The organism is Gottfriedia sp. OAE603 (genome assembly GCF_040543965.1).
In the GTDB taxonomy this organism is placed as follows: Bacteria; Bacillota; Bacilli; order Bacillales; family Bacillaceae_G; genus Gottfriedia; species Gottfriedia solisilvae.
The window spans coordinates 699,424-757,094 of sequence record NZ_JBEUNN010000001.1; the positions used below are offsets into that span (position 1 = coordinate 699,424).

51 protein-coding genes and 1 pseudogene (1 of these 52 running past the window's edge) are annotated in these 57,671 nt (G+C 33.6%); 41 read left to right on the plus strand and 11 right to left on the minus strand.

Annotated elements, in window-relative coordinates:
- The 4 genes in view from ribD to ribH are tightly spaced (at most 14 nt apart) and all read left to right on the plus strand, a layout consistent with a single transcriptional unit that may run on beyond the window.
- Positions 1–347: the 3' portion of a bifunctional diaminohydroxyphosphoribosylaminopyrimidine deaminase/5-amino-6-(5-phosphoribosylamino)uracil reductase RibD gene (gene ribD / locus ABID96_RS03515; protein ID WP_377896634.1), read on the plus strand. 739 nt of this gene lie to the left of the window's left edge; 347 of the gene's 1,086 nt are visible here — the last part of the coding sequence; its start codon lies off the left edge, out of view; it ends in the stop codon at positions 345–347.
- Between the two features lies 1 nt (position 348).
- Positions 349–996 carry a riboflavin synthase gene (ribE, locus tag ABID96_RS03520; protein WP_192600841.1) on the plus strand — a complete coding sequence of 216 codons (648 nt, stop codon included), beginning with the start codon at positions 349–351 and terminating at the stop codon, positions 994–996.
- Between the two features lie 12 nt (positions 997–1,008).
- Positions 1,009–2,202 (plus strand): bifunctional 3,4-dihydroxy-2-butanone-4-phosphate synthase/GTP cyclohydrolase II, encoded by a 1,194-nt coding sequence (locus ABID96_RS03525; protein WP_192600842.1) that lies wholly within the window; start codon positions 1,009–1,011, stop codon positions 2,200–2,202.
- Positions 2,203–2,216: 14 nt separating this feature from the next.
- The gene (gene ribH / locus ABID96_RS03530; RefSeq protein ID WP_087999656.1) at positions 2,217–2,678 is read left to right on the plus strand and encodes a 6,7-dimethyl-8-ribityllumazine synthase; all 462 of its coding nucleotides are present in this window, start codon (positions 2,217–2,219) and stop codon (positions 2,676–2,678) included.
- A 43-nt stretch (positions 2,679–2,721) separates the two neighbouring features.
- On the opposite strand, the gene ABID96_RS03535 is transcribed toward ribH, so the two are convergent.
- Complete coding sequence (locus tag ABID96_RS03535) at positions 2,722–3,480, minus strand: alpha/beta fold hydrolase (RefSeq protein ID WP_192600843.1); 759 nt, start codon at positions 3,478–3,480, stop codon at positions 2,722–2,724.
- Positions 3,481–4,124: 644 nt separating this feature from the next.
- Here ABID96_RS03535 and ABID96_RS03540 point away from each other — a divergent pair.
- The 5 genes from ABID96_RS03540 to ABID96_RS03560 all read left to right on the plus strand — a co-directional run bounded on the left by ABID96_RS03540 (position 4,125) and on the right by ABID96_RS03560 (position 8,869).
- Positions 4,125–4,784: a type 1 glutamine amidotransferase domain-containing protein gene (locus ABID96_RS03540; protein WP_192600844.1), complete on the plus strand. Its 660-nt coding sequence runs from the start codon at positions 4,125–4,127 to the stop codon at positions 4,782–4,784.
- Positions 4,785–5,067: 283 nt separating this feature from the next.
- The gene (locus ABID96_RS03545) at positions 5,068–5,949 is read left to right on the plus strand and encodes a LysR family transcriptional regulator (protein ID WP_192600845.1); all 882 of its coding nucleotides are present in this window, start codon (positions 5,068–5,070) and stop codon (positions 5,947–5,949) included.
- Between the two features lie 334 nt (positions 5,950–6,283).
- Positions 6,284–7,375, plus strand: coding sequence for an MBL fold metallo-hydrolase (locus tag ABID96_RS03550; RefSeq protein ID WP_192600846.1), 1,092 nt, complete (start codon positions 6,284–6,286; stop codon positions 7,373–7,375).
- 71 nt (positions 7,376–7,446) lie between these two features.
- Positions 7,447–7,923, plus strand: a complete 477-nt coding sequence (locus tag ABID96_RS03555; RefSeq protein WP_377896635.1) for a YbaK/EbsC family protein — start codon at positions 7,447–7,449, stop codon at positions 7,921–7,923.
- A 124-nt stretch (positions 7,924–8,047) separates the two neighbouring features.
- Positions 8,048–8,869 (plus strand): MBL fold metallo-hydrolase, encoded by an 822-nt coding sequence (locus ABID96_RS03560; protein ID WP_192600847.1) that lies wholly within the window; start codon positions 8,048–8,050, stop codon positions 8,867–8,869.
- Positions 8,870–9,090: 221 nt separating this feature from the next.
- Here the strand turns inward: ABID96_RS03560 and ABID96_RS03565 are convergent, their stop codons facing one another.
- Positions 9,091–10,278, minus strand: coding sequence for a YhgE/Pip domain-containing protein (locus tag ABID96_RS03565; protein ID WP_192600848.1), 1,188 nt, complete (start codon positions 10,276–10,278; stop codon positions 9,091–9,093).
- Positions 10,279–10,461: 183 nt separating this feature from the next.
- On the opposite strand from ABID96_RS03565, the gene ABID96_RS03570 reads away from it, so the two are divergent.
- Positions 10,462–11,070, plus strand: coding sequence for a TetR/AcrR family transcriptional regulator (locus ABID96_RS03570; RefSeq protein ID WP_192600849.1), 609 nt, complete (start codon positions 10,462–10,464; stop codon positions 11,068–11,070).
- A gap of 613 nt (positions 11,071–11,683) precedes the next feature.
- Here ABID96_RS03570 and ABID96_RS03575 read toward each other — a convergent pair.
- Positions 11,684–12,532 carry a MurR/RpiR family transcriptional regulator gene (locus ABID96_RS03575; RefSeq protein WP_087999666.1) on the minus strand — a complete coding sequence of 283 codons (849 nt, stop codon included), beginning with the start codon at positions 12,530–12,532 and terminating at the stop codon, positions 11,684–11,686.
- Between the two features lie 514 nt (positions 12,533–13,046).
- Between ABID96_RS03575 and ABID96_RS03580 the strand changes: the two genes are divergently transcribed.
- The 12 genes from ABID96_RS03580 to ABID96_RS03635 all read left to right on the plus strand — a co-directional run bounded on the left by ABID96_RS03580 (position 13,047) and on the right by ABID96_RS03635 (position 31,623).
- Entirely contained in the window at positions 13,047–14,291 is a 1,245-nt protein-coding gene (locus tag ABID96_RS03580; protein ID WP_192600850.1) for a helix-turn-helix domain-containing protein, read from the plus strand.
- A gap of 372 nt (positions 14,292–14,663) precedes the next feature.
- Positions 14,664–18,803, plus strand: a complete 4,140-nt coding sequence (locus tag ABID96_RS03585; RefSeq protein WP_192600851.1) for a S8 family serine peptidase — start codon at positions 14,664–14,666, stop codon at positions 18,801–18,803.
- Between the two features lie 355 nt (positions 18,804–19,158).
- Positions 19,159–23,328 (plus strand): S8 family serine peptidase, encoded by a 4,170-nt coding sequence (locus tag ABID96_RS03590; RefSeq protein ID WP_192600852.1) that lies wholly within the window; start codon positions 19,159–19,161, stop codon positions 23,326–23,328.
- A gap of 140 nt (positions 23,329–23,468) precedes the next feature.
- Positions 23,469–24,539, plus strand: coding sequence for a GerAB/ArcD/ProY family transporter (locus ABID96_RS03595; protein WP_192600853.1), 1,071 nt, complete (start codon positions 23,469–23,471; stop codon positions 24,537–24,539).
- Entirely contained in the window at positions 24,536–26,002 is a 1,467-nt protein-coding gene (locus ABID96_RS03600; protein ID WP_192600854.1) for a spore germination protein, read from the plus strand. The genes ABID96_RS03595 and ABID96_RS03600 overlap by 4 nt, the downstream gene beginning before the upstream one ends.
- Positions 26,003–26,008: 6 nt before the next feature.
- On the plus strand, positions 26,009–27,124 hold the full coding sequence (locus ABID96_RS03605) for a Ger(x)C family spore germination protein (protein ID WP_192600855.1): 1,116 nt from the start codon (positions 26,009–26,011) through the stop codon (positions 27,122–27,124).
- 229 nt (positions 27,125–27,353) lie between these two features.
- The gene (gene cobU / locus ABID96_RS03610) at positions 27,354–27,914 is read left to right on the plus strand and encodes a bifunctional adenosylcobinamide kinase/adenosylcobinamide-phosphate guanylyltransferase (protein ID WP_192600856.1); all 561 of its coding nucleotides are present in this window, start codon (positions 27,354–27,356) and stop codon (positions 27,912–27,914) included.
- A 10-nt stretch (positions 27,915–27,924) separates the two neighbouring features.
- Positions 27,925–28,668, plus strand: a complete 744-nt coding sequence (gene cobS / locus ABID96_RS03615; RefSeq protein WP_192600857.1) for an adenosylcobinamide-GDP ribazoletransferase — start codon at positions 27,925–27,927, stop codon at positions 28,666–28,668.
- Entirely contained in the window at positions 28,665–29,288 is a 624-nt protein-coding gene (locus ABID96_RS03620; RefSeq protein ID WP_192600858.1) for a histidine phosphatase family protein, read from the plus strand. Before cobS ends, ABID96_RS03620 begins: the two co-directional genes overlap by 4 nt.
- Positions 29,278–29,766: an ECF transporter S component gene (locus tag ABID96_RS03625; protein WP_192600859.1), complete on the plus strand. Its 489-nt coding sequence runs from the start codon at positions 29,278–29,280 to the stop codon at positions 29,764–29,766. The genes ABID96_RS03620 and ABID96_RS03625 overlap by 11 nt, the downstream gene beginning before the upstream one ends.
- Positions 29,747–30,517 carry a hypothetical protein gene (locus tag ABID96_RS03630; protein ID WP_192600860.1) on the plus strand — a complete coding sequence of 257 codons (771 nt, stop codon included), beginning with the start codon at positions 29,747–29,749 and terminating at the stop codon, positions 30,515–30,517. Before ABID96_RS03625 ends, ABID96_RS03630 begins: the two co-directional genes overlap by 20 nt.
- A gap of 17 nt (positions 30,518–30,534) precedes the next feature.
- Complete coding sequence (locus ABID96_RS03635) at positions 30,535–31,623, plus strand: DNA alkylation repair protein (RefSeq protein ID WP_192600861.1); 1,089 nt, start codon at positions 30,535–30,537, stop codon at positions 31,621–31,623.
- A gap of 106 nt (positions 31,624–31,729) precedes the next feature.
- Here the strand turns inward: ABID96_RS03635 and ABID96_RS03640 are convergent, their stop codons facing one another.
- The 4 genes from ABID96_RS03640 to ABID96_RS03655 form a co-directional block, all read right to left on the minus strand.
- The gene (locus ABID96_RS03640; protein ID WP_192600862.1) at positions 31,730–32,014 is read right to left on the minus strand and encodes a hypothetical protein; all 285 of its coding nucleotides are present in this window, start codon (positions 32,012–32,014) and stop codon (positions 31,730–31,732) included.
- 187 nt (positions 32,015–32,201) lie between these two features.
- Positions 32,202–32,609, minus strand: coding sequence for an arsenate reductase (thioredoxin) (gene arsC, locus ABID96_RS03645; protein WP_192600863.1), 408 nt, complete (start codon positions 32,607–32,609; stop codon positions 32,202–32,204).
- Between the two features lie 23 nt (positions 32,610–32,632).
- On the minus strand, positions 32,633–33,691 hold the full coding sequence (arsB, locus tag ABID96_RS03650; protein ID WP_377896640.1) for an ACR3 family arsenite efflux transporter: 1,059 nt from the start codon (positions 33,689–33,691) through the stop codon (positions 32,633–32,635).
- On the minus strand, positions 33,688–34,053 hold the full coding sequence (locus tag ABID96_RS03655) for an ArsR/SmtB family transcription factor (RefSeq protein WP_192600864.1): 366 nt from the start codon (positions 34,051–34,053) through the stop codon (positions 33,688–33,690). The genes arsB and ABID96_RS03655 overlap by 4 nt, the downstream gene beginning before the upstream one ends.
- 171 nt (positions 34,054–34,224) lie before the next feature.
- Here ABID96_RS03655 and ABID96_RS03660 point away from each other — a divergent pair, with 171 nt between their 5' ends.
- The 4 genes from ABID96_RS03660 to ABID96_RS03675 all read left to right on the plus strand — a co-directional run bounded on the left by ABID96_RS03660 (position 34,225) and on the right by ABID96_RS03675 (position 39,976).
- On the plus strand, positions 34,225–34,680 hold the full coding sequence (locus tag ABID96_RS03660) for a MarR family winged helix-turn-helix transcriptional regulator (protein WP_192600865.1): 456 nt from the start codon (positions 34,225–34,227) through the stop codon (positions 34,678–34,680).
- A gap of 58 nt (positions 34,681–34,738) precedes the next feature.
- Positions 34,739–35,605 carry a permease gene (locus ABID96_RS03665; protein WP_192600866.1) on the plus strand — a complete coding sequence of 289 codons (867 nt, stop codon included), beginning with the start codon at positions 34,739–34,741 and terminating at the stop codon, positions 35,603–35,605.
- Between the two features lie 52 nt (positions 35,606–35,657).
- Complete coding sequence (locus ABID96_RS03670; RefSeq protein WP_192600867.1) at positions 35,658–35,798, plus strand: hypothetical protein; 141 nt, start codon at positions 35,658–35,660, stop codon at positions 35,796–35,798.
- A gap of 377 nt (positions 35,799–36,175) precedes the next feature.
- Complete coding sequence (locus ABID96_RS03675) at positions 36,176–39,976, plus strand: beta strand repeat-containing protein (protein ID WP_192602001.1); 3,801 nt, start codon at positions 36,176–36,178, stop codon at positions 39,974–39,976.
- Between the two features lie 127 nt (positions 39,977–40,103).
- Here ABID96_RS03675 and ABID96_RS03680 read toward each other — a convergent pair whose 3' ends face one another.
- Positions 40,104–40,985, minus strand: coding sequence for a hypothetical protein (locus ABID96_RS03680; protein ID WP_192600868.1), 882 nt, complete (start codon positions 40,983–40,985; stop codon positions 40,104–40,106).
- A 177-nt stretch (positions 40,986–41,162) separates the two neighbouring features.
- On the opposite strand from ABID96_RS03680, the pseudogene ABID96_RS03685 reads away from it, so the two are divergent.
- The 3 genes and pseudogenes from ABID96_RS03685 to ABID96_RS03695 form a co-directional block, all read left to right on the plus strand.
- Positions 41,163–41,684, plus strand: a pseudogene (locus tag ABID96_RS03685) (ABC transporter ATP-binding protein); the annotation flags it as partial.
- A 40-nt stretch (positions 41,685–41,724) separates the two neighbouring features.
- On the plus strand, positions 41,725–42,063 hold the full coding sequence (locus ABID96_RS03690; protein WP_192600869.1) for an antibiotic biosynthesis monooxygenase: 339 nt from the start codon (positions 41,725–41,727) through the stop codon (positions 42,061–42,063).
- 136 nt (positions 42,064–42,199) lie between these two features.
- Complete coding sequence (locus tag ABID96_RS03695) at positions 42,200–42,913, plus strand: class I SAM-dependent methyltransferase (protein ID WP_192600870.1); 714 nt, start codon at positions 42,200–42,202, stop codon at positions 42,911–42,913.
- Between the two features lie 68 nt (positions 42,914–42,981).
- Here ABID96_RS03695 and ABID96_RS03700 read toward each other — a convergent pair whose 3' ends face one another.
- Positions 42,982–44,232, minus strand: coding sequence for an MFS transporter (locus ABID96_RS03700; protein WP_377896642.1), 1,251 nt, complete (start codon positions 44,230–44,232; stop codon positions 42,982–42,984).
- Positions 44,233–44,664: 432 nt separating this feature from the next.
- Here ABID96_RS03700 and ABID96_RS03705 point away from each other — a divergent pair, with 432 nt between their 5' ends.
- The 10 genes from ABID96_RS03705 to ABID96_RS03750 all read left to right on the plus strand — a co-directional run bounded on the left by ABID96_RS03705 (position 44,665) and on the right by ABID96_RS03750 (position 54,527).
- Complete coding sequence (locus ABID96_RS03705) at positions 44,665–45,039, plus strand: hypothetical protein (RefSeq protein ID WP_087999688.1); 375 nt, start codon at positions 44,665–44,667, stop codon at positions 45,037–45,039.
- Between the two features lie 197 nt (positions 45,040–45,236).
- Positions 45,237–45,521, plus strand: a complete 285-nt coding sequence (locus ABID96_RS03710) for a hypothetical protein (protein WP_192600871.1) — start codon at positions 45,237–45,239, stop codon at positions 45,519–45,521.
- 12 nt (positions 45,522–45,533) lie between these two features.
- On the plus strand, positions 45,534–46,493 hold the full coding sequence (locus tag ABID96_RS03715) for an efflux RND transporter periplasmic adaptor subunit (RefSeq protein WP_192600872.1): 960 nt from the start codon (positions 45,534–45,536) through the stop codon (positions 46,491–46,493).
- A gap of 22 nt (positions 46,494–46,515) precedes the next feature.
- Positions 46,516–47,220: an ABC transporter ATP-binding protein gene (locus ABID96_RS03720; RefSeq protein ID WP_192602004.1), complete on the plus strand. Its 705-nt coding sequence runs from the start codon at positions 46,516–46,518 to the stop codon at positions 47,218–47,220.
- The gene (locus tag ABID96_RS03725) at positions 47,180–48,343 is read left to right on the plus strand and encodes an ABC transporter permease (protein ID WP_377897023.1); all 1,164 of its coding nucleotides are present in this window, start codon (positions 47,180–47,182) and stop codon (positions 48,341–48,343) included. The genes ABID96_RS03720 and ABID96_RS03725 overlap by 41 nt, the downstream gene beginning before the upstream one ends.
- A gap of 61 nt (positions 48,344–48,404) precedes the next feature.
- Positions 48,405–49,076, plus strand: coding sequence for a response regulator transcription factor (locus ABID96_RS03730; protein ID WP_192600873.1), 672 nt, complete (start codon positions 48,405–48,407; stop codon positions 49,074–49,076).
- A gap of 7 nt (positions 49,077–49,083) precedes the next feature.
- On the plus strand, positions 49,084–50,310 hold the full coding sequence (locus ABID96_RS03735; RefSeq protein WP_192600874.1) for a sensor histidine kinase: 1,227 nt from the start codon (positions 49,084–49,086) through the stop codon (positions 50,308–50,310).
- A gap of 256 nt (positions 50,311–50,566) precedes the next feature.
- Entirely contained in the window at positions 50,567–51,553 is a 987-nt protein-coding gene (locus ABID96_RS03740) for a sugar-binding protein (protein WP_192600875.1), read from the plus strand.
- Positions 51,550–52,965 carry a sensor histidine kinase gene (locus ABID96_RS03745; protein WP_192600876.1) on the plus strand — a complete coding sequence of 472 codons (1,416 nt, stop codon included), beginning with the start codon at positions 51,550–51,552 and terminating at the stop codon, positions 52,963–52,965. Before ABID96_RS03740 ends, ABID96_RS03745 begins: the two co-directional genes overlap by 4 nt.
- A 17-nt stretch (positions 52,966–52,982) precedes the next feature.
- A complete protein-coding gene (locus ABID96_RS03750; RefSeq protein WP_192600877.1) occupies positions 52,983–54,527 on the plus strand; it encodes a response regulator transcription factor in 1,545 nt (514 codons plus the stop codon).
- A gap of 545 nt (positions 54,528–55,072) precedes the next feature.
- Here the strand turns inward: ABID96_RS03750 and ABID96_RS03755 are convergent.
- Together ABID96_RS03755 and ABID96_RS03760 are read right to left on the minus strand one after the other, a co-directional pair.
- Positions 55,073–55,660: a hypothetical protein gene (locus ABID96_RS03755; protein WP_192600878.1), complete on the minus strand. Its 588-nt coding sequence runs from the start codon at positions 55,658–55,660 to the stop codon at positions 55,073–55,075.
- 17 nt (positions 55,661–55,677) lie between these two features.
- Positions 55,678–56,283 (minus strand): zinc metalloprotease, encoded by a 606-nt coding sequence (locus ABID96_RS03760; RefSeq protein WP_192600879.1) that lies wholly within the window; start codon positions 56,281–56,283, stop codon positions 55,678–55,680.
- A gap of 431 nt (positions 56,284–56,714) precedes the next feature.
- Here ABID96_RS03760 and ABID96_RS03765 point away from each other — a divergent pair, with 431 nt between their 5' ends.
- Positions 56,715–56,891: a DnaA N-terminal domain-containing protein gene (locus tag ABID96_RS03765; protein ID WP_377897024.1), complete on the plus strand. Its 177-nt coding sequence runs from the start codon at positions 56,715–56,717 to the stop codon at positions 56,889–56,891.
- A gap of 192 nt (positions 56,892–57,083) precedes the next feature.
- Complete coding sequence (locus tag ABID96_RS03770; RefSeq protein WP_192600881.1) at positions 57,084–57,515, plus strand: hypothetical protein; 432 nt, start codon at positions 57,084–57,086, stop codon at positions 57,513–57,515.
- Positions 57,516–57,671 lie beyond the last annotated feature (156 nt).

Here is a 57,671-nt window from a genome sequence, read left to right on the forward strand (position 1 = left end):
TAACCGAAAAAGAATTGATTCCTTATCAAGAAAAAGGAATTGAAATGATAAAAACAAGTGAATCAAAAGTTAAGGTACGAGAAGTCATTTCTCTTTTAGCAGAAATGGGCTACCATTCGGTTTATGTAGAGGGTGGTAGTAAGATTCATACCTCATTCATAGAAGAAAACTTATTTGACGAACTAATATTATATTATGCACCTAAACTAATTGGTGGGATCCATAATGGTAATCTATTAAATGGTTTAGGTAATGAAATGATGAAGAATGTTCTCAATTTAACATTATTATCGGTTGAAACAATTGGAACTGATATTCGAATGCATCTTCAAAACGAGGTGAATTAACTTGTTTACTGGAATTGTAGAGGAAATTGGAACAGTCAAAAATACGGTCAATAAAGGACAAACACTAGTCCTAACAATACAAGCAAAAAAAATTCTAGAAGATGTTCATTTAGGGGATAGTATTTCGATCAACGGAGTCTGTCTGACAGTAACAAATTTTACGAAAGATGAATTTACAGTAGATGTTATGCCAGAAACCTATCAATCTACTAATCTAAAAATGTTATCAAATCATCATAAAGTGAATTTAGAACGAGCAATGGCTGCAAATGGAAGGTTTGGTGGACATATTGTTTCAGGACATATTGACGTAACCGGTGAAATTATTGCGATTAAACCTCTTGAAAATGCAGTTACTTATAAAATAAACATTCCAATGAGCTATTCAAAATATTGTTTACCAAAAGGGAGTATCACCATTGATGGTACAAGTTTAACAATATTTAAAGTTGAAAATGAAGTGATTACCATATCACTGATTCCTCATACTCGTTCTAATACAATATTGGGCAGTAAAAACGTAGGTGATACCGTTAATGTTGAATTCGACTTATTAGGTAAGTATGTCGAAAAAATGCTTGGATTGGATGAAGTAAAAAAAGACTCAAACATAACAACCTCATTTTTATCACAAAATGGCTATTTATAAAGGAGTAATGATATGTTCTCTAAAATAGAAGAAGCAATTGAAGATTTAAAAAAAGGCAGAATTGTCATTGTTTGTGATGATGAAGATCGTGAAAATGAAGGTGATTTTGTTGTCATTGGTGAGTATGCGACACCAGAGAATATTAATTTTATGGCGACCTATGGACGTGGATTAATTTGTGTCCCAATATCGGAGGAAATTGCAAATCAGTTTGAATTGATTCCAATGGTAACAGAAAATACGGATACACATGGGACAGCTTTTACAGTAAGTATTGATCATCACACTTCAACTACTGGTATTTCTGCATTTGAACGATCTAATACCGTTTTGCAATTGTTAAAAGAAGAAGGTAGTGCAAAAGATTTTCGTAGGCCAGGGCATATGTTTCCTTTAATTGCAAAAAGTGGTGGAGTCATTGAGCGACCTGGTCATACAGAGGCTGCGGTAGATTTAGCACGACTGTCGGGATCTAAGGAAGTCGGAGTCATCTGTGAAATTATGAATGATGATGGAACAATGGCAAGAGTACCAGAATTAATCAATATTGCTAAGAAGTTTCAGTTAAAAATGATTACGATTAAGGACTTAATTGCTTATCGACAGCAAAATGAAAGGCTAGTTAAGAGAGAGGTCGAAATTAAGTTACCGACTGATTATGGTGATTTTAAAATGATTGGTTATTCCAATACAGTCGACGAAAAAGAACATGCAGCCATTGTGAAAGGAAACATTGATGATGGTAAGCCAGTCCTTGTAAGAGTTCACTCGGAATGTTTGACAGGTGATGTGTTTGGATCATGTCGTTGTGACTGTGGACCTCAATTACATTCTGCATTAAATATGATTGAAGAAGAAGGAAGAGGCGTAATTGTTTATATGCGACAAGAAGGAAGAGGTATTGGGCTACTAAATAAATTAAAGGCCTATAAACTTCAAGAGGAAGGTCTTGATACTGTTGAAGCGAATCTTCATCTTGGCTTTGAAGCAGACTTAAGAAATTACGAAATTACTGCTCAAATTTTGAAGGACTTAGGGATTATGAAAGTCAATTTATTAACAAATAATCCACTAAAAATTGAAGAATTAAAAGCTTACGGGATTTCAATTAATGAGCGGGTTCCTCTGCAAACTGAAATGAAAGCAGATAACGAACAATATTTACAAACTAAACTTGAAAAAATGGGTCATTTACTAAACTACTAATAGGAGAGATTAATATGAAAATTGAAGGAAATTTAATAGGATCTGGATTGAAAATTGCAGTTGTCGTTGGACGTTTTAATGAATTCATTACGTCAAAATTACTTGGTGGTGCACAAGATGCATTACTACGCCATGGAGTAGAAGAATCAGATATTGATGTAGTATGGGTGCCAGGTGCATTTGAAATACCACTAATCTCTAAAAAACTGGCTGATACAAACAAATATCATGCGATTATTACGCTTGGTACGGTAATTCGCGGAGCAACAACTCATTATGATTACGTATGTAATGAAGTAGCAAAAGGAGTTGCTTCAATTTCACTACAAACTGGCATACCAGTCATTTTCGGTGTTCTAACAACTGAAAATATTGAACAAGCAATCGAAAGAGCAGGTACAAAATCAGGAAATAAAGGTTGGGATGCTGGTATATCTGCAATTGAAATGGCTAATTTATTACGAGAAATCAACTAATTTCATAATTAACTATATAGAAGAGAGGCAACCTTGCCTCTCTTTAATTATTTTTCGTCATTTGAATACATTCTTGAATTGCACTGATTACTAATTCTGGTTCGGATAGCTGAGGAAAATGCCCACTTTTAGTAGCTAAGATATGTTTACCTTGATTACTTAGTTGTACAAGATTCACTTGATTAGCTCTCCTGATTTGAAAAGCATGTTCAGGCATCATCTTTGGCATTTTATCTCCAGATAATACAAGTAACGGTACATCAGGGAAAGAACCTGCCTGCTGTATTTGTTTAGCTGTTTCTTCTACAAAATTTACTTCATTCCATTTTTTGTGGGATGAAAAAGAGTCGAAAGCTTTTAAAAATTTATTTATACCGCGGATAAGTGCACCTTGCGTTTCATTAATACTAACATCTTCTGGATGACTAGCATCCAACAAAACAACGCCTGCAATTTCTTCTGGATATTGTCTAGCAAACAAATTGGCATATATTCCACCTAAAGAGTGCCCAACTAATATATAAGGAGGGCTAACGTTTATTTCCTTAAGTAGTTGTCTGAGTGTGTTTACAATAGAAATCCCATGTTGCGGACTTTTAGGCAGATCGCTTTTACCTACACCTAATCGATTATATGCTAACACAGTAGTCGCTTCTGCTAACTCGTGAAATACTTTGTACCACCCTTCAATTGGACCACTTCCTCCATTTATGAGGATTACTGTAGGTACTCCTTCACCTAATTGAGCAAATTCTATCATACCGCTATTCGTAAAAATTTTCTTCTTTTGAATCGGTTTCATATTGCACCTCTTTATTTTTTATTGATTGTGATCACCATAGATTCATTGCGTGTAACCCAAATGTGATTAAAATGATTACTGTGTTAGATGAATTGATTGATAAAAATGAAGGATGAATAGAATACTAATTTTCGAATGGAGCACTTGATACATTACGAAAGTTTGCCGCGAATACTAGCACTCCGATAGTACAAACTTCCCTAAGCAAAAGGAGTATTTCGTTCACTATGAAGAACGCATGTGTAAGTGGAATAAGTAGAGCTACAAAATTGTCTGTTTCCAATATTATACAATAACTTATATAGCTAGACTGCCTTTGTTATCATTAAAAAGATCGACAGAACATCGAATATTTACCAACTTATGCGTTAGTTACAAACATCATGTACTTTTCATTCAGTTACAAACCTAAGCAATCAGAATCAATACTTGAATTTGAATCTGATTGCTTAAATAGTTATGTCTTGTTTTTTAATTAATTTTTAAGAGCTAGATGATTTCTACATTACTATCTAGCGCTATTTATAATAATGGTTTATCTATAAATATATTTATAGATAAACCGTTATTTTGTAATTTGTTTTATCGATATACTTGTTTTAAAATTCAGTTTGTAAGACAAAATCATTTAGGAGGAAACTTATATGTCAAAAAAAGTGTTAATGGTTGTGACTAGCCATTCAAAGATAAATAATGAAAAAGAAACAGGGATTTGGTTATCGGAGTTTGCAGAAGCTTATGTTGAATTTAATAAGCAAGGCTTCGATGTAACGGTTGCTAGTCCACTTGGTGGAATGGCTCCTATTGATCCAAATAGTATTGATGGTCGCACACCACAAGAGATGATTGAAATGAAAGAGATTTTGCAGAATACAAATAAGATAGAAGACATTCATTTTAGTGAATATGATGCAGTTTTCTTACCAGGTGGGCATGGTACGATGTATGACCTACCAAACAACTTAAAACTTCAAACTGTAATTCGTGATTTATATGAAGCGAATAAAATTGTAGCAGCAGTTTGTCATGGACCAGCGGGGCTGGTTGGCGTAACTTTATCAAACGGTCAGCCATTAGTTGCTGGAAAACAGGTTAATGCGTTTACTGATGCTGAGGAAAAAGAAGCTGGTATGGATCAAATGATGCCATTTTTATTAGAAAGTAAGCTACGTGAGCTTGGTGCACACTTTGTAACAGCTCCAAATTGGAATTCTCATGTAGAAGTAGATGGCAATCTTATCACTGGTCAAAATCCACAATCTACCTTAGCAGTTGTTCATGCAGTAATTGAAAAACTTGCATAATAGATTAAAAGGTTGATATCTTCTAAGAAGATATCAACCTTTTATATTTACTTAAATAAAAAATTATAAAAGGAACATAGTAGTATTGGATTTGAAATTTCAAAGGTGTTTTTACATTGTTGATTCGAGGTAATTTAATTATCTCGTATAATGATTTCGCATTTGAATCTTTTTGTTAATATTGTTTATACTCATATTTAAATAGTACACTGTGATTTAAAAGATATTGAGACAATTTTTTAATAGATAATGCCAAAAACTATACGTTAAGAAAGGAAATAAAATGGTTGATTTTGAATGGTACCGGAGCTTTATTAGTATTTACAAACATAATTCTGTTTCTGAAGCTGCCAAGGAAAGAATGATGACACAACCAGCGATGAGCCAGCATTTATCAGCTTTAGAAGCAGAAGTCGGGCAACCTTTATTTAATCGAATCTCTCGTAAAATGATACCGACTGAAAGAGGGAAAGAGTTTTATTCAGAAATTGTACCTTTAATCGAAGCGTTAGAGAATAAAACACTGGAGCTTAAATTGATCACTTCACCTACTTGTCCTATCATTCGATTTGGATCGGCAATTGAGTTTTTTCAGGAACGAATTCAACCTATATTAAATAATGAAAATTTCCGTTTTATTGCTCACTTTGGTTTAGCTTCTGAATTAATCGAGGCATTAAAAGAGGATAAAGTAGATCTGATTGTTACATCCAAAAAATATCAACAATTAGGAATAGAGTATACTAGTCTATTTGAAGAGGAGTTTGTTTTGGTTGCTCCAAAAGAATTAATGATTCCTGATTTTCAGAATAAGGTTGAAGTGGAAAATTGGTTAAATGAACAAAACTGGTTAAGCTATGGTTTAGACTTACCAATTATTAGAAGATTTTGGAGAGAATTTTTCAATAAGCGACCTCAAATCAGACCGGTTCATATCATCCCAAATTTACATGCATTATTAAATAGCGTTGAAATGGGATTAGGAATTACGTTGATTCCTACTTATTTAATTGAGAGCGCAATGAATGATCAGAAAGCCAAAACGATATTGACAAATTATAAAATACCGAACGAACTCTTCCTTGCTTATCAAGTAAAACATAAAAGTTCACCTGAGATTATTGAAATGATGAATACAATAAAAGAAGCATGTGAATCGCGATAGTTACTTAAACGTAAAGTATCTAAATATCGTGATAAAAATCAAAAAGTATTTTTGAGTTAATGTGGTATAGAGAATCAGAAATTTAATTATATCAATGGCAATTTTTCAAATAACCTCAATGAAGTCTGTTTTTTCATACAGTAAAAAGCACTTTTTATATTCACTGTAAAAGGTGTTTTTTTTTAGCAAAAAAACTAAGTATAGGTTTATTCGTTATATTTGTTTAACAGTGAAACTATATGGTAGTGTTAAGAAAAAACGCAGTGATTTTAATTTTGAAAAAATTTGTTAACACGTTCGTTTAACGGACTTTACTTGGAGGGTAATTTAGAAAATGCTTTTTATTATCATTTTATTGGTGGTCATTATGATTGCCTATCTGTTTATGAATAACTATCCACATTTCGGTAAGACATACTCAAAAGAGAAACAGCAAACCTTTCAACAGTTAGAGAACTATCAAAATGGAAAATTTCAAAATCAAATACCAACTAGTATGAGTACAGACTTGAGAACTACTTATACAATGTTAAGAGATTTTGTAAAGAGTAATCCAAACAGAAAACCAAGTGTTCTAATTCCAATGACAAATATGAAGAAGTTCATTTTGTCAGATCAAGATGAAGCAAAAATAACTTGGTTTGGACATTCGGCTGTACATATAGAAATCGATAAAAAGAATATTTTAGTTGATCCAATGTTTGGTAATGTCCCATCACCATTCCCTCAGTTTGGAGGAAAACGATATAGTGGAGGTTTACCATTTGAGATAGCTGATTTACCAGTTATTGATGCAGTAATTTTGTCACATGACCATTATGATCATTTGGATTTTGGAACAATCAAAAAAATAAAACATAAAGTAAAACATTTCATTGTTCCACTAGGAGTAAGGGGTCACCTTGAAAGGTGGGGTGTTGAAACAGATAAAATATCAGAACACAATTGGTGGGATGAATTTTCATTTGAAGGCTTAACAATTGCTTGTACACCTGCAAGGCATTTTTCAGGGAGAAGTCTAACAGATCGGAATGCTTCTTTATGGTGTTCTTGGATTATTATGAGCAATCAGCATAAAATCTTTTTTAGTGGTGATAGTGGTTATGCGTCGCATTTTAAGGAAATTGGTGAAAAATACGGTCCGTTTGATGTTGCATTAATGGAATGCGGTCAATATGATGAACGCTGGTCTGCGATCCATATGTTACCTGAGGAAACAGTCCAAGCATTTATTGATGTGAAGGGGGAAGTGTTGATTCCTATTCATTGGGGTGCATTTACGCTAGCATTTCATGATTGGTATGACCCAATTGAAAGAGTATTGAAAGCTGCTAAGCAAAATAACTTACACATTGCTACGCCTAAAATAGGTGAATTGATGAATATTAGTACAAAAGAATTTCCAACTTCAATTTGGTGGAAATGATACTGTTGATGAAGGATGTTCCGTCAGTATATAGAATTATTACTACATTATAGTAGAAAGAAGTGATGATGATGGGCGTTTTAAAGGAAAGTGCGCAAATTGTACAAGACGTGATAATACAATCAGGGTATAACAATCAAGTAATTGAATTACCACAGAGTGCCAGAACTGCACAAGAAGCAGCAGATGTGTTAAATTGCAAAGTAGCTCAAATTGCCAAATCAATTATCTTTCGATTAGTGGAGAGTAATCAACCTGTATTAGTGATTGCAAGTGGTGTAAACCGAGTAAATGAACAACAAATCGAATTGCTGTTGAATCAAAAATTAGGTAAAGCTGATGCAGAATTTGTTCGTGTACACACTGGGTTTGTAATAGGTGGCGTATCACCAATAGGGCATAAAAATACATTATTAACGTTTATAGACGAAGACTTATTTCAATATGAAGAAATTTGGGCTGCAGCCGGCCATCCAAAAGCAATCTTTCAACTAACACCAAAAGAACTGCTTGAGATGACGAAAGGGACAGTAGTAAATATAAAATAATTAGATTTTATTAGACATATAAATGTATGGATACGAAGTTAGCATTTTTCGAGTCATGACATATTTATATGTCTTTTTTATTTATGGAAATAATGATCTTTATGAAAGAGGGTAGAAACTAGAGATGGAAAACTTTATTTGTACTACTTGTGGAGTCCAATATGAAGGCTCAATTAATCATCCGAATAATTGTTTAATCTGTAATGAAGAACGACAATATGTAAACCCTAATGGTCAGTCATGGACCACATTAGAATCTATGAAAATGGGAACCTATCAAAATTCCATTATACTTGAGGAGCAAGGATTATATAGTATAAAAACAAGTCCTAAATTTGGAATCGGTCAAACAGCCTATCTAATTCAAATGGATGGATTCAATATTTTATGGGATTGTATCACTTTACTTGACGATCACACGATAGAAGCGATTAATCAGTTAGGAGGAGTTGATGCAATAGCGCTATCTCATCCGCATTATTATTCAAGCCAAATCGAGTGGGCTGAGGCTTTTGATGTCCCTATTTATATACATGAAGATGACAGAGAATGGGTTGTAAGGACTAGTGACCGAATTATTTTTTGGTCTGGAGATACACATGAATTACATAAGGAAATTATGCTCCATCGGTTAGGAGGTCATTTTAAGGGAGGTGCAGTTTTAGAATGGAAAAATGGAAATAATCAAAAAGGGATTTTATTAACGGGAGATATTATACAAGTTGTTGCCGACCCGAATTGGGTTAGCTTTATGTACAGTTATCCAAATCTAATCCCACTTCCAGCAAGCAAGGTTCAGGAAATTTCAAATGCTGTTAATGAGCTGACATTTGATAGAATATATAATGCGTTTCATGGAGTCGTAACATACGATGCTAAAAATGTAGTAAGAAAATCAGCCAGAAGATATATAGATGCATTAAATGGTAAGCTGTTTAACACTTAAATTATTTCTTACAGACTAACCGCCAAACCTTTGCTTTCTTCGTTGTTTCGCCTGTCTAAGGTGCTCATTACCGACCGTCTAAGGTAAGTCCGCTCCTCATCAGGCTTCACGCCTCGAAAGACAAGCGTTTTCAATCAGTCTGAAACTCTTAGTTTTTGTACTTTGTCTACAAACTGAAATAAGGACCTTTGTAAGGTCCTTATTTGTTTTATTAATTTTGTTTATTCATTTAATGATAGCTGTTGTTCCTTCTGAATCTTATTTTGTTTGAATGCAGATACAAGTAATACAATAGTAGAAACAGATGCAATCCAAACTAATATGACCATTGAATGACTGAATGATAATTCCTTTCCAAAATAGAAGATTTCTCTTAAACCATCAGCGCCAAATCGCATCGGAACCCATGAGTAAATCCAATCATGTGTGAATTTTGGTAAAAGCTCTGGAGCCATTCCAATAATTGATCCTGCAAAGAAGAAAATTAGAGCGAATAGACCAACTCCTCCAAAACCAACCCAAGACATAACTGCAGATATTAATATATGGAAACTAAAGTATGCAATCGTTAAATATAGTGCAGTATCTATAAAGTTAGGTATTGTAAAGCCAATCCAATCAGCCATTAATGTAATCCCGAATCCAGCTACAAATGCTAAAATAATAGCTAAAGCTACTTGTTCAAGTATTACTTTTAATTTATTAACTGATGTTGTCATATTTGTTTTCTTTTTACCTAAAAAGATAATAACTGCCCCAATTAAGCTAGACATCCATAAAGGGGTAATTAAAATGACCGGTGCATTTCCATTTGCAGTATGTGTACCAATTTCATTTACATTTTCCATTTTATTTAATATTGGACTTGCTAAAACACTAGCTTGTTTTGCTGAAATTAAAGTGTTATTTTTCTCTAATTCGCTCAAAACTTCAGTACGTATATTCATACTTAATTGGTTCACTACATTGTTTAGGATTTGGCCTGCCATTGTAGATGCATTGGCATTCATCCCTTGATTTAACAATACTTTTATCTCGATAGGAGATGGATTAGCGGTCTTTAATGTAGCTTGTTTTTGACTTAAATCCTTTGGAAGAATCAGTGCTGCATAAAACTTTTTATCATCTAAGCTTTTTCTTACTTTATCTTCACTAGACACTTGAATCCAATTAACAGCACTCTCCTTTTGGGAGTTTGTTACTTCATTTATTTTTGAAACCATGATCTTACCTAGATTGATCTCATCTTTTGTTGGAACAGTAATTCCTTCATCTTCATTTACAATAGCTATGGGCAGGTTTTTTGGTGTCGGGTTAACGGATGATGCTAAAGTAAGTGAAAAAATAACGACAACAACTAATACTATAATTGGAGCAAGTAACGCTTGTTTTTGTTTTAGTAAATTCATTTATTTGCCTCCTTATTGCTATGCTTTGGTAAATTACTAAACACCGTGTTGACTATTATCATGAAGAAATATTACAATGAATTTTAATTAATCACAATAACCAATAAAATAGAAAATGTTCATTAATGAACACTTTCTAACAATATGTCTAGTGAAATGAAAAAATGTAAAAGGATGCTAATAATGACGCAAACATTACGTGAAATAAAGGTGGCAAAAACAAAACAATTAATTAGAGATACATTCGTAGAATTAATTGAAGAAAAAGGATTTGAATCAATTTCAGTAAGAGATATTACAATGAAGGCTGGCTTAAATCGAGGGACTTTTTACCTTCATTATCAAGATAAGTATGATCTAATGGAAAAGAACCAAACTGAAATACTTGTTGGTTTAAAAGATGCTATGAAGGATATGAATCCGTCGGACCTCTTTGAGCATTACTCAAATGATTTGAAATATCCGCCAATAATAAAGGTATTTGAATATCTAACAGAAAATGCTCGATTTATCAAAGTGCTTATTAGTTCGAAAGGTGATCCAGCATTTCCAAAGAAAATGAAGAATATATTAAAAACTGCGTTATATGAGAAGTTAGTAAAGTTAATTGGTACTGAAAATTCGCTGACGATACCGTATGAGTATTCTACTGCTTTTATTTCTTCAGCCTTTTTTGGTGTAATTGAACAATGGTTTGAGAAAGATGTTCCTCATACACCAGAGGAGATGGCAGTTGTCCATTTGAAGATTGTTAAATTTATGAGTCAAATCCTTGGTGGAATGGTTAAATAAACTTAAGAGAACATTTTTAAAAAAAAGAATGCGTTGAATTGCACTCCAGGATGCTCGCTTTCCATGGGGTGGGCGCTGAGCCTCCTCGGCGCGTTCGCGCCTGTGGGGTCTCAGCTGTCCCACAGTTCCCATAGGAGTCGAGCATCCTTGCGTTCCATTCTATTTCTAAATTAAAACAAAAATCATTTCTTAAAAGTTCTATTCATCTAATAATGTTTATATAAAAAGGAATGCTTGAATACCACTCCAGGATGTTTGCTTTCCATGGGGTTGGCGCTGAGCCTCCTCGGCGCGTTCGCGCCTGTGGGGTCTCGGCTGTCCGACAGTTCCCATAGGAGTCGAGCATCCTTGCGTTCCATTCTATTTCTAAATTAAAACAAAAATCATTTCTTAAAAGTTCTATTCATCTAATAATGTTTATATAAAAAGGAATGCTTGAATACCACTCCAGGATGTTTACTTTCCATGGGGTTGGCGCTGAGCCTCCTAGTCCCACAGGATGTGGGTTATGCATGCATTACAAAACAAGAAGACCAAATCATATACGATTTGGTCTTCTAAAATTATTTGTCTAATTATATATTTATTATCTGAATCCAAACCCATTAATGAATCATGACCTTGTTTCAGAAATTGCAGTGCGAACTTTTTCAAATGAGGCTTTTGCTTTGTGTTCATTTAATATCATAACGTTAACGTATAAAGCATCGATAATACTTAATTGAGCAATTCTAGATGCAAGTGCTTCGGGACGGTATTCTGTTTCTTCTGATGAGGTATAAAGGGCTACGTCTACATTTTGACTTAATGCTGATTTTGGGAATCCAGTAATTCCAATCGTTTTGGCACCTGAGTCTTTTAATACTTGTAGTATACGAATGGTATCTTTGTTTGAACCTGAATGGGAGATGACGATTGCTAGGTCATCTTTTGTAAGCTGTGAAGCGGCCATTAATTGGAAATGTGAATCTGTGTATGAATTTGCTTTTATGCCAGTTCGAATGAATTTATGAAATGCGTCCATAGCAATAACGGATGAGCCACCTATTCCATAAAGCTCAACACGGTTGGCAGAAAGAATTAATTCTACTGCTTTTTTAAATGAAGAACCTTCCAAAATTTGTGCTGTATTTTCTAATGTTCTTATATTAGATTTGAATATTTTATTAGCGATTGTAATTTCATCGTCGTTTTCATTGATCTCTTCATGAATTTGTTGAATAGGTGTCATAATCTCCGTCGCAAGTGCAATTTTTAGAGCTTGATAGCCTTTAAAACCAATTCGTTTGCAAAATCTGAAAACGGTTGCATCAGCGACGTTTAAAATCTCAGCAATTTCAGTAATGGTACTGTGAATGATATGTTTTGGATTTTGTAGTATATAATCTGCAATCTTTTTTTCTTTGTCACTTAATCGTGCATAGTAAGAACGGATTTTGCCTAAACTGTTGGTTTGTTCCATCGTTTTACACCCTTCAAATTGTTTATAAGATAACATAAAATTTAAGCTTAATAGTGTTCGTTTTTAGAAAATAAACTCTTTAATCTTATTATATAGTAAAGAATCAGATTTTTTAAATGATATGAAAACCCTTTCTTGTGAAAAATTTCTTTTATGCCTAATAGTAACAAAGAAAAATTTTTTAATTAGACATTATTTTATGGATAAAAATATTATTTATTACGGCATGCAAAGAAAATACCAAATCTAAGAATAGGCGGAAAGATAAATGCTTGAGCATTATGATAATTCTCAATATATTTGTATAATGTCTGACAAGTTAAATGACTAAATGATTACAAAAAATAGTCTAAAAGAAAGAGTCCTTTTTTGGGACGCTTTGTCTTTTTTTAACAAATTTTATTTCCCTTAGGTACATCTACTTAATTCGTAAAAGTATTAGAGGATATTAATTTTCAAGAAAGAATACATAGATAGATAAAGAGAAATAGAGGATGCTTAAGGGGGGCGAATAATGTTAGAAGGTGAAATCATTAAATTTTATCGAGAAAAAATGGGTCTTACTCAAGCCATGCTTGGGGAAGGGATATGTACAACGACGCATGTTAGTAAAATTGAACGAGGAAAAACTGCATATTCACCTGACATTATTACCTTATTTTCAGAAAGACTAGGAATTGACATACATCAAGAAATACAGTCGTTTCATCTCATAGAAAATCTACTTAATCAATGGCATGATGCATTGATTATGAAAAAGGGACAACAAATAGAAGCTTTAAAAACAGAGCTTGATCAAATGCCTTTTATTGCTTACACACAATATGCTGCACATTATTCTTTATTAAAAGCTCGATATTATTTTCATCATCAGAATTTAGAATTAGCATTTCAAACAATTAATGATGTACAAAAAGATTTTTCTGAGCTATCTGCGTTTGAAAAAAACTTACTATATCACTTACAAGGAATGTATTATATTCAGATTAATGCTAGTTCAAGTAATGAAGATCATCAAAAAGCGATACAAATATTAAAAAAAATCAATATAGATGAATACAGAAATGAAGAATACTATTACCATTTAGGGATTGCTTATCATTATGGAAAATCCAAAATATTGGCTTATAAATATACAGAATTGGCATTAGCATATTTTAAAAGAACGAATAACTACTTATTAGCGATTAGTGCTGAAACAGTCATGCTACTTCAATATGGTAGTGAGGTTGAAATGGATTTTATTGAAACCGTTAAAAGGTATACAGATTTAATACATAATTGTGAAATACTAGGCGCACGTGATCGTAAGGCAATTCTGTTAAATAATCTGGGCGTTAAGTACTTTAAAAGACAAGAATATGATAAGGCACAAGAATACTTTGAGAAAAGTATGAATGAAACAGAGAATCAGCAATCTATTGTCTATTTACGACGCTTATGTAACTATCTTGAAGCAAGTACGGAAGGTGCATTATTACAAAAAGACATTCTAATAAAGAAGCTCAAAATCGGTGCTAGTTTAGCAAAACTGTTAAAAAGTCCAGTTCATACTATTTTAATTAGATTATTTAAATTGAAAGCTGAAAAAAATGACAGTAAGTACTATCAATTTTTAGTTGATGAAGCACTGCCATATTTTTATTCAACTAATAATAATTTTTATATCGAGCAATATGGAAAGCAGCTTTATTTATATTATATTGAGACGAACCAATATCAAAAAGCAACTGAATTAGCCCAATCTGTTATTGTGTAAAAAAATATGAAATACATAGATGTTTAGACCTAACTAGACTTCTATGTATTTTTTTATTTTATTTTGCGTAAAAATTTTAAAACACATTACATTATATTAGTCATTATAAAACAAATAGAAAATTAAAAAATTGGTTTATTTATGGTGAATCCTCGTAGGAAAATTTGTTGATTCGTGTCGAAAACAGAGAAGACATTGATAGAATCCTAGATAAATAACCCAATTGATAATGCCCATCTTATTTTTCATAATAAAACTAATATAAATGAAGTTTGTTCAGGTGAAATTGAAGTTCAAGAGTAAGTCATTGATTTCAAAACATCGTTCAATTTTTTAGTAGATCTTAGACAATGATAAATGGGAGGAAGAAAAATGGGGAAACGTGTAGAGAAAACGAAGTTAATAAAAAGCCTTACAGTATTAGCCCTATCATCAAGTATTGTTTTATCTCCACTTGGTCAAACAATGGAGGTTTCTAAAGCAGCAAGTAGTACGAAGTCTGAAGATATATTAGCAAATTTAACAACTGAACAAAGAAATGCTTTACATCAAATGTCAGTAAATGAGGGTTCTGATCAACAGATTTCTTCAGACATAGATTTAACATCAGCAAATCAAATAAATGTAATCGTTGAATTTACAAATAAACCAGCAAAAGTAGCACAGATTGAAGCAGGTGTAGAAGGGAAAACATTGACTGAAAAGGATGCTTCAAAATTAGTTGATGAAGATCATTCTACTTTTACAAATGAAGTTGGACAAGTATTAACAGATGATAAACATAAAAAAATAAATTATAAGATTCATCGTTCATATAAGCATGCATTTAGTGGAGTCTCAATGAGTCTACCAGCCAATCAAGTTCAAAATCTTTTAAAATCAAAAGTTGTTAAGAAGGTTTGGAGTAATGAGAAGTTTACCATTGATCCACCAATTGAGAACCAAGAAAATAAGCAATTAAAAGCTGATGAATTTAATGTAGCAAACTATTCACCATATGATAGTTTAGATCGTTTACATGCAGAAGGATACACAGGTAAAGGAGTTAAAATTGGTATTCTAGATACTGGAATGGACTATAACCATCCTGATTTAAAGGATGGATATAAGGGCGGATATGATTTTGTTGATAACGATAGTGATCCAATGGAAACAACATATGAGGATTGGAAGAAATCAGGTCAACCAGAAGTAAACGGAGGTACTTATTATACGGAACATGGTACACATGTAGCGGGAATTATCGGTGGACGTGGCGTAGTAGATAGCGAGTATTCATCTATTGGTGCTGCACCAGAGGCAGATCTTTATGCATACCGTGTTTTGGGCCCTTATGGTAGTGGAACGAGTGAAGGCATTATTGCCGGAATTGATAAGGCAGTGCAAGATGGAATGGATGTTATTAACATGTCTCTTGGCGCAACATTAAATGATCCACTTTATGCAACTTCAATTGCCGTAAACAATGCTGTTTTAAGTGGTGTTACAACTGTTGTAGCTGCGGGTAATAACGGTGATAAAATGTGGACACTTGGTTCTCCGGGTTCTGCCGCATTAGCATTAACGGTAGGTGCCTCATCTGTTGCAATTGATATTTATCAATATACTGGTTCTTTTGATGGGAAAGATTATAAGTTAAGACAATTAACGAAAAATTATAAAGATGATCTATCAACTTTAAAAGAGAAAAAGATTGAAATCGTGGATGTAGGACTAGGAGATCCAAAAGGCTATTCAGGTAAAGATGTAAAAGGAAAATTTGTATACATGAACCGAGGTGTTTATACATTAGATTCTAAAGTTGCTTATGCAAAAGCTCAAGGTGCTGTAGGTGTGGTTATGGCAAATGACGAAGCAAACAAAGCAGAAGGAGCAATCCAAACATTTTTAGGTGAATCAATGAATGCGATTCCTTCGTTTTCAGTATCGTTTGAAGAAGGACAAGTGATTACAACTGCTATTAAGGCCGGTAAAACAGAATTCACATTTGGTGATTTTAGTAAAATTCAAACAGCATCTGATGAACTGGCAGCATTTAGTTCAAGAGGTCCTTCTAAAGTGAATTATGATATTAAACCAGAAGTAACTGCTCCCGGTGTTTCGATTCTTGCAACAGTTCCATTTTATATAAATGATAAAACCGTCGATGGTTCGAAACCGGAAGATTATCAGTATGCATATGCACGACTATCAGGCACTTCAATGGCTACACCTTATGTAGCAGGTGTATCAGCATTATTACTTCAATCAAATAGAGACCTTGAACCGGCTGATGTTAAATCGATTTTAATGAATACAGCAGATCCATTATCTAAGGATTATAGTGTATTTGAAGTAGGAAGTGGTCGAGTTGATGCATATGAAGCAATTCACTCAAATGTGGAATTACAAGTAGTTGATAAAACGCCGACTATTATTAATGGAAAACAAAAATCGATAAAAGAATTAACAGGCGGAATTAGCTTTGGTTCTTTTGGATTTGATGATCAAGATGTATCGGATTTACGAAATGTTACGCTAAAAAATCGTAGTGAAAAAGCGAAAACGTTTAACGTAGATGTTAAATTTCAGACAGGCACTCGAGGCTCATTAGACGCGGCAAAAAACAATGTAACGTTAGATGGTCCTACTTCAGTGAAGGTAAATGGAATTAGCTCAAAAACTATTAATCTCAAACTCAACATTCCGAAAACAGCAGAAAAAGGATCGTATGAAGGATATATTACGTTTACGAATAACGAAGATCCAACAGAACAATATCAAATTCCATTCGGTGGAAGAGTAGTGAATGAAGGAATTGATCTCTTTAAAGCAGATCCAACGTTTTCAACTGATACCTCATGGCCAGCAAATTCGTTTCCGTTTCTTGGTTTTGAATTCTCTATAAAATCCGAAATGAAGACATTGGATGTTTTATTACATGATCCAATTACAGGTGAAGACCTAGGTTTAGTTGGTTCATTCACGCCTATCACATTAAATGAAAACCAGGAATATTATATTGGAAGAGGATTTAATTCTATTTTCTATCCATTCACAGGAGACTCTAAAAATCCAATTAGTAATGAACCGAGCTTTGCAAAACCAGGTCATTATCAATTAAAAATGGTTGGAACGAATAATCAAGGGAAATCATTCTCAAAAGTATCAGATTTCATCTATGACTTAGCGGCTCCAAAAATGAAGTCTAGTTTTGATTCATTAGATCAAAAGGTAATTGAATATAAAGATAGTCAATTTGATGAAAATGGACAATTCTTATACGACTTTAACATTAACTTACATGATCCAGAAACAGAAGAAGCAGCTTACTTAGGTCTTGATCAATCAAGTAACTCGATTGTTTCGTTTTACAATAGTCCATTTCCTGCGAATCCAATAAAGACAGATAAAGACGGAAATTACACTGACCAAATTTTAGTGAGAAAGCAATCTGCACCATTGCAAGTTCAGTTTTATGGTTTTGATGCAGCGAGAAACTTTACTGCAAATGCAACTAATATGTTAAGAGTCGTGTTCGTGGATCAAAATTTACCTTATTACTATTTAAAAGCAAATAAACAAAATGTTAATACAGGTGATGTTGTTAACTATACTGTTCGTTCTAATAATGTCAAAAAGTTAAAAACGACTAAAATTACAATGAGAAATTATGATTACGCTTCAGTTGAAAATGTAGTCGTAAATGATGCAGTTAAAAGGTATGGTGACGCGGAGGTTAGTTTAGTCTCTACACCATCGAATTATACTTTTACTTTTACTTATTTAGGTGATAAAGAATTACCAGAAGATTTACCGTTATTTAATTTTGACCTAAAAACGTCTGACAAGTTTACGAAAGATAGTCCTTACTGGTATGGCATGAGTGCTTCAACGATTGACCAAGCAAACGTAAAGGCGGAAGATGTTTACGCTTATATGGAAAATTTTAAAGTTAAGCCTACTTTTTCAAGATTACAAGGAGTAATACAAGTTGAGGGTGGAAAAGACCCAATTACTGGTGATACGAATTATGCAGTTGATCTAAGTAAAACTAACTCAAAAGTAACAGTTACTTCCTACGACGGAAAAACAGTTGTTGAAGTCCCAATTATCGATAAATATGGTTCATATAATGCTGATGGTATTAAACCTGATAAAAATGCCTATACATTAACAGTAAATGTACCTGGTCATTTTACGATGAACCAAAAAGTTGTTTTATCTGATGAAGTTCGTGGGGAAACAATCGGCAAGTGGTATAGATATAGTTTATCAACAGCCGCGGCTGGGGATGTAAATAAAGATGATGTAATTGATGTTTTAGATGCTATTGAAGTTCAAAATTTCTGGGAAACTAACAAAGCTTCTGCAGATTTTAACTTTGATAAAGTAGTAGATTCTAAGGATATGAATTACATTATCAAAAACTTTGGATTACAAAATCCGACTGTGAATAATGCGTCAAAAGCTAAGAATTCCTATAAAGGAAAAACATTGGACAGTATTTTAAAAGAGCTAGGAATGAAGTAGGACAGGGAAAATAGTAGTGAAATATTTATAAGATAGGTAATTAGACTAGAAAAGGGAGACCATTTTTATGGTTTCTCTTTTTTTATTAAAATTTGGGCTATCTTGGGTTTTTTTTAGCATTTTTTATAAGAGAATATGCCAAATTTTGAAAAAGAGTATGGTAAAGCGTTGCTATTTTAGGGACTCATTAACCCAATTGACCCTAATTTGAATATTCTTGATAATTGAAATAGACAAAGTAAGCTTTAGTGAATAGAAAGAAAATGATTGCTGAAGGGTTTGATAACTTTAGTATTCAAATTGCAAAAATCATTAAACTTTACTTTTAGTTGAGAGATTTTTAGGAGGATGAACAATGGGGAAAAGAGTAGAAAAGAAAAAGTTTTTAAAAAGCTTTACGGTTTTAGCTCTATCATCAAGTTTTGTTATGGCTCCACTTTCACAAGTGACAAATGTGTCAATCGCTGCAAGTAAAACAAAGACAGAAACAATTCTTGCCAATTTAACTTCACAGCAAAGAGCTGCACTTAAAGAACTTTCAACGAACGAACAGACAGGACTACAAATTTCTGAGGAAATTGATCAAACGACTACTAGACAAACATCAGTTATTGTAGAGTTTTCTAATAAACCAGCAAAAGTTGCCCAAGTCGAAGCTAAGGTTGAAGGAAAGTCATTAACAGAAGCAGAGGCATCAAAATTAGCTGAGCAAGACCATGTAACTTTTAGTAATGATGTGGGACAAGTATTAACGGATGAGAACAATAAGAAGGTAGACTTTAAGATTAAACGCTCTTATAAACACGCATTTAATGGTGTTGCATTGGATCTACCAGCAAATCAAATAAAGAATCTATTAAAATCAAAAGCTGTTAAAACAGTTTGGAGTAATGAAAAATTTATGGTTGATCCTCCAAAAGAGCTAGAAAAAACTGAAGAATTAAAAGCAGATGAATTTAATATTGCGAACTATACGCCATATGATGGATTAGATCAGTTGCATGCGGAGGGGTTAACTGGAAAAGGAATTAAAATCGGAATTCTTGATACAGGTATTGATTACAATCACCCAGATTTAAAAGACGCATATAAAGGCGGATATGACTTTGTAAATGATGATAGCGATCCAATGGAAACTACATATACAGATTGGGTTAAAGCTGGAAAACCAGGATCTGCAAATGGTGCAGACTATTATACTGAACACGGTACACATGTTGCAGGTATTATAGGTGGGCGAGGAGTATCAGATAGTGAATATAAACAAGTAGGTGCTGCACCAGAATCTGATCTGTATGCTTACCGCGTACTTGGTCCAGGTGGAAGTGGTTCAAGTGATGATATTATTGCTGCGATTGATAAAGCAGTGAATGATGGCATGGATGTTATTAATATGTCATTAGGTGCTTCACTAAATGATCCACTATATGCAACTTCTGTAGCAGTTAATAACGCTGTGCTTAGTGGAGTAACGACTGTTGTAGCAGCGGGGAATAGTGGAGATAAAATGGATACATTAGGTTCTCCTGGAGCTGCCGCATTGGCTTTAACAGTTGGCGCGTCATCAGTGGCGATTGATCTTTATCAATTTAGTGGAGTGCAAAATGGTAGTGACTACAATATTAGGCAATTAGCACAAAACTACTCAGATGACTTAACAAGCTTGAAAGGAAAAGCATATCAACTTGTAGATGTTGGATTAGCAAGTCCGGCTGACTTTACAGGTAAAGATGTAAAGGGAAAAGTTGCTTACATCCAACGTGGCACGATTGCCTTAATTGATAAAATCAAAAATGCCAAGGCTGCGGGTGCAGTAGGCGTTTTAATGGCTAACAATGTTGAAAACAAAAATGAAGGAGCAATTCAAGCATTTTTAGGTGAATCGGTTGATGCAATTCCTTCCTTCTCAGTTTCATACGATGAAGGTTTAGCAATCACAGAATCCATTAAGTCTGGTAAAAATGAGTTTACATTTGGCGAATTTTCTAAGATTCAAACAGCTTCAGATGAATTAGCTGCATTTAGTTCAAGAGGACCATCTCGAGTGAATTACGATATTAAACCGGAAGTAACTGCACCAGGTGTATCAATTCTTTCAACTGTTCCATTTTATGTAAATAATAAGACGGGTGATGGAACAAAACCAGAGGATTATCAATATGCGTACGAGCGCTTATCAGGAACTTCAATGGCGACACCATATGTTGCAGGTGTATCAGCTTTATTACTTCAATCAAATAAAGGGCTTGAACCAGCAGATATTAAATCAATCTTAATGAATACAGCCGACCCATTATCAAACGCTTATAGCGTATTTGAAGTAGGGAGCGGGCGAGTTGATGCGTATGAAGCAATTCACTCCAATGTAGAATTAGAAGTTGTTGATCAAACGCCAACAATTGTAAATGGAAAACAAAAAATGATGAATGAATTAACTGGTGGAATGAGCTTTGGTTCATTTGGATTTGATGAAAATGATATTTCAGAAGCGCGTAATATTACTTTGAAAAATCGAAGTGAAAAAGCCAAAACATTTAGTGTAGATGTGAAGTATCAAACAGGATTAAGAGGTTCAAAAGATGCCGTTTCAAATAACGTTACTTTAAGTGGACCTTCATCAGTTAAATTAAATGGGATTAGTTCAAAATCGATAAAATATAGCTTAAACATACCAAAAACAGCTGAAGTAGGAACATATGAAGGCTATATTACTTTCAAAAATAATGCAGACCCAACTGAGCAATATCAAATCCCATTTGGCGTACGTGTTGTAGAAGAGGGTATCCAAACATTTGATTTATTTAACCCACTTTACTCAAATAAAATTACAAATCCAACTTATGCCTATCCATTTATGGATGGAAAAGTTGAATTAAAAACACATATGAAAACGCTAGATGTGGTGATTCAAGATCCGACAACCGGGGAAGATTTAGGTTTAATTGGTTCATTCAATACTTCAGTAATGGCAGAAAATCAAGTTTACAATATTGGTAGACTTGTTGGAGCAACTTACTATCCATTCACAGGAGATGCCAAAAATCCAATTAGTAGTAAATACGAATTAATTAAACCAGGACATTATAAATTAAGATTAGTTGGAACTAGTCCAAGTGGAAAATCATTTGCTGCTGCAAAAGACTTTATGCTGGAATATGGGGTGCCAAAATTAACATCTAGCTTTGATAAATTAGAGAAGAAGGTAATTGAATATAAAGATAGTCAACTAGATGAAAACGGACAATTCTTATATGACTTCAACTTAAATATAAATGATCCAGAGATCGATGAAGCAGCTAGCAAATATGGTATACCTGTAGATCAATCAGATAATACATTTGTTTACACGTATAACTCATTCTTCCCATCACAACCAATTCATGTGGATAAAAATGGTGATTATAAAGATCAAATTTTAGTAGATAGTAAATATCCAACTTTACCACTAACATTCTATGGTATGGATGCTGCACTTAACCCTACTTCTCAACTAAAAGTAGTGTTTGTTAAAAATACAACACCTTATTATTATTTAAAAGCAAATCAAACGAATATTACAACTGGTGATACAGTAAATTACTCAGTTAGTTCAAATAATGTACAAAAATTGAAAACGTCTAAAATAACGATGCGAGTATTTAATAATCAAGGAATCATTGAAAATGTAAAAGTGAATAATGCAGTTAAGCAATATGGTGATGCAGAGATTTCAGTAACATCTAAAGCTGTTTCAGCGGATTTATCAGAATACATTTTTACTTTTACGTATTTAAGTGAAGACAAGTTACCAAAAGATTTACAGCTATTTAATTTCGATGTAAAAACACTTGATAAAAGTTTTACAACAGGAACTGCAATTCAGTCGTGGAATATTAGCGGATCAACGATTAACCAATCGAATGTAGAGACAAACAATGTATTAACTTATATTGAAGATTATCAAGTAAAACCAACAGTTTCTAAACTGACAGGAACACTACAAGCTGAAGGTACAAAGAATCCAACTACAGGTGAAACAAATTATGCAGTGGATCAAAGAACAGTTGGTGCAAAAATTACATTAACATCATACGACGGTAAAACTATATTAGAAGCGCCAATTACTTCAAAACAAGGTGACTATGCATTTGACGGAGTTAAGGTTGATTCCAAACCATATACATTAAAGGTAGATGTACCAGGACACTTTACAATGACTCAAAAAATGGATCAATTATTTGATAATATTCGTGGCGATTTAATAGGTAGACAGCTTCGTTACTTATTAGATGTTGCAGCAGCTGGAGATGTGAATAAAGACAATGTAATTGATGTCCTAGATGCGATTGAAATCCAAAAATATTGGGGAACAAATAAAGTAACAACGGATGTAAACTTTGACAAAGTGATTGATGAAAAAGATATGAATTATATCGTAAAGAACTTCGGTGAGACAAATCCATCAGTTTCAAATGCGCCAAAAGCTAAAAATTCATATAAAGGGGCTACATTGGACGGTATTTTAACTGAGTTAGGGTTGAAGTAATAGGAATAAAGTCAGTATATGAGTTATGTAAGAGAGAAGCCATTTTTGGCTTCTCTTTTTTGGTGAGAACTGGAATTATTTACATAAATGTATTTTATTTTGGTTACATTATTTGAATAAAAGTTTCTAAGGGGATTGTCATGAATAATAAGGTGATTCAATCTGTTCATATATACATTCTACTCATCATGTCTACTGGTTTTATGTTACATGTTTTAATTCTACCAAGTATTCTATCATCATCGCATAGAGATTCATGGTTAACTGTTATTTCTAGTATCATTCCATTTTTAATATGGAGTTTCTTACTTTTCTTTGTTTATAAGAAAATGAATAATGAAGATTTGCTTTCTATATTATTTAAGGTGCTAAAGAAACCATTTTATTATCTTTTTGCTGGTATTTTTATTATCTATTTTTTGTTTACTGCTTACATTTCACTAAAAACTACTTTTTATTGGGCGAACACAAACTATACACAAGAAGTACCTGATGTATTTGTTGTTTTTCTGTTTACTTTTATTTGTTTTTACGCTTCATATAAAGGTATACGAACAATTAGTTCGATTGCATGGGTCATATTACCAATTGTTCTGTTTTTTGGTTTTTTAGTCAGTTTAGGAAATACTCATAATAAAAACTATGAACTGTTATTTCCTATTTTTGAAAATGGATATAAAGACTATTTTCAAGGTTTTTTATATACATGTTCAGGTTTCTTTGAAATTCTCTTTATATTATTTTTAACACCTTTTCTATCTGATCAGTTGAAGAAAAAGTGGTTATTGGTCGTCAGCTGTGCGTTGCTAATATTAATACTAGGACCGTTAACAGGTGCAATTACAGAGTTTGGGGTGAGTGAGGCAGAAAAACTAAGAAACCCAGCATATGAGCAATGGAGAATTTTAACGCTAGGATTACATATTACAAGACTAGATTTTCTTTCTATTTTCCAGTGGATAGCAGGTGCTTTTATTCGGATTAGCCTTAGCGGTTTTATTGCAAATAGTATTCTAAATCATACTGGAACAAAAAAGTGGAGTCTTCCAATGTTATATTTGTTTATTATGGTAGGAGCAATGATTCCTTGGGGAGGGACTTCATTTTTTTATTTCTTACATCATTATTATTTTCTAATTAATTTAATTTTCCTGTGTATAACAATGGTATTTTTATTGATTATTATGACATTAAAAGGTGAAACTTCATGATGAATGAATTAACTTCAATAGATCAATTAAACTTGATAGAGCTACTAGACTCTTTTGAAAATTCTTCAGATATTAAAATTCGTACGAAATCTTATAATGATGGAGAAACATTACATTTTATTAAAGCAATTTATTGTCATAACTTAGTGAGTACAGAGTACATAAGCCAAGTACTACCGAAGGTATATGAAATTGTAAAAAAAGAAAATATGCTAAATTATGAATTGATTAGTAATGTTGTTGAAACGAATAAAATTGATAAACAAAAAGATGTCTTGAATCAAATTGAAGAGGAGCTTTTTTCAGGGACTTTAATTATTTTAAGCTCATTTTTAAATGATATTTTCTTAATTCCGGCGGCTAGTCCCCCGAAGAGATCTCCGGAGGAATCAAATATTGAAACATCGGTCAGAGGTCCAAAGGATGGTTTCGTCGAAAATATCTCTGACAATATGGCATTAATAAGACAAAGATTAAAGACATCGTCGCTAAAAAGTATAGAGTTTTTCATCGGTGATAGGAGTAAGACAAAAGTCATTTTACTTTATATGGATGATATTCTAAATCCAACAATCCTCTCTACTGTAAAAGAACGATTAAGTTCACTTAAACTTGATATTGTTGTTAGTAGTTATGAAATAGAAGAATTATTATACGATCATTCTTTTTCTATTTTTCCATTAATGGATCATACAGGACGGCCAGATTATATTGTTCAATCATTAAATCAAGGGAGATTTGGAATTTTAGTTGATGGGAATCCTACTTGTTTAGTCGGGCCAACTAGCATTAATCAGCTTCTATATTCACCTGAAGACATTCATGGCAGTTTTTTTTATTCTAATTTAGTACACTATCTAAGGATGATGGCTTTATTTACAACAATTCTATTACCTGGATTTTACTTAGCTTTGGTTACATATCATTTGGATCAAGTACCTTACCCTTATATTGCAACAATCGCAGTTTCCAGATTAGGGTTACCCTTATCATCAACTATTGAAACATTTATCATGTTAGCATTTTTTGAATTGTTTAAAGAAGCGGGTGTTCGATTACCAAAAGCTGTTGGTCAAACAGTTGCAGTTTTAGGTGGGCTATTCATTGGTGATGCAGCAATTCGAGCAGGTTTAACTTCCCCTACGATGTTGGTTGTCATTGCGATAACTGTAATATCTGGTTATACACTTGTTAACCAAAATATAGCTGGAAATATTGTGATCCTTAGAGTATTTGTCCTAATCTGCTCTACAATTCTAGGATTATTAGGTTTTTTCTCAGCACTTTTCCTTATTTTAACACATGTGGCTTCATTAACCAGCTTTGGTCAACCATACGCTATAACAGCTTCAAAACCTAATAAATTTGATATTATGGCTATGGCTTTTAGACTCCCTCAGAAATTTTTGAATAAACGTCATCAATCATTAGATCCAATTGATGATAAGCGGAAGAAGGAGTAACCAGAAATGAAAAAAAAGGTTGCGATTGTACTACTTATTTTTCATTTATTGATGTTATCAGGATGTTTGGGAGGTAAATTAGTTCAAGCCCAGACATTTGTTACTGGTTTAGGCTTTGATTTTAAAGATAATCAATATATCGTCACGTTTCAGGCGTTAAACTTTTCAAATATTGCTAAACAGGAAGGTGGCGCATTAGTTGAAGCTCCACCAGTTTTAATAGGACAAGCAACTGGCGCCTCCATTCAGTTAGCTTTAAACAAATTAGAACAAGAAGCTCCGTTACCACTTTTTTATGGACATGTTATCAGTATCGTACTCAGTAAGAATATTATAGAAAAACAACTGAAGAATGTGAATGCTTTTATTAGTCAGAAGTCATTATTACGATATAATACATGGTTATTTGGTACAGAGGAAGACATAAAGGACATTTTTACTAGTGAAAGCTTCTTTAATCTCCCAACATTATATACTGTTCTTGATCTGCCACAGCTCCAACAAGATAGGAAAAACTTAGTCATTTCAAATATAAGATACTTGGATTATATTTCAAGATACGATGAACCAGTAGGATCTGTATTAATACCTTCATTAGCAATAAATGAAGAAAATTATGAAGAAGATGTAACGAAAAAGGTTGCCTATATGAATGGTGCTTATATTTTATCAGAAAAAAATTTAAAAGGATTTGTTACATCAGGAGATCTAATTGGTATTAGATGGCTAGAACAAAAGAATGATGTCATTAATATTAGTTTTGAAAAAGAAAAGGTTAATTTAGATGTTAGTAAATCAAAATCTAGAATAAAGGTATTAAACGAAAAAGAGCCTCACTATAAAATCAAAATCAATGCTGTAGCAATTGTAGAACAAAACGAAGATTCACTTGGTACGAAAAAAATACAGAAATTGATTGAAGATAAAATCAAAGATGATTTAAATGTAACTTTAACAAAGTCAACAGATATTGATGCAGATCTGTTGAATATAACTGAAAGGGCTTTTCGATATCATTCGAAGCAATGGGATATAAAAGAAATTAATGAGTTAAAAAAGGATTCAGTAAAAGATATAGATGTTGATGTATATATACAAGAAAATCAAACATATAAAAGGTAAATAGAAAAGACGAAGGTTAGTTAATAACCTTCTTTTTTTATGAAAAAAGCGACTTGTTAAAAACATGAAATAAAATACAGAATCAAATGATTAATCATCAGACTTACACACTAGTCCTTGACGAGGTTTCAGGATGTAGCTTACGATTATTTTAACAATACATAAGTTCATACCCCTTATGGGGTATTTGTTTTTATGAAAATTTGAGGTTTTTTCGAGGTGAAACAGTTTGATTCTTGTAATTGGTGGCGCACGAAGTGGAAAGAGTTCTTATGCTGAAAAACGGATGAAAGAAATGCAAGGAAGTTTGAATGATGTACTATATATTGCAACTGCAATTCCTACCGATGAGGATATGATGAATCGAATTAAGCGACATCAACAAGATCGTGAAAAAGAATGGTATACAATTGAGCAATATAAGGATTTTCAATTACTAGAAACGAATCTTAATTTTCAAAATGTAAATCATATCTTATTTGACTGCTTAACGATTATGATTACAAATATCATGTTTGATCATTATACTGATTTTGACAATATTACAAATGAGGAAATTGAACTGCTTGAACTTAGTATTAAAGAAGAGATTTTAAAGCTAATTGATGTATGTGAGCGTAATAAAAAAACATTATGTATTGTTTCCAATGAGGTTGGTTTTGGTCTTGTTCCCTCATATCGATTAGGTATTATTTTTAGAGATATTGCAGGACGAATGAATCAACTGATTGCGTCTAAAGCAACTGAAGTAATACTCGTAACTGCAGGTATTCCATTACGAATTAAATAGAGGTAAAATAATGAATCGATTTAAGATGATCCTTAGTTTTTTTTCAACCATTCCAGTAAAGAATGTTCAATTTATTGAATCAGAGCTTGGAAAAGGTATTCGTATGCTTCCTTTAGTAGGTATTATGTTTGGCTGTTTAATAGGCGGCTTATTTATGCTTTTACAATTACTAAATATAGAGAATCAGATTAGTGCATTTTTCATCATCATATTCTATATTTTCTTAACTGGTGGACTACATCTTGACGGTGTAGCAGATACTTGTGACGGTATTTTTAGTCATCGCTCTAAAGAAAGAATACTAGAAATAATGAAAGATAGTCGAATCGGAACGTTTGGAGTTGTTTCATTAATCGTGCTCTTACTAGGTGATTGGATATTTTTATCAAAAAGCACCGTTTTTGTCATCATTGTATTTCCAATAATAGGTCGCAAAATCGCGTTATGGACATGTAGAATGAGTACTTATGCTAGAGAAGAAGGCTTTGGAAATCAGTTTATGATAGAGGCGAAAAATACAAGGTCGTTAATAGTTTTTATTTTTTTTACAGTACTTATTTGTGCGGGAAGTATTGTTTTTCACCAGTTTGAGGTGATTGTAGCACTCATCTTTACATACTTAATCATGATTGCAGTTATTAAAAGAATCAATCGTAAACTTGATGGAATAACGGGGGATGTCATTGGGTTTTCAATTGAATTTTCTCAGTTGTGCTTTTTATGCCTTGTCCTAATTGGTGGTAAATTCATATGAAGATATTATTAGTAAGACATACTGAAAGTGAAGGGAATATGAAAAAGGTTTATGCCGGATCAACTGATTATGTGTTAACGGTTCTTGGGGAACAGCAAGTTGTAGAAGTTATGATGAAGCTTTTACATATCATCTCTCCTAAATCGACTTATTCATTATATTCTAGTCCGCTTCAAAGATGTACGAAGCTTGCCGAAGAAATTGAAAGATTGTTACAAACTATTAACATTATAGATTCAAGGTTAAGTGAGACGAATTTTGGAATCTTTGAAGATAAAACATATGAAGAATTAACTCAAATGTATCCAGATATACTAGAGTCTTGGATTCAAGATAGCATTCATTTTCAAATTCCAAATGGTGAAAGTTTAAAAATTTGTTTTGAACGGGTAAGTTCATTTTGCAAAGATTTAATTAATAGGAATGAAGATGCGGTTATTGTTTCACATGGTGGCATTATAAAATTAATCATTTTAGCATTATTGGATTTAGACTTAAAGGAATTTTGGAAGTTCTATACAAGTAATGGGTGTGTAATAGAAATAATATATAATGATGGTTTTGGATATATCAAAAATATAAGTCAACTCGAATATGGGGATGAGGAATTTGGAGATTAGAAGACTTGTAATACTTTCACTTTTTATTTCAATTAGTGCAGTATTATCTAATATTAAAATTTTTTCTACGATTGCGTTAGATTCTATGCCAGCTTTCTTGGCAGCCATGCTAATATCTCCAATTGCAGGCGCAATCGTTGGAGCAGTAGGTCATTTACTATCTTCATTTACATCTGGTTTTCCACTGACAGTACCGATGCATGTATTGATTGCATTCCAAATGTTTTGTATCGTCTGGCTATTTGGAGTGTTATATAAGCGCTCGAAGGACGTAATAGCAATCAGCGTAGCGATTTTGCTGAACGGTCCAATCGCTACGTTTTTAAGTGGTATTTTAATTGGATACATAGATGAAACGGTGACAGTCATTGGCTTTTTTAAGTTAATGGTACTTCCTTTAACACTTGTTTCAGCGGTGAATATTATCATTGCATACATAATTCAAAGGGTGATGAATCGTGCACGTTTCCAAGTATAGGGATTTAACTTTATTACAAATTGATGAATCCAGATATTTTACAATTGCTTGTGATAGTTGTGGTGGAATTGGAATGAGTGAATTAGATATTGTAAAGGTGGAAGAGTCAATCGTTGGTTATTTAACATCACGCGTTTGCCTATTTGAAACATTAGCATTTCGAGCAAAACCGACTTTGCTTATTAATACTTTATGTGTTGAGATGGAAGGTAGAGGAAAACTTATTTTATCAGGCATTAAACAGGCAATTAAAGAGTATAATGAGGTTCAATTTTTTAATGAAGCATTAGATATTGATATAACTGGAAGTACAGAAGAAAATATTCCTACTTTACAAACAGCACTAGGGATTACAGTAATGGGAGAAATCTATCAACCTTTTGAAAGGCCCCATGTAAATAAAGGTGATGTAACTATCTTAATTGGATATCCTAAAGTTGGACAAGAAGTATTAATAGATATAAATGAAAATTTAAACGAAATCATTAATTTTCAATCGTTAAAACAGTTAACGGTTCTTCCGGGTGTAAAAGATATTTTACCTGTCGGATCTCAAGGTGTGAAATATGAATTAAAACAATTAAGCAAGACACATAATAGGGACATTCAAATTTACGAGAATGAACCTACTTTATTAGAAAAATCAGCTGGCCCAGCTACTTGTGTAATTGCAGTTGTTGATCGGAATCATATTCAAAAAGTACAGGATAGTATATCACAACAAATTACACAGTTAGGTGAAATCATATAAGATAATGGAGAAGGTATATGGCTAATGCTTTAAAAGATATTTATAATGAAGAATTTATATCTAAAATTGCTCAGTCAATTAAAGAAGTTTATCTAGATTTTGAGGATAAGAAATTTACTGAATTAGTTTTTAATGAACAATGGGTTGAAAAAACACTGAAAGAAAGAATGAGGCATATTACGCTTTGTTTAGGAGATATTTTACCAAAAGATTATCTGGAAGCTCTCAGTATATTAATGCAAATAGTAAATATGTTTCCAAAAAATAATTTAGGCTGTATCTTCTTTCCTGATTTTGTAGAAGTATATGGTCTAGCAAATTGGGATGCATCGATTGAAGCACTAGCATTATTTACACAACACTCAACATCAGAATTTGCAGTTAGACCTTTCATTGTTGAGGATGAAGAAAAAATGATGAAACAAATGTTAGAATGGTCTAAACATCCAAATGAACATGTAAGAAGGTTAGCAAGTGAAGGGAGTCGCCCAAGATTACCTTGGGGAATGGTGCTAAAAAGTCTAAAAAATAATCCCTTTCCAATATTACCAATCTTAGAGAATTTAAAAGAAGATGAATCTCTTTATGTACGAAAAAGTGTAGCGAATAATTTAAATGACATTTCAAGAGACCATCCGAATCTTGTATTAGATCTTGCTAAAAGCTGGTACGGAACAAATGCATATACGAACTGGATCGTTAAGCATGCATGTAGAACATTATTAAAACAAGGGAATAAGGAAGCAATGTCGATCTTTGGATTTGATTCAGCAGATTCAGTTTCTATTGATGATTTTGCAATAAGTCCTGAGAAATTAAGTATTGGAGAAGAATTGCACTTCTCATTTAAAGTAACAAGTAATCAGACGACACCTTCCAAAATTCGCATTGAATATAAAATTGATTATGTGAAAGCAAACGGTAGTCGTTCAAAGAAAATTTTTAAAGTAAGTGAGAATCATGTTGATCAAACGAAACCATTACACTACAATAAAACTCATTCTTTTAAAGACTTATCTACGAGAAAACATTATTGTGGAACCCACACGATAACAATCTTACTTAATGGAAACGAAATGGTGAGTAAAGACTTTATAGTTGAATAACAAGCTGAAATTTAAATAAACTATGTTGCTGGTGGTTTTAATGTAAATCTCTATCAACAAACTGAAAATAGAGTTGCCTATGCAACTCTATTTTTATTTTTTATATCTATTCACTATTATTTTCTTTTCTAAATGATAGGATTGTTGTTTTTAAGGATGCATAAGAACCAATTGCTGCATAACCGTAAAACCAACCCATAAAAATACCCGAAAACAGATGTTGTCTATGACTAATGAAAATAGAAAAACAGAGTCCTAAAACTAGTGCAAGCATAGGTACATAGGGTTTCTTTATTTTTAAAAATACTTTTAGTAGTTGAGTGACTACTAATACAATGGGAACTGCAAGAACCGCATCCCAAAAATTTGTTTGAATCGTAGGAAAGTCCATCATGACACACCTTTTTATCTTATTATCTACCTTTTTAGCAAAGTTATATTCAATTATTACTAAGTTTCTGTGGGGATTAAATAAAAATAACCGAGGAACTGGCAGGTTAATCTACAAATGATAATATAAATTAAATTAATTAAACAAAAAAAGAACCTTCTAATGGAACTAGAAGGTTCTTTAATATTTACTCACCAGTAATAGAAAACGTTTTTATGCGCTCACCAATTTGATCGCGTACTCTTTGAAACACATTCCATTCTTGACCTGCAGGATCATCAAATCCCCAGTGTAAACGTTTTACATGTGATGGTGTTACAGGGCACACATCATTTGCGTGACCACATAAAGTAACAACTAAATCGGCATTGTTTAAGATACCATTATCAATAATGTCAGAAGTTTGGTTTCTTATATCAATATCAACTTCATCCATTGCTTTAATTGCGTTCGGATTCACTCCATGAGCCTCAATACCAGCTGATAAAACATCCCAATCGTTACCTAAATACTTTTTCCCCCATGCTTCCGCCATTTGACTCCTACAAGAGTTACCGGTACATAAGAAGTAGATTGTTCTTTTATTTTCACCCATGTTTTATTCCACCTTGATTTGAATTATATTGTTGATTTTTTTGTAAAATATTTACTTCTTAACCATAGCGCTGCATTAACTAAAGCTATCATAACTGGAACTTCAACAAGCGGACCGATTATAGCAGCGAAAGCAGCACCAGAATTAATTCCAAATACACCGATAGCTACTGCTATGGCTAATTCAAAGTTATTACTACCTGCTGTAAAAGCCAAAGTAGTCGATACGCCATAACTTGCTCCAGATTTCTTTCCCAAGAAGAAAGAGACAAAGAACATAATGATGAAATAAATTAATAATGGAATTGCGATACGAACGACATCTAAAGGTAGTTCCACAATTACTTCTCCTTTTAATGAGAACATCAAAATGATTGTAAAAAGTAATGCGATTAATGTAATTGGACTTATTTTAGGAATAAATTCCTTTTCATACCATTCTCTTCCCTTTACTTTTACAAGGATTAATCTCGTAATAAAACCAGCCAAAAATGGAATTCCTAAATAAATGAATACTGATTTCGCAACTTCTGGTATTGTAATATCAATTGTCATGCCCTCTAAACCAAATACCCTTGGTAAAACTGTAACGAAAAAGTAAGCATATACCGAGAAAAAGATCATTTGAAAAATTGAGTTAAACGCAACTAATCCAGCAGCATATTCACGATCTCCATCTGCTAAATCATTCCATACGATTACCATTGCAATACATCGTGCTAGACCAATCATGATTAAACCTACCATGTACTCTGGATAATCTCTTAAAAAGATAATAGCTAATAAAAACATTAGTACTGGACCAATAAGCCAGTTTTGAATTAAAGATAAAAATAATACTTTAACGTCTTTAAACACTCTTCCGATTTCTTCGTATCTAACCTTTGCTAGAGGTGGATACATCATTAAGATAAGTCCCACTGCTAATGGAATAGAAGTAGTACCAACTTGTAATTTATTTAGACTATCTACAAATCCTGGAGTCGAGATTCCAAGAAGAATTCCAATCGCCATCGCTAAAAATATCCATAATGTTAAATAGCGATCCAAAAAGCCTAAACGTTTATTTGAATCTGTCTTCACTTACAAGCATCCTCCTCACAACATTTTTGTCTAACGGGACTATTAGAGATTAACTTTTCTATTAGGTCATCTTGTGCAGGAGTATGCTCTAAAATGCCTTTAATCATTGGATAGTTCATTGATTCTTTGTTTAATGAATAGTAAACCCATTGTCCTTTTTTCGTTTCATTTACAATTTGATAATCTTTCAGTTTACGTAAATGCTGACTAATTGCCGGTTGACTCATATCGAATGTTTCTGTGAATTCACAAACACAGCATTCTTGTTGATCTAGAATAGCAACAATTGTTAAACGAGTTTTATCGCTCAAAATTTTCAGTATATTTGATACGTCTTCAACTGAATTAGGTTTTGTTATCATTTGATTCTCCTTCAGTATATATTTATATATAATCAATCGCTTATATAAGTATGTACTTATATTAAATGTTATTCTATAAAGTTGCAAACTAAAAAATATTTGCAAAACGCAAATGTTAATCGTTGCATTTTGCAAATAAACAGCATATAACTAAATTAGAGGTGAAAACAGATGGAAAATAATAACTTAAGAGGCATGTTCCAAATGGTTGTGCGTCGATTTGGTTTTCTTAATGATCAATGTTGTGAATCTTGCTGCGGTCAAGAGGTTAGTACAATGCAAAGTCATATTCTATATGAAATTTCAAGACAGAAGAATCCCTCAATTCAAGATGTAGCGAATGCACTTGGATTAGATATCACAACATTTAGTCGCCAAGTAAAAACTTTAGTTGAAAAAGGTCTAGTTAAAAAGACACCTAATCCGAGTGATAATAGAGTATACATTCTATCTCTTACTGAAAAAGGTGCAACTATTGAAGAAAGTATTAATAAAGAAATGAACACTTATTTAAATAAAATCTTGTCTCATTTAAGTGATTACGAAAAAGAATCGGTAATTCGTTCAATTAAATTATTAGATGACGCGATGAGAAAGTCAGAGGATTATTGTTGTTCTCCTAAATAAGGAGAACACTATTTTTACATAATACTTGCATTTTGCAAATAATAAGGAGGGTTTTATTATGTGGAAAGATGTATTGTTAAGTTTTTTATCGATTGCATTTGAGCTTACACTTTTATTTTTTCTGATTTCATTTGTGATGAATATCCTTCAGGGTCTCATCCCTTATGAAAAAATGGAAAAGTATCTATTCAACTCAAACAAGTTTATTGGGGCATCAGTTGCGATTATATTAGCATTTATTACCCCATTTTGTTCTTGTTCAACTATTCCAGTAGTTGTCGGAATGTTAAACAAAAAAATGCGGTTTGGATACGTCATGATTTTCTTATTTGCCTCACCAGTTCTTGATCCTACGATTTTAACCTTAATGGGAGCACTTTTAGGCTGGAAGGTAGCTGTTATTTATACTCTTATTACTACATTCTTCTCTGTTGTCATTGGATTTTCACTTGAAGCACTTGGATTTGAGTCTGCTGTAAAAAAAGTAATTATCTCAGGTGGAAAAGAACCAAATGGTAAGTTTGATTTACGATTCGCGTGGGCAGAAACATTAAACTTGATGAAAACTGTCTACCCGTATCTATTAATTGGTGCACTAATTGGTTCACTGATTCACGGGGTTGTTCCAACAAACTTTATTACTACATATTTCGGTGGTGACCAATGGTGGCTAATACCTATTGCGTCAATTATTGGAATCCCATTGTATATAAGGCTTTCCACAATGATACCTATAGCTCAAATTATGGTTTTAAAAGGAATGGCTCTAGGTCCAGTTATGGCAATAATGATTAGTTCAACTGGAGCGAGTTTGCCTGAGGTGACACTACTAAACTCTATTTTTCATAGAAGATTAGTTGTTGCATTTTTACTCTCCGTATTTACAATGTCAACATTGTCAGGAACATTATTTTACCTACTATAAGGTATTAACCTCAAAGTTTGATATAGATTACAATTTAAAAGGAGGAATTCAAATGTTTAAAGGCTTTAAAATACATGTTGGTGGTTCAAAAAGTGATTGTTGCACGATTACAATTCAAGAGGTAAAAGATTCAAATGAAAATAAAGAGTGCTGTGAAGTAATAGTAGAAACAGAAAATAAATGTTGCAATTAAGTGGTCAACTTTAAATATTTATAAGATTAATTAGGGCGAATACAACAATTATGTCATTCGCTCTTTTTCTATTTTACTAAGTGTAATTAAGCAAATTCGTTTTATTAAAGTAACAATTTCTCTTGATTATTTTTACAAAAAACCAATTGACCGAGGGTTTGTGAGAATATTAGTGATTTTTCAATTACATATGATGAGAGTAAATACCAGGTTAGAGTTAAGTGATCAAAAAGACTTGAACTTTTGTCCAAGCTTTATTTGATTCGTCCAAACAAATTATAATTCTATTAATAAAATATTATGATGGAATAGTTATTTTTTTTACAAATGTAATCACTTATATAAACTTTATGTAGGAGGTGCCCTAACAGTTGGGGATGTTCAATAACGTAAAAACCGTTCTAGAGTCAATATTGATCGTAGATATCAAAAGAATGATAGTAAAATATAATAATGGAAAAAAATATGAGATGTCATTTGACAGAGATGAAGACCACGAGGACAGAGAGGACGAAATCGAGGACTTTTTTGAAAGCGTCAAATGGAAGAATGCAATAGAAGTAAAAATTAAACTTTATAATGGTACGAAAATAACAATTAACATAGATGATGTTAAATATGATGGAATACAAGTTTCTATAATATCAACAAACCAATCAATTCAAACTGGATCATTAGGTGCAATCGTATCATCTGAAACAAATGAAATAATGACATTAGCGGGGACGGTTGCAGATGCTGGAATATTGGCAGCAATAGCTCCCCCTGGCCCGCCAAGTCAAACTGGCGCAACAGGAGTAACCGGAGTAACAGGTTCATTCCCACCAGCTCCACCAAGTCAAACGGGTTCAACAGGTTCAACTGGATTCACAGGAATAACTGGACCAACCGGAGCAACTGGAATAACCGGAGCAACAGGCCCAACTGGAATAACCGGAGCAACAGGAGCAACGGGAGTGACAGGAGCAACAGGAACAACGGGAGTGACAGGAGCAACAGGAACAACGGGAGTGACAGGAGCAACAGGAACAACGGGAGTGACAGGAGCAACAGGAGTAACAGGTCCAACAGGTGAAACGGGAGTAACCGGAACAACAGGAGCAATAGGTGAAACAGGAGCTACAGGAACAACAGGCCCAACGGGAGTAACCGGGGCAACAGGTGAAACAGGAGCAACGGGATCGACAGGAGTAACAGGAGCAACGGGATCGACAGGAGTAACCGGAGTAACGGGATCGACAGGCTCAACAGGAGCAACTGGAACAACGGGTCCAACCGGAGTGACTGGCCCAACAGGAATAACAGGAGCAACAGGAGTAACAGGAGCAACAGGTGAAACAGGTCCAACCGGAGTAACCGGCCCAACAGGAGTAACGGGAGTGACTGGCCCAACGGGAGTAACCGGATCGACAGGAGTTACGGGATCAACAGGTGAAACCGGAACAACAGGAGTAACCGGAGCAACGGGATCGACAGGAGTAACAGGAGCAACAGGAGAAACCGGCCCAACCGGATCGACAGGAGTAACAGGAGCAACAGGAGAAACCGGCCCAACCGGATCGACAGGAGTAACGGGAGTGACTGGAGTGACTGGAGTGACTGGCCCAACAGGAGTAACCGGATCAACCGGAGTAACGGGATCAACAGGTGAAACAGGAACAACAGGAGCAACCGGAGTAACGGGATCAACAGGCGTGACTGGCCTAACAGGAGTAACAGGAGCAACCGGAACAACAGGGGTGACAGGGGTGACAGGAGCAACGGGAGCAACCGGAGTAACCGGAGAAACTGGGGCAACTGGTTCAACAGGAGTAACCGGAGCAACCGGAGCAACAGGATCAACGGGGGTAACAGGTGAAACCGGATTAACAGGTCCAACAGGAGTAACCGGATCGACAGGAGTAACGGGATCAACAGGAGTAACCGGAACAACAGGGGCAACCGGCCCAACGGGATCAACGGGAATAACCGGATCAACGGGAGTAACTGGTTCAACAGGGGCAACCGGAGCAACAGGCTCAACCGGAACAACAGGGGTGACAGGAGCAACGGGATCAACGGGAGCAACGGGAGCAACAGGATCAACGGGAGCAACAGGATCAACGGGAGCAACAGGATCAACGGGAGTAACAGGAGAAACTGGGGCAACTGGTTCAACAGGAGCAACCGGATCAACCGGATCAACAGGTGAAACAGGTCCAACCGGAGTAACCGGCCCAACAGGAGCAACGGGAGCAACGGGAGTAACCGGGACAACAGGTGAAACAGGAGCAACCGGATCGACAGGAGTAACAGGAGAAACCGGATTGACAGGAGTAACAGGAGCAACTGGAACAACAGGAGTAACCGGTTCAACAGGGGCAACCGGCCCAACGGGATCAACGGGAATAACCGGAGCAACGGGAGTAACAGGTTCAACAGGAGCAACCGGCCCAACCGGAGCAACTGGAGCAACGGGTCCAACCGGAGCAACAGGCCCAACGGGATCAACGGGAGTAACAGGAGAAACTGGGGCAACTGGTTCAACAGGAGCAACAGGAGCAACCGGAGCAACCGGAGCAACAGGTGAAACAGGAGCAACGGGATCGACAGGAGTAACAGGAGCAACCGGCCCAACCGGAGCAACTGGAGCAACGGGTCCAACCGGATCAACGGGAGTAACCGGAGCAACAGGCCCAACGGGATCAACGGGATCAACGGGAGTAACAGGAGAAACTGGGGCAACTGGTTCAACAGGAGCAACCGGATCAACCGGAGCAACAGGTGAAACAGGTCCAACCGGAGTAACCGGACCAACAGGAGCAACGGGAGTAACCGGGGCAACAGGTGAAACAGGAGCAACGGGATCGACAGGAGTAACAGGAGCAACTGGAACAACAGGAGTAACCGGTTCAACAGGGGCAACCGGCCCAACGGGATCAACGGGAATAACCGGAGCAACAGGCCTAACCGGAGCAACGGGAGTAACCGGTTCAACCGGAGCAACGGGAGTAACCGGAGCAACCGGCCCAACGGGAGCAACGGGAGTAACCGGAGCAACAGGCCCAACGGGATCAACGGGAGTAACAGGAGTAACCGGAGCAACAGGCCCAACGGGAGCAACGGGAGTAACAGGAGTAACCGGAGCAACAGGCCCAACGGGATCAACGGGAGTAACAGGAGAAACTGGGGCAACTGGTTCAACAGGCCCAACGGGAGCAACAGGCCCAACGGGAGCAACAGGTTCAACCGGAGTAACAGGTCCAACCGGAGCAACTGGGGCAACAGGAGTAACTGGGGCAACAGGCCCAACCGGAGCAACAGGCCCAACCGGAGCAACTGGGGCAACAGGAGTAACTGGTTCAACTGGGGCAACAGGCCCAACCGGAGCAACTGGAGCAACTGGAGCAACTGGAGCAACTGGAGCAACGGGTCTAACCGGAGCAACGGGAGTAACCGGTTCAACAGGGGCAACAGGCCCAACAGGTCCAACGGGAGCAACGGGAATAACCGGAGCAACAGGCCCAACCGGAGCAACGGGAGTAACAGGGGCAACAGGCCCAACGGGATCAACAGGAGTAACAGGAGTAACCGGAGTAACAGGTCCAACAGGAGCAACAGGCTCAACCGGAGTAACCGGAGCAACAGGCCCAACGGGAGCAACAGGCCCAACCGGAGCAACAGGCCCAACGGGATCAACAGGTTCAACCGGAGTAACCGGAGTAACAGGAGTAACAGGTCCAACAGGAGCAACAGGCCCAACTGGAATAACGGGAGCAACCGGAGCAACAGGTACTCAACCAACTTTTGCTTTTGCTGAAAATCCAGGTTCAATAACGGTATTCCCTCCTCTAAATACAGAGGTAACCGTTGTTAGTTTAACTCAGGCCGTTCTTGCTAACCAACGACTAAAAATTGATTATGCATTAGCGGTTGAAATCGTTACTACAGCAAACTGGCAAATATTATTTGAAATGAGATTATATAGGGACGCTACTTTAATTGATACAAGAGTATTTAATAGATCATCTTCAACTTCAGGTACTCAACGGTTTCCATTAGCATCTACACAAGTGGATGTTGCACCTGCTAATGCCACATCCACATATAGTGTAAGAATAATTGTAACATCTGCTACTAGTGTTACTTCTGCTACAGCAATAAACCGTGATTTAAATATCATTACTTTTGCACCGTAGATTTAAGTGGATTATTATTTTTTAATATATTCAAAGAAAGCCTAAGTCTCACATTAATTAGCGAGAACTTAGGCTTTTTTAAATTAATAACTTATAGTAGAAGAATTTTTAAGGTGCCTGCTCAAAATTACGCTTGTTGTTCTTTTCTCATATACATCATGACATCCTCAGTTAATGCAGCAAAACCTAATTTTTCTAAAATAACTCCTTTAGGAAGATGGGACTTTGACATCGTAACCGTCTGTACTTTTCGTTTAATATTTTCATTATGTACTAGTGTTAGTAAGTCATAAAAATATGGGATGGCTTTCTGGTCTAGTGCTACTGCAAGTATTTCGGAATAGTCTGTGTCAGCTCGAATTGTCACGCCAAAATAGGCAATTGGTTCATCTGCAATTTTACATTCTAATGCATAGTCAAATTCTATTGAACCGTAATACTCGCTTAACATTGAGAGTTGTTCATTTGTTAATGGTTGTTGCTTCGTTTTTATATTTTTCCACTCTTCAAATAGAAAGTTATCTTTTATTTCAAAAGAAAAGTCTGGAATTGGTTGTATACTTTTTAATAATATTGGATATTTTGCTCCAATAATTTGAGATCGATTTGTAATTTGGAAGCCCTTTGATAAGAAATAGTCTATTTGTTTATCCCACTGGCTTCTAAATCTCTGTGCGAAAACTTTTCCACCATACTCGTCACTTTTCGCAAAGTCTAGAACTTTTTCAAATAATTCATCTTGAACAGAACCTTCAAATTCCGGTAAAACCCAAGGGTATCCTAGTGAAACAAAATCGCCTTTTCCTGAGAAACTCATATATCCAATTAATCTTTCATTTTCAAAAGCAAATACACGTGACTTTTTATTAAACTCAGCTTGAGACTCATAAAGTTTAGGGGATAATGTTGGCTTCCATGCAAATGGTAAGTTTTTGGTCATTTGATTCCAAAAAGAATATTGCAATTCGAGGTCCGAAGAGTTCTCATAAAATCGAAATGTAATTGTCATATCATGATCCCTTTCTTGTTTTACTTTAATATTATCAAATTTATGTTGAAGCAAGAGAAATAATAATGAATTAATTTGTTTTATGATAAAAAGTAAAAAAAAGAGATTGTTCATGCGCCCATTTCTTTTTTAAAGAGTAATTAGTCGTTAAAATTGTAGTCTTAATGATTTGACTGTTATAGTAGAAATCCACATAAAGGTTGGTTTCAAAAATTAGATTTTGAAGATGAAAAAATTATTGATTGGGCACTAGAAGTATCGAATTTACAATCTTATGAATTTCGATTTCTTCAATCATTATCAGGTGGAGAAAGACAAAGAGCTTGGATTGCAAGGGCAATCGCGAGACGTCCTAATGTGTTATTATTAGATGAACCAACTACATTTTTAGATATCGCACATCAATTAGAAGAAATGGAACTGATTCAAATGTTAAATGATCGTTTTGGCATGACAATTATTATGGTGTTACATGATATCAATCAGGCTGCCACTTATAGTGACAGATTAATTGTCTTGAAAAATGGTTGCATTGAATATGATGGAGATTCAGAATATGTGATTTGCAAAGAGATGTTCCATGATGTATTTGAGATTGATGTAGAGATATTTAAAGATGGGGAACGACCATTTTTTAAACCAATCAGAAATGTTGGCAAATTAAAAGAAGAAGAACGTTTAGGAGTACATAGTAAATGAAGTAAGTATATTTCAATCATATAGAGGAGGGACATTAAAAATGATTATGACAACAAATACAATTCGTGTCGTAAAAGGACATGGAGATGAAGTAATTGAACGATTTAAAATCTCAAAAGGGATTCATAAGTTTCCAGGTTTTATCCGTATTCAAGTTCTAAAAACAATGGATTTAGAAGAGTACGATGAAGTGAGAGTATGTACAACTTGGGAAGCGATGGAACATTTCAAAGGATGGGTAAATTCAGATTCTTTTAAATCAGCGCATGCAAAAAGACAAGAACAGCAAGCTTCAAATGAAAATAACATCATTTTAGGTTCACAATTAACATGTTATGAAATTCCTGTAGAGCACTTACGCGAAGAGGTTGAAAAGTAAGACCTGTTTAATAAGCATTTAAAAAATAACCCAGAAAAGAGAGTTTGTTAAAAGACTCTCTTTTTCATTGCAATTCGTATCATGATATAGTGTTGATTGTCGAATAGAAGATACTGACTTGTAAGGAGGAGTGTAAATGAAAAAACAAGTGATTGAATCGTTTAACCAATTATCTGTTGCTTATGAAAATACAGTAGACCACGAAAGCCCGTATAATACACACTATGAAAGACCAGCGATGATGTTAGAGTTAGAAAAGAATCTCGAGAATTATCAAATTTTAGATGCTGGTTGTGCTGCAGGCTGGTACACTGATGCCCTTTTAAAAAGAGGCGCAGCTGTGACTGCAATTGATATTAGTCAAAGCATGGTTGAAGCTGCAAAACGAAGAGTAGGAAATAAGGCTAACATATTATGCCATGATTTAGAGCAGACACTTCCATTCCAAAATGAAACATTTCATATCATTATTAGTTCTTTAACCCTACACTACATAAAAGATTGGGATTCAGTATTTACAGAGTTTAAGCGAGTACTTAAGCCAAATGGAATATTATTGTTCTCAGTTCATCATCCATTTTCAGATTACACGATATTTAAAAGTGAAAATTACTTTTCAAAAGAGATACTCACTGATCAGTGGACGAAAGCAGGCAAAGATATTGAAGTTGTTTTTTATAGAAGACCACTACATGAAATCATCCAATCAACGGTAAATCACTTTACGCTATCTTCTCTTATCGAACCACAACCTATTCCTGAACTGAAAAATATAAATCCAAAAGCTTATCTTACATTATCAAGGGAACCAAGATTTATCATGATAAAAGCCGTTAAGAATAATAAATAAACTTTTGAAAAAGAGGAGTTCTTCAAGTAGAACTCCTCTTTTTGGAAATAATACAAATTATAATGAACTTACATTGAAATTTTATCTTGCTTATAATCTAATTGTTTTGATTGTGTCATTCTATATGCCATTATGCCAAAGAGAACACCTGCAAGACCTCTAAATATTGTGGAAATAATCATTGCAAAATTCATGCTATAAGATTCAAGCAAAAATACGCCAACTTGAGGTGCTATAAATGCAATAATAGAGAGTAAAAAGTTATAGTTGGCAATATAGGAAGTACGATGGTCTTCTTCAGTTGCGTCTAATAAACTATTAAATAGAATTAAGACAGTTCCAGATACGAAAAAGCCTGAAAAGAAATTGACGATAAATAAGTAAATAAAATTAGTTGAAAGAATGTTTAAAATTGGTGCTGTAGCCATTCCAATTGAAATCCAAATTAACAGTTGGGTGTTGCTATAGCGATTCGCCATTTTTGCCCACCATGGGTAACTAACAATTTGTGATAATTGATTACTTACAGTAAATAAACTGACCCAAAACGCAGTTGCATGTGCAATTCGAATTTGATAAATCGAAAAAAGTGACCATGCCATTTGCCAAGCAAAGTTAAAGAATAGAGCACAAATTAAAAAAGTTACATATGGTTTGTATTGAAAAAGATGCTTTGAAAAAGGAGAATAGTGCTCTGTGAGTTGAAGATTTGTCTTCTCTTCTTTATGCTTCAAAATATAATATAACTCAAACATCCCAAAAATAAATGCAACTAAAAATAATAATTGATAAGGAAGTGCATTAGAAGAGTGATAGGCTTTCATGCATAAACCTACAATTAGGGTTGCAATCATGCCAATCAATGTAAGAACCTTATTTCGTTGACCAAAAAATAGATTTCTTCGTTCTGCAGGTATCAAATCTCCAATAAAAGCCTGCCAACTTAAATTCATAAACGTTCCTGGCAAATTCATGATTGCAATTAAAATTACAAAAAACCAGGCAATATGATCTGATTTTATAAATGGAAGAAATACCATTAGTAGAAGAAACAAGCGCGTAAATAAAATGGAGTAAGCTGTGAATTTTCTTTTTTCTTCAAGCTTATTAACAATAAAAGCAGCTGGAAGCATTGCAGCCATTCCTACAATCGAAGGAAATGAAGAGATTAAACTTACTTGATAATTAGAAGCACCTAATATTGCAATCGCAAACAAAATAAAATAGTTATTAGACAAACTAAGTGCAATCGTTTGTGCAGCCCCGTTTTTTATGCTCTGTGATTCGTTATGAAGAACGTCCTGTTTACTGTAAATCAACTGATTTTCCTTCTTCCTTTATGAATGTTATTAAATGAGTTTGAATACTGATAAAATTATAAGTTATTTAGTTGATTTTAAAATTTTTAAATAATTCATATGAACAATAGCATATTTATGATGAAATATCTATGGATAAAACCAAAGTTTTTGGTGGAAAATTATCCATAAATTTTTGAAAAAAACGTTGTGAAAAAAAGTACTTAAAAATTGCATTCACACATAAAATTGACTAAACTTATATAATCTTTGTTTACAAAAATAAAAGATATTTATTTAAACATATTAAATATTGGAAAGTACATTTTTAAATAGTTAAGCCATACTATTATTAGAGTTGACGTTTAAATAATTCATTATTTTAACGTCAATTTTTTATTGTAGATATGTTGTTTTATACATAATTAAGTTTACAACAAGGAGAAGAGACATATGTTTACACCAGTTTATAAAGTGAATGAGCAGGGAGAGATTTACTTAAGTACAAATAGTTTTTCAGTATCATACGATCAATTTAAAGAAGATGAAATGGGTAACGCATATGTAATTGTAAAAAGTGGAGAAGAGCCAATCATTAAAGTTAAACTTCTTCTACATAATATTGGAAATGCTAGAACACAAGAGCTTGAAGTAAAAAACAAATCAGGGCTAGGATTAGTCGAAATTCGACTTCTTCATGTGAAAATTAAAAAGTATAAAAATGGATGGGGCGCAAAGATTCAATTACAAAATGGAGAATTAACTATTAAAGGGGATATCCCGAAACACGTAAAAATACAAGTTGTTCGGAAAGTAAAACTAGGATAAGAAAGAAGCTATTAAAAAATAGCTTCTTTTTTTTGTCTATTTTTACGATAGACATGCTTGTTTAATATTTTAGTTCACAAAAAGAAAACAAAAGAATCCTCACTATCATCAATATTTTTTTAAGCTAAAACAATCTTAAGTAAAAATTAAGAAATCTATTACATAATGCAATTAATCAATTAAAAGGAGTGTTATGTATGCAAAACATGGAAACAAGTGAGATTACACAAAAGTTGAATAAATTGGAGAAAAAAACAAGAAATAAATCAAGTTTAGAGATGAACCCTAAATTCATTTCAATCTTATTAATCGTTAATTTAGTGATTGGTATTTTTAGTTTAGCTGGGATTGGATATTTAAGCTTTAAAGACATGAATCGTAATCAAATGATCCGAACAAACTTCCCTAATGGTGGTAACTTCAATGCTCCTAATGGTGATATGTTCAATCAACAAAATCAAGGACAATCATCTAGTAACTAAGGGGGAGAAGAAATGAAAAAGTGGATTATCGGAATATTAGTGATCATTATTTGTGCGGGTACGGGAGGATATTTTTATTTAAAACCAAAGGCACAAGAAACTTCAACAATTACAAGAACACAGGTAGCACAAAAAGGTACATTAGAAGTAAAAGTAAGTGGTTCAGGTTCGATTGCAGCAACGAATAGTGAAGATCTGATGTCAGAAACAAATTCTGAAGTTGATGAAATTCTTGTTTCAAAAAATGAAACAGTAGAAGAAGGAGATGAGCTAATCAGTTTTACAGATGGTAGCGATTCAATTGAAGCTCCATTTTCAGGAACAATCACTTCTATTGCGGTTGAAGAAGGAGATATGGTGAATCAAGGGACAGTTGTCATGCATATTACAGATTATAAAAATTTAGAAACAACAATTGGTGTTGATGAACTAGATATCGCAAAAGTAAAAGTTGGACAAAGTGTAACGGTTGATGTAAGTGCTTTTCCAGATACAACATATAAAGGGAAAGTTAGTGAGGTCTCAAAAGAGGGAGAAGTTTCAAATGGCGTATCTACTTTCAATGTAAAAGTTAAACTAAATAAATCAAATAATTTAAAAGTTGGTATGACTACAGAATCTGCTGTCTTAGTTCAAAAGAAAGAAAATGTAACATATGTTCCAGTTGAAGCAATTAATACAAGTAATAATGTAAAATACGTTATCGTAAATGATACTTCTTCTTCGAATTCAGAAGCTCAAGCTACTACAAGTACAGTAGAAGTTAAGACCGGAATTACGAATGAAAACTACGTTGAAATTGTATCAGGTATTCAGGCTGGCCAGCAGGTCGTGTTACCACAAATTCAATCATCTAATACGAATAACTTTGGCCCAGGTGGCAATTTCCAAATGGGAGGAAACTTTTCAGGTCCAAGTGGACAAGGTAGTCAAAGAATGATGATCCGTGGTGGTGATAACAGTGGAAAGTAAGGATTTAATTCAAATAACAGATATGAACAGATATTATGAATTTGGTGGAGAAACGCTCCAGGTGTTAAAGAATGTTTCAATCACGATTAATAAAGGAGATTTCGTAGCGATCGTAGGACCCTCAGGATCGGGAAAATCAACCTTTATGAATATGATTGGTTGTTTAGACCAGTCAGATTCAGGGAGTTATTTATTTGATGGTGAAGCAATTGAGGATATGAATGATAGAGAACTAGCACTTATTCGTAATCAAAAAATTGGATTTATCTTTCAAAACTTTAATCTATTAACTAAATTAAGTGCATTAGAAAACGTCGAATTACCTTTAAGTTATAGAGGACTTTCGCAAAAAGATCGAACAAATATGGCAATTCAAGTTTTAAGAGAAGTTGGGTTGGAAGAGAGAATGCATCATCTTCCATCACAGCTTTCTGGTGGTCAGCAACAAAGGGTCGCAATTGCAAGGGCTCTTGCAGGTAGACCAGATATTTTATTAGCAGATGAACCAACGGGAGCATTAGATCAAAAGACGGGTAGAGAAATATTAGATCTAATGAAAAAACTTCATAAAGAAGGACATACGATTATTCTCATCACACATGACGAAAAAATAGCGATGGAAGCTTCTAGAGTCGTAAGAATTGAGGACGGATGCCTAAGTGAGGAAGGAGGAATGCCACTTGGGAATGTCACAATTAATCAAAATGGCAGTAAAAAGTATAGTTAGTAATAAACTAAGAGCATTTTTAACAATGTTAGGTATGATTATAGGGGTTTCTTCGGTGATTATTTTGGTATCAATCAGCCAAGGGTCTAGTAAGCAAATTTCGGATCAAATTGGTGAACTTGGTACAAATTTATTAACTGTAAATTTCTATAATACGGACTCAACTTCATTTAAAGAGAAAGATATATCAACATTAAAAGAATTAAATGGCGTAAAAGAAATAGCACCAGTTGTATCTGGACGAGTTACAGTCAAAAATGGAAAGACTTCTTCAGAAGTTTCAGTGACTGGTACTACGAGCTCTTATCAAGATGTAAGAAATGTGAAAGTAAGCTCAGGACGATTTTTTACAGATTTTGATAATGATGAGAGGTTAAAAACTGCTATTCTAGGTTCAGATACAGCGAAAACGTTATTTGGACTATCAAATCCTATTGGTGAGTCAGTACAAATTAATGGGACTTCATATAAAGTAGTCGGCGTACTTGAATCAAGCGGTAGTTCTTTAGGACAAAGTGGTGATAGTACTGTGTTACTTCCCATTAAAGTAGCACAGAGATTACTTCAAAATACAACAATCAGTTCAATTTACGTTCAGGCTCAAAATGAAAATATGGTAAATTTTGCGAAAGCTAATATAGAGAGCTCACTATCGGTGTTATTTGGAGGTAGCCAGGATAATTTTAGCGTTACAAACCAACAAGATGTCATTGACACTGTTAGCTCAGTTTCAAATACAATGTCAATTATGTTAGGTGGAATTGCATGTATCTCATTAATTGTTGGTGGGATTGGAATTATGAACATTATGTTAGTTTCAGTTTCAGAGAGAACGAAAGAAATTGGAATTAGAAAAGCGATTGGTGCTCAAAAAATTGATATTTTGCTACAATTTTTAATTGAATCCATCGTATTAAGTTCGTTTGGTGGTATGATAGGAGTAGGCTTAGGTGTAAGCTTGGCGAAGATATATTCATTGATTTCAGGAACAGCCATTTCTTTCTCCATTCCTGTCATCGTTTTATCATTTACGTTCTCTTTATTGGTTGGGGTGATTTTCGGCGTATTCCCAGCATATAAAGCTTCTAATATGAGACCGATTCAAGCATTACGATTTGAGTAAATAATGAAATGAAGCGTAACCTTTTGGAGCGCTTCTTTTTTAGTATTATGGAGGAAGTTAAATGAAGATATTAGTCGTAGAAGATCATGAGGAAGTTTTAACATCCATTGTCGAGTTATTATCGGCTGATTTTACAGTTGATTCGGCTTTAGATGGTGATGAAGGATTATTTTTAGCAATGCAAAATATATATGATGTAATTGTATTAGATGTGATGTTACCATATAAAAATGGATTTGAGATTGTAAAGGATTTGAGAGAAGAAGGAATACTAACACCGGTCTTATTGTTGACTGCTAAGGATGCTCTTGAGGATAGAGTTGAAGGCTTGAATTTAGGTGCAGATGATTATCTTGTTAAGCCTTTTCAAGGCCCAGAATTACTTGCTCGTATTTACGCTCTTTTAAGAAGAAGTGGAAAACTATCAATTGATAGTTCATTAAAATATGAAGGTATTGTGTTAAAAGGGAAGGAACATCCAGTTGAAGTAAATGGAGAAACGATTCACTTAACAATTAAGCAATTTGAATTATTGGAGTATTTAATTCAGAATCAAGGTAAGATTTTAATGAAGGAGCAAATTTTTGATAGAGTCTGGGGATTTGACTCTGATACAACCGTCGCAATCGTTGAAGTATATGTACATCAGCTTCGTAAAAAGTTAGAACCATTCAATTATGGTACTGCCATAAAAACAGTAAGAGGTATTGGATATATTTTGAAAGAAGATTAGGTGAAGTATGTTTAAGAAAACAAAAATTCGGTTAACAATCATAAATTCAGTTGTATTTAGCCTATTGATTGGAATACTGTCCGTCATTATCTTTACATATACAAATACACGTTTGTACAAGGACGTTGACCAATCTTTATTATGGACAATCGAACGGATTCAAAAAAGTGATAATCCTGCTGGCTTGCAAATTGCAAATCGAGATCCAAGATTATTAATGATCATATGGGATGAGAATAAACAACGCACTAATCCGTTGCCAGGTGCAAATGTCGTTTTTTTAGAAGAGGAACTGAAATATCCTAAAAAAATCAATGAGCTGTATGATGATAAAGTTGGAAACATGAACTACCGAACGATTTCTATTCAAGGTGATACTAGGCACGGAAAAATAACACTTCAGCTTCTACGAAATATAGATTCTGAAAAAGAGCTATTAGACACCTTGTTAATTATCTTACTTGTTGGATGGGTCATTGGTAGTATTTTGTCTGTGATAGCTGGTAACATTCTTGCGGATCGTGCGCTAATTCCCATCAAAAACGCATGGCAAAAGCAACAAGAATTTGTATCAGATGCATCCCATGAAATACGAACACCACTAACCGTTATTCAATCAAGACTAGAGCTAATATTAAGAAGTCCAAATGCTACAATTGAAGAAAAAGCACAAGACTTTTCAATCCTATTAAAAGAAAATAGAAGACTTTCTAAACTTGTAGCAAGTCTGTTAACTTTAGCTAGATCAGATTCAGGTCAAATTCAGTTGAACAGAAATATGTTTTCCCTGAACGAATTATTAGAGGAAGTTATTTCTCACTTCTCTGAAATTGTGTCATTTCAAAATAAAGAAATTTCATTATTAATAAGTAATACCCATTTTTATTATGGTGACCAAGAACGAATACACCAGTTACTTGTCATTCTCATCGATAATGCTTTAAAGTTTACAAAAGAAAATGATTCGATTCAAATCAGCTGCGAACAAATAAAGAATCATATTGTTTTAAAAGTTCAAGATAGTGGAGTTGGAATTAAAGAAGAAAACGTAACAAGGATATTTGACCGATTTTTCCAAGAAGATGAATCACGAACGTCTAAATCTGGTATAGGTCTAGGATTGTCTATTGCCAAGTGGATTGTAGAGGAGCATAATGGGAAGATTCGAGTGCACAGTAAAAAGGATGTAGGAACAACCTTTGAAATTATCTTACCGATTCATTCAACTAAATAATGTAATATAGCGTTATTTCTTAGGAAATATTGTAGAAAAAGAAGGAAATCATGATAAAAGAATGTTAAATTCACCAAAAAAGTACACATGTAGTGTGCTTTTTTTGTTTGAGCGGGCAAGTTAAAGTTTCTTAATATCTTAAACAGAATGTTAATTCTTCATGCAATTGCACTAGGAAAACATAGTCTACAAAATAATAATATATTGTAAACGTATTCATTAATGAATAAGATAGAAATATAAGGTGGGAGAAAAAATGAAATTCGATAAATGGATTTTAAGTTTTACGATATTACTAATATTGTTCATCTATGTTCTTCTAAGATATGAAGCTAGCTCTAATCAAATTGAGCGTGCAATAGAGTCTTTGTCTATTAGTGAAGATAAGAAGGTTGGGAAAAAGCATTTCATTTTAATTGGTCAAGAATATGACAACCCATATTGGAAAAGTGTTAATAAGGGTGCAAAAGATAGTGCGAAAAAATACGATATTAATATAGAATATGTTGCTCCACTTCGAACGAGTGTAGATGAGCAATTAAAGCTTTTAGAAAAAGCGGTTGCTTCAAAAGTTGATGGAATCATTGTACAAAGTATAGATAATAAAAAGTTTACCCCTATTATTAATCAAGCTATTTCGAAAAATATCCCTGTTATTACGATTGATACCGATGCACCTGATAGTTTAAGAAAATCATATATTGGGACTGATAATTATAAAGCAGGTATTCAGTTAGGACAAACAGTTGCCGAAATGACGAATGGGAAAGGTAATATTGGCATTATTATAGGAAGTGAAACCTCCGAAAGCCAAAAAATGAGGTTGAATGGTTTATTAAATGTAATCAATCAATATCCGAATTTGCATGTGATTGATCGGTCTAGTTCGAATATTTCGAAAATACAGGCATCACTCCAAGCTGAGCGTATGCTACGTAAATATGACAATATCAATATAATGGTTGGTATTAGTGCATTAGATGCGATTGGAATTTCAAATGCAACAAACAATGTGTTTGACCGTGAAATCCAAATTTACGGATTTGATGGTTTAGAGGAAACAATGAAAGGGATTATTGATCATAAAATTAAAGCTACAATTGTCCAAAAGCCATATGATATGGGGTTTAAAGGTGTGGAATTGCTCTATAAATCAATACATGGAGAGCAAATTGTTAAAATTAATCATACGCCAACCGAGGTCATTACTAGTGATAATGTCCTTCAGGAGGTAAGGCATTGAAAATACGTACTAAGCTATTTATATTTATACCAATCATTGTTTTACTACTAAATCTTGTTTCATTTTTTATTTTTGAAAGCGGAAAAAAAGTGCAAGAAAGCTACAATCTCATGATTGATAAAATTTATATTTATAAACAAATCTCTAATGAGACAGATAAAAATTTACGATTCTTAAGTAGCTATATCATATATCAAGATTCAAAAAACTATAAATTATTAATCAACCATAAGGAAAAATTGAAACATTTAAAAAACAAATTAATGAACCAAAGTGTCAAAAAAAATAATGAACTGATTATAGAAAACTATTACTATACTCTAAATTCATTTTTGGAAGAAGAAGACAGCATTACAAATAGTCTCATTCAAAAAAATTATTCTAATTATGTTGAACAGTATAAGGAAGTAGAAAAGATTGCCTCATTTATCAAAGAGGATAGTCAAAATCTAGTTGATATTGAATTAAATACTTATTATCCCATTTATAATAATGTCGTTAAATATACGAATTCTATGAATAAACTTGGAGTAATGTTATTTATTATTACTACGATCATGAGTATCGTTTTTGCGATCTGGTTGTCTAGAAGTATTATTCTGCCAATCAATAAGCTCATTTATATGGCGAAACAGATTGGTAAAGGGAATTTTGAAGTTGGTCCATTTACTACATCAACGAAGGATGAAGTTGGAATTCTAGGCGAAATATTTAATGAAATGATGCATAATTTAAAAATTCTAATGTCAAAAAATTTAGAAATAGTTGAAAAAGACCGTCTTGTTAAGGAACTTGAGTTAAAAGCCCTTCAAAGTCAAATTAATCCTCATTTTTTATTTAATACTTTAAATGTTATTTCAAAATTGGCTTATATAGAGGGAGCAGAACAAACGAGTGATTTAACAATTTCTACTTCTAATTTATTGAGATATAATCTGCGAAAGCTTGACGAGGCCGTAACGATTTCAGATGAAATTCTAAATGCTAAAGAATACTTCTCAATTCAAAAAGCTAGATTTCGAGATCGAGTAAGTTTCGAGATTAATGTTGATGATGAATGTCTAGAACAATTAATTCCGTGTTTATCGATCCAACCATTACTTGAAAATGCTTTTATTCACGGAATCGAGCACATGGAAAATGATGCTGTCATTGGTTTAGAAATAAAAAAATCTACTGATGTGATCACCATAACCGTTTACGATAATGGAAGAGGAATGACTGAAGAGGTTAAATACAGTTTGTTAAATACAACAAATACCTTACATGAAAAAAGAAAATCTACTGGTCTAGGTACAATCAATGTATTTAAACGTTTAGAATTATATTATGGAAAAGAAGATATAGTGAAAATAGAGAGCAAAATTAATGAAGGAACTAAAATTATTTTAACGATACCGTGCAGTTCATAACGAAAGGAGGAAGCATAATGTACAGATTGTTAATCGCAGATGATGAACCTTTAGAAAGAGAAGGATTAGAGCTTACGATTAAGAAGGGATTACCTGAATTATTTAAAATTGATCATGCTGAAAATGGACGAGTTGCGATAGAATGTGCTGAAAAAAATCACTATGATATTATCTTTATGGATATAAAAATGCCAGGTATTCAAGGGCTTGAAGCAGTGGAAGTAATTAGAAAAAAATTACCTTTAGCTAAAATAATCATTGTAACTGCATATGATTATTTTTCATATGCTAAAGCTGCAATTTCATTGGGAGTAAAGGATTACATTTTAAAGCCTGCAAAGAGAGAACAGATTATTTCCTTATTAAAGGGATTGATTGCAGAAATAGAACATGATTATCAAAAAAGAGTCGAGGAATTACATCATATTGAAATGCTCTCGCACTTTAGACCTTTAACAGAAAATGAATTGTCATTAATGATTATGTTAAATACGATTCAGGATATCAGCCCTGATGAAATGACTAATTTACTAGACTTTAAGGTAGAGTATGGCTTTAGTAAAGTTGTATGTATCGATTCTCATGACCTATTACAAGATTTAGATTTAAAAAGAATATATGAATGTGTAAAGCACTATATGAAGTCGGAAAATAACTGTATTGTTAGCCCAATTGTTGAAGGTAAAATTGCTATTTTTGAGCCAATAGAATTAAATAGATTACACCTAATCCAAGAAATTGAAATTAAAAATAGTGCAAAAAAATTAAAAGAATATGTTCAAAAACAAACAGGATATACTATTCGATGTGAAGTTGGATCTATCCAAAAAGGGATCGAAGGTTGGCGGAAATCTTATTTTGAAGCAATGTATTTATTTAATGCTGGGTTAGACGAGGTTTCAGAAACTAAACTTTCATCAAAATTTGTTAAGATTACAAATGATGAATTACTAGCAATTAGCAGCGCGATAAATATGCTTGATTTGGACTTATCCCTTGAACAATTTAGTCGAATTTATGACCGTTTAACACTGGAACTAAATTTAGATACAAAGCAATTGAAGGCAGAATTAATCATTTTATTTAATCATTTGGAACAACTCCTACAACAGCAAAACTATCAAGTTACTACATTTGAATTTCCAGATATTGACGAAGTAGTCCTAATTAAAAAAGTATCTGAACAGCAAATGATTAAGTTAATCCAAATCATGAGTAAAGAAAAAGAAACAAGGATTAACCATTTCGTCGAACTTGCAAAGGCTTATATCTATGAGAATTATCGTGAAGACATCTCGCTCGTACAAATCGCAAACCATGTAAACCTAAATTCGTTCTACTTTAGCAAAATGTTTAAAAAGAAAACGGGTGAAACATTTAGTGATTTTGTGATGAAGGTCCGAATTGAACAAGCTAAGAAGCTAATGCAGGATGATCGACTGAACTTAAAAGAAATTAGTTATGAAGTTGGGTATAAGGATCCGAATTATTTTAGTCGGGTGTTTAAGAAGTATGCGAATGAGTCTCCGAAACAGTATCGGAGTAAGTTGATTAATAGATAGATTTTAGACGACTCAGGTTTGGGTCGTTTTTTTATTGTGAAGTAGTGATGGCAGTACGAATAAATTATCGTTGGATTAATAGAAAAAGAATATAGAAAAACTCAAGTAAATCTGAAATAATATTTGGTCTCAGCGTTATTTAAGGATTAAATCTAACTAACTTCCCTTTAATATGTGAAGTTTATCACTTAAACTAAATGGCAGTATAGTTTAAGTGAAGGGATTCACAATAAGATGCGTATTTTAAATTTGTAAAACCAAAATTTATCCGCGTTTTTCTACTATCGGACAGATTTTTAACGAAAGGAGGTAATTAATCTTACCATTTATTAGAAGTAACTAACACTTAACTCCAAATCATTCTGAGTAAAAGAGATACTTATTTAAATGTTTTCATCAAGATTAAAGGGAAAAGTGAAAACGCTGTAGTATTGGGTTTATACCCAACCTAATTATTTATCTATGCGAAACTAGTAATGTATTCTATAATTTAAAAGCCAATCCATTTATTAAGGATTGGCTTTTAAGTTCGTGTTATATAAGATTTATTGTTTTTTAACCTTCAATTCTAATTTTTCTAAATCAGTAATATCTTTATACTTTTCATTTTTTATCTTATTTTGATCTGAGAGTTCAAATTTACCTTGCACTCCTCCTTGAACTGCATATGCACCATCGGTTACTGGATAAACGCTAGGTTTTAGAAATAAAATATATGATTTATTATTCTCTATTGATAATTCACTTATTTGAACTACATTGTCTAACTCACCGCCTATGGTTCTAATTTCTATTTCATCACCAGCTTTTATACCTTCACCTTTATATACTTTTTGAATTTTTAATACTTTGTTAGTATATAAGACCTCATCAGTATCAGTGTCGGTTACAGATTCTGGTTGTTTAGTTACTGCTTTTTTTGTATTTTTTTCAGAAATTATTTTACCTTTTACAATTAATGGCGAATTGTTAGATAAATCTTCAATAGTAGGATAATTTACTTCAAGTGAGTCAACTGTAGAATATAATTTATTATTTATTTGCTTATTATCTGCTGCACCATGAACATAAAGTCCAACTGATAATGAACAACTTACTACTATTCCTATAGCTAATAATTTATTTAATTTCATAAGTACAACTCCTTCACTTAATTTGGACCATACATTATCTTTGCTGCTTCAGTATCAAATGATGTTAAAGATCGTTTTACTTGGCCTTTATTTGTATATCCATACATTACATAACTAGAATGAGTACTTAAATATGTATCGAGTAATCTATGCCAGTGACCCATTTCATGTAATGCAACAGTTTTCAAATCATACTGGGTTGAAGATGGAGTACCTGTTAGCCCGGTGTACCAACTGTAGCTAGAGTTAATTGTAGTGTTAACCTCTGTCAAATTATGACTTGCATCGGAATAGCATAAAGTTACAGCTAGCGAATCTGCTGGTCCATATAGCCAATCATTGTTAGATGAAGATGAGTATCCAAGAAATATTCCAGAATTTGCATTCCAGCCTTTTAAACCAGTTCCAGCAGCAGATTCGTTAACCGCATAATCAAATGAAGTTGGCCAAGTATTGTCATCAAAATCATACGTAACATTAGAGCTTTTCCACTTATCTACTGAGACAATTACTGAAGGACTATTGTCATTTGCTAGGGCGTTGTGAGCTAAATATCCATTAAAAATTATTGAAGCTCCTAAAATTGTACCTAGTAATATATTTGTATTCCGTTTTTTACTCATTGTTAACCTCCTTTAATCTTTGAAACTATAAATTTTTTACTACTCAAATTAAAGTTCGATAATTTCCATTTATTTCCTTTTTAAAAATTAAGAATATTCTCTCTTTTTTCGACAAAGTAGGTAATTATGATTATTTAACAAAAAGCATAAAAGGGAAAACATCGCAATAATAATTTTTATTGAGATTATCATTGATATATTTTGGTCGAATTATATTTGATTGTTCATTTTGGGTACGGTCTAAACGCTAGTGAATTTATATTTATTCTTTACAAAAAAATCTAACTTTTACTAGACTATAAATGTTATCCTAAATGTTATATGACAAAAACGGTCAATCCATTGTGAATAAATTAAAATACTAGTGTTTTTCATATTAAGGAAAATATATTATCCAACACTACCTGGTAACAAAACATTTAATTATTAGCATTGACTTAGAGTTGGTTAATGATAACGAATTAAGAATATATGCTGAAAATGAATTTTCATCGGATTGGATTCGTATGAAATACTCTAATCATATTCAAAATTTAATTGATAAAATCTTAGAAGAAAATCTGATAATTAAGATAACTACCAAGTGTTCTGAAGAAGTTTCTAATTGAACTAACGAGAGCGAGTTAGTTGTAGTTCAAAAGCAGCCATTGGCTGCTTTTTTAATACGTATTTAGCAGGTTAGTTGAAGTAGAAAAACAGATAAAAATAATAATATGATAGTATAGATATAAATAATTTCAGAAAACCATATGGAACAATCATATTCTAGATCTATTAAATGGTAAGGAGTAACAAAATTAATGAAAAAGGAACTCAAAAAATTTAATACGATTGCTCTAATAGTAATTTGGGCTTTGTTTTGTATTTCGTTAAAGTTACCTGCTTTAACAACAGCTAGTGGAGATAAATTTGGCGGACTTGTTATGTTGTTAATAGGTTGGTTAGGTATATTAGCGGGGATGATGTCTACCGTTAGTTGGTATGCAAACCTGTTTTTTGTTTACATTTCGATTCAGACATTAAGAGGTAAGAAAACTAGTATTAGCCATTTATTTATGTTATTACTGGCTATCCTCCCATTGTTTCCAATGGAACTGATGCTTGATGAGGGAGGAACTACATCCATAGTTACGGAACATAACCTTGGCTTTTATTTGTGGTTCTCGGCAATAGTGTTATTATCTATATTGGTATTTATTAATTGGAGATTTATTAGAAATAGAAATAATTGAATGCAATTTTTATTCTGGTAGTTTTTATGAAGAAATCTAAGCGATATTCTCCTCCACAAAGGATATGTGTTTTCTTATTGAACTAACTGGCGCTTTAGTTGTAAACCGATAGACTGTTGCAGTAGTCTATTTTTTTATTGCACTAGGAAGTTCAGT

What these genes read in the sequence shown, in the direction of transcription:
- ABID96_RS03680 (WP_192600868.1), bottom strand. Translation starts at nt 40,985, where the DNA reads ATGACAATTACATTTCGATTTTATGAGAACTCTTCGGACCTCGAATTG.
- ABID96_RS03635 (WP_192600861.1), top strand. Translation starts at nt 30,535, where the DNA reads ATGGCTAATGCTTTAAAAGATATTTATAATGAAGAATTTATATCTAAA.
- ABID96_RS03690 (WP_192600869.1), top strand. Translation starts at nt 41,725, where the DNA reads ATGATTATGACAACAAATACAATTCGTGTCGTAAAAGGACATGGAGAT.
- ABID96_RS03655 (WP_192600864.1), bottom strand. Translation starts at nt 34,053, where the DNA reads ATGATAACAAAACCTAATTCAGTTGAAGACGTATCAAATATACTGAAA.
- ABID96_RS03575 (WP_087999666.1), bottom strand. Translation starts at nt 12,532, where the DNA reads ATGGAACAAACCAACAGTTTAGGCAAAATCCGTTCTTACTATGCACGA.
- ABID96_RS03535 (WP_192600843.1), bottom strand. Translation starts at nt 3,480, where the DNA reads ATGAAACCGATTCAAAAGAAGAAAATTTTTACGAATAGCGGTATGATA.
- ABID96_RS03770 (WP_192600881.1), top strand. Translation starts at nt 57,084, where the DNA reads ATGAAAAAGGAACTCAAAAAATTTAATACGATTGCTCTAATAGTAATT.
- ABID96_RS03595 (WP_192600853.1), top strand. Translation starts at nt 23,469, where the DNA reads ATGAATAATAAGGTGATTCAATCTGTTCATATATACATTCTACTCATC.
- ABID96_RS03720 (WP_192602004.1), top strand. Translation starts at nt 46,516, where the DNA reads ATGAACAGATATTATGAATTTGGTGGAGAAACGCTCCAGGTGTTAAAG.
- ABID96_RS03640 (WP_192600862.1), bottom strand. Translation starts at nt 32,014, where the DNA reads ATGGACTTTCCTACGATTCAAACAAATTTTTGGGATGCGGTTCTTGCA.
- ABID96_RS03730 (WP_192600873.1), top strand. Translation starts at nt 48,405, where the DNA reads ATGAAGATATTAGTCGTAGAAGATCATGAGGAAGTTTTAACATCCATT.
- ABID96_RS03525 (WP_192600842.1), top strand. Translation starts at nt 1,009, where the DNA reads ATGTTCTCTAAAATAGAAGAAGCAATTGAAGATTTAAAAAAAGGCAGA.
- arsC (WP_192600863.1), bottom strand. Translation starts at nt 32,609, where the DNA reads ATGGGTGAAAATAAAAGAACAATCTACTTCTTATGTACCGGTAACTCT.
- ABID96_RS03705 (WP_087999688.1), top strand. Translation starts at nt 44,665, where the DNA reads ATGTTTACACCAGTTTATAAAGTGAATGAGCAGGGAGAGATTTACTTA.
- ABID96_RS03760 (WP_192600879.1), bottom strand. Translation starts at nt 56,283, where the DNA reads ATGAGTAAAAAACGGAATACAAATATATTACTAGGTACAATTTTAGGA.
- ABID96_RS03565 (WP_192600848.1), bottom strand. Translation starts at nt 10,278, where the DNA reads ATGAATTTACTAAAACAAAAACAAGCGTTACTTGCTCCAATTATAGTA.
- cobS (WP_192600857.1), top strand. Translation starts at nt 27,925, where the DNA reads ATGAATCGATTTAAGATGATCCTTAGTTTTTTTTCAACCATTCCAGTA.
- ABID96_RS03605 (WP_192600855.1), top strand. Translation starts at nt 26,009, where the DNA reads ATGAAAAAAAAGGTTGCGATTGTACTACTTATTTTTCATTTATTGATG.
- ABID96_RS03560 (WP_192600847.1), top strand. Translation starts at nt 8,048, where the DNA reads ATGGAAAACTTTATTTGTACTACTTGTGGAGTCCAATATGAAGGCTCA.
- ABID96_RS03670 (WP_192600867.1), top strand. Translation starts at nt 35,658, where the DNA reads ATGTTTAAAGGCTTTAAAATACATGTTGGTGGTTCAAAAAGTGATTGT.
- ABID96_RS03665 (WP_192600866.1), top strand. Translation starts at nt 34,739, where the DNA reads ATGTGGAAAGATGTATTGTTAAGTTTTTTATCGATTGCATTTGAGCTT.
- ABID96_RS03540 (WP_192600844.1), top strand. Translation starts at nt 4,125, where the DNA reads ATGTCAAAAAAAGTGTTAATGGTTGTGACTAGCCATTCAAAGATAAAT.
- ABID96_RS03545 (WP_192600845.1), top strand. Translation starts at nt 5,068, where the DNA reads ATGGTTGATTTTGAATGGTACCGGAGCTTTATTAGTATTTACAAACAT.
- ABID96_RS03600 (WP_192600854.1), top strand. Translation starts at nt 24,536, where the DNA reads ATGATGAATGAATTAACTTCAATAGATCAATTAAACTTGATAGAGCTA.
- ABID96_RS03580 (WP_192600850.1), top strand. Translation starts at nt 13,047, where the DNA reads ATGTTAGAAGGTGAAATCATTAAATTTTATCGAGAAAAAATGGGTCTT.
- ABID96_RS03550 (WP_192600846.1), top strand. Translation starts at nt 6,284, where the DNA reads ATGCTTTTTATTATCATTTTATTGGTGGTCATTATGATTGCCTATCTG.
- ABID96_RS03555 (WP_377896635.1), top strand. Translation starts at nt 7,447, where the DNA reads ATGGGCGTTTTAAAGGAAAGTGCGCAAATTGTACAAGACGTGATAATA.
- ABID96_RS03715 (WP_192600872.1), top strand. Translation starts at nt 45,534, where the DNA reads ATGAAAAAGTGGATTATCGGAATATTAGTGATCATTATTTGTGCGGGT.
- ABID96_RS03755 (WP_192600878.1), bottom strand. Translation starts at nt 55,660, where the DNA reads ATGAAATTAAATAAATTATTAGCTATAGGAATAGTAGTAAGTTGTTCA.
- ABID96_RS03620 (WP_192600858.1), top strand. Translation starts at nt 28,665, where the DNA reads ATGAAGATATTATTAGTAAGACATACTGAAAGTGAAGGGAATATGAAA.
- ABID96_RS03725 (WP_377897023.1), top strand. Translation starts at nt 47,180, where the DNA reads ATGTCACAATTAATCAAAATGGCAGTAAAAAGTATAGTTAGTAATAAA.
- ABID96_RS03675 (WP_192602001.1), top strand. Translation starts at nt 36,176, where the DNA reads ATGTTCAATAACGTAAAAACCGTTCTAGAGTCAATATTGATCGTAGAT.
- ABID96_RS03710 (WP_192600871.1), top strand. Translation starts at nt 45,237, where the DNA reads ATGCAAAACATGGAAACAAGTGAGATTACACAAAAGTTGAATAAATTG.
- ABID96_RS03585 (WP_192600851.1), top strand. Translation starts at nt 14,664, where the DNA reads ATGGGGAAACGTGTAGAGAAAACGAAGTTAATAAAAAGCCTTACAGTA.
- ribH (WP_087999656.1), top strand. Translation starts at nt 2,217, where the DNA reads ATGAAAATTGAAGGAAATTTAATAGGATCTGGATTGAAAATTGCAGTT.
- ABID96_RS03735 (WP_192600874.1), top strand. Translation starts at nt 49,084, where the DNA reads ATGTTTAAGAAAACAAAAATTCGGTTAACAATCATAAATTCAGTTGTA.
- ABID96_RS03590 (WP_192600852.1), top strand. Translation starts at nt 19,159, where the DNA reads ATGGGGAAAAGAGTAGAAAAGAAAAAGTTTTTAAAAAGCTTTACGGTT.
- ABID96_RS03750 (WP_192600877.1), top strand. Translation starts at nt 52,983, where the DNA reads ATGTACAGATTGTTAATCGCAGATGATGAACCTTTAGAAAGAGAAGGA.
- ABID96_RS03570 (WP_192600849.1), top strand. Translation starts at nt 10,462, where the DNA reads ATGACGCAAACATTACGTGAAATAAAGGTGGCAAAAACAAAACAATTA.
- ABID96_RS03695 (WP_192600870.1), top strand. Translation starts at nt 42,200, where the DNA reads ATGAAAAAACAAGTGATTGAATCGTTTAACCAATTATCTGTTGCTTAT.
- ABID96_RS03660 (WP_192600865.1), top strand. Translation starts at nt 34,225, where the DNA reads ATGGAAAATAATAACTTAAGAGGCATGTTCCAAATGGTTGTGCGTCGA.
- ABID96_RS03740 (WP_192600875.1), top strand. Translation starts at nt 50,567, where the DNA reads ATGAAATTCGATAAATGGATTTTAAGTTTTACGATATTACTAATATTG.